This window comes from Echinimonas agarilytica (genome assembly GCF_023703465.1).
GTDB classification, from domain to species: Bacteria; Pseudomonadota; Gammaproteobacteria; order Enterobacterales; family Neiellaceae; genus Echinimonas; species Echinimonas agarilytica.
Map to the genome: position 1 here is coordinate 403,701 of NZ_JAMQGP010000003.1, position 57,671 is coordinate 461,371.

Sequence of the window (57,671 nt, forward strand, 5' to 3'; positions counted from 1 at the left end):
CGCGCCAGGAAGAGAGTGGCAAGGGCGTGTCGACTACATCTACCCAATGCTCGATCAAGACAATCGAACTGCCAGAGTTCGTCTCAGGTTTGCTAATAAAAACGAGACGTTAAAACCGAACATGTTTGCTCAAGTCGCCATTCACGCAGATTCTGACAAAGATACCCTGATAGTGCCTCGGGAAGCGCTCATAAGAACAGGCTCGCAAGATCGAGTTGTTCTCGCTATGGGAGAAGGAAAATACAAATCTGTTGCAGTTCAAGTGGGCCGCATTGACTCGGAGCAAGCGGAGTTGATTGCCGGAGTTCAGCAAGGAGACTCCATCGTCTCTTCTTCACAGTTTTTGCTCGATTCTGAATCCAGCATTAGTTCAGATTTTTTACGGATGTCATCGGCTGATACTGCACTTGCGAAAACGGTTTGGGCTGAAGGTGTTGTGAAGTCGGTTAACCCTCTCGATAGAGAAGTAACGGTTGAACACGAGCCTGTTGATGCGTGGCAGTGGCCCGCTATGACAATGAAGTTCGGTGTTGCTGAGGTAGTAGACATTGAATTGCTGACGCCTGAGACACACCTGCATTTCGAAATCGCCGAAGCCAACAATGCATACAGCATTCAGGGCATTCACATTATTTCTTCGGGACCAGACCGCTCTTCGACTTCTGCGGGAGAGCATAGCGGCCACAAAGAAATGGATCATAGCCAGCATCAAACCATGGAACACAATGGCCACAAAGAAATGGATCATAGCCAGCACCAAACCATGAATCACAGTGACCACGAAGGCATGGATCATCGCCAGCATCAAACCATGAATCACAGTGACCACGAAGGCTTGGCTCATAGCCAGCACCAATCCATGAATCACAGTGACCACGAAGGCATGGATCGTAGCCAGCATCAAACCATGGAACACAGCGGGCATGAAGGCATGGATCATAGTCAGCATTCAGGTTCTGCTTCTAATTCCAACAAGGCTAAGAGTGGAGAACAGCAATGATTGCTTCCATTATCCGATGGTCGATTTACAACCGGTTCATGGTACTGCTCATGACGCTGATATTAGTGGTGGGAGGACTGTGGGCAATCAAGCAAACACCGATCGACGCGATTCCTGATCTCTCTGATGTTCAGGTCATCATTAAAACGTCATACCCAGGCCAAGCACCGCAGGTTGTTGAAGAGCAAGTTACCTACCCATTGACAACCGCCATGCTGTCGGTGCCTGGTGCTGAAACTGTGAGAGGCTTTTCGTTCTTTGGGGACTCATATGTATACGTGATCTTTGACGATGATACCGATTTGTATTGGGCCAGAAGTAGAGTTTTAGAATACTTGAGTCAAGTTGCTCCGAGCTTACCAAGTACCGCTAAGCCGCAACTTGGTCCTGATGCAACAGGTGTGGGCTGGGTTTACATCTACTCGCTAATAGACCGCTCCGGTCAACATGATTTATCACAACTTCGCTCCATCCAAGACTGGTTTCTAAAGTATGAGCTACAGACTGTTGCTGGGGTCTCTGAAGTAGCAACTGTCGGCGGCATGGTTAAGCAGTACCAAGTCAAAGTTGACCCCGATAAGCTCCGTGCCTTTGGTATTCCCCTTAGCCTGATTCAAACCGCTATTCAACGAGGAAACCAGGAGGTTGGCGCGTCGGTTATCGAGAATTCAGAAGCTGAGTATATGGTTCGGGCGACCGGATATATTCAAAGCATTGACGACTTAAACAACATTCCGTTGGGCGTTAGTCAGCAAGGCACTCCACTGCTTTTAAGAGATGTTGCAGATATTCAATTAGGGCCACAAATGCGACGAGGGGTTGCTGAGCTGAATGGCGAAGGTGAAACGGTCGGTGGTGTCATTGTAATGCGCTTTGGCGAGAATGCACAAAAAACAATTGAGGCCGTTAAAAGTCGTTTAGAGCAACTCAAACCCAGCCTCCCCCAAGGTGTAGAGATAGTGCCTGTTTATGATCGATCTGGGTTAATAGAGCGAGCGGTGGACAACCTTTGGCACAAGCTACTGGAAGAATTCATTGTTGTCGCATTGGTTTGCCTGATCTTTCTCTTTCATGTGCGCTCGTCATTGGTGGGCATTATTACTATCCCAGTGGGCATATTAGCCGCTTTTGTTGTGATGCATTTACAGGGCTTGAACGCCAACATCATGTCGTTAGGAGGCATTGCAATTGCAATTGGCGCAATGGTCGATGGCGCGATCGTGATGATTGAAAACATGCACAAACACATGGAAAAAGAGAAGGTGACAGATGAGAACCGTTGGCAAGTTGTCTCCAAGGCTGCAATTGAAGTTGGCCCGTCACTGTTCTTTTCGCTATTGATTATTACCGTTAGCTTCCTTCCGGTATTTACTCTTGAAGCGCAAGAGGGGCGGATGTTTTCTCCATTGGCCTTTACAAAAACTTACGCAATGGCAGCTTCTGCTGCTCTGGCCATTACCTTGGTTCCGGTACTGATGGGCTATTTCATTCGCGGCAAAATTGTTGCTGAGAACAAAAACCCAGTTAACCGTATCCTGATGGCTTTGTATATGCCGCTTTTAAACGGCGTACTGAAATACCCCAAATCGACCATCGCAGTTTCGATTTTGATCACCGCTATAGGCTTTTGGCCGGTCAATAAAATTGGCACGGAATTCATTCCTCCTCTGGATGAAGGCGATCTAATGTACATGCCAACCACTTACGCGGGGGTCTCGATTGGCAAAGCAAGAGAGCTGCTACAGCAAACCGATAAACTGATTCGAACTATTCCCGAAGTGCAGAATGTCTTTGGTAAGGTTGGTCGTGCTGATACTGCTACAGATCCTGCTCCTTTGACGATGGTTGAAACCTTTATTCAGTTGAAACCGAAAGAAGAGTGGCGAGAAGGAGTAACAACCGATGTTCTTAAACAAGAGCTCGATAGCTTAGTTCAGTTCCCTGGGTTAACAAATGCGTGGGTCATGCCCATCAAAACTCGCATCGATATGTTAGCGACAGGCATCAAGACACCCGTTGGCATTAAAATCGCGGGACCGGAACTAAATACAATCCAAACCATTGGCCAACAGTTAGAACAAATACTTAAAGATGTGCCTGGCACTGCATCTGCTTATTCCGAGCGGGTCGCGGGAGGGCGCTATATCAAAGTTGATATTGATAGGGCGCAGGCTGCTCGCTATGGATTAAACATTGCTGATGTGCAACAAGTCGTAGCGACAGCAATCGGCGGGATGAACGTGACTCAAACCGTTGAAGGACTTGAGCGCTACCCGGTCAATTTGCGCTACCCCCAAACCTATCGTGATTCACCCGAAAGCATTGCTCTGCTGCCGATCGTAACCCCGTCTAATCAACGGATCGCTCTGAGTGATGTTGCCGATGTTTATATCGAAGATGGTCCTCCAGGAATCAAAAGTGAAAATGCCCGACTGAATGGCTGGACCTACGTTGACTTGGAAGATGTAGATATTGGTAGCTATGTCGAGCAGGCAAGTGAAATCGTTGCTTCAGAGCTTGCTTTGCCTCCGGGCTACTCGATTACTTGGTCCGGCCAATATGAGTACATGCTTCGGGCTAAAGAGAAGCTCTCCTATGTGATTCCATTAACACTGGCGATCATTGTGGTACTGCTTTATTTGAGCCACCGTCGGTTTAGTGACGTGCTGATCATCATGGGGACGCTTCCGTTGGCTTTGATTGGCGGGATCTGGTTGATTTATTGGCAAGGCTTTAATTTTTCGGTTGCCGTTGGCGTTGGGTTCATTGCTTTGGCTGGGGTTGCTGTGGAAACGAGTGTGCTAATGCTTCTCTACCTTCGGCACGCTTTTGATGACTGGCTCGATGAATGTCAGCAAGCAGAAAAACCAATTACCTTGAGCGGACTGAAGGATGCAATGATCGAAGGCGCGGCATTACGTTTACGCCCCAAAGTAATGACTGCAGCCACTATTATCGTCGGCCTATTACCCATCATGTACGGAACAGGAACTGGTTCCGAAGTCATGCAACGCATTGCTGCCCCAATGGTTGGCGGCATGGTCTCTTCCATCTTACTTACGCTATTGCTTGTGCCTGCTGTGTATTACCTGTGGTGCAAACAGACAATCAAACCTTATTTGAAAGGAAAATAAAGTGAAAACGTTAACTCTAAAAAACATTCTATTCGCCGCATTCTTTGCTACAGCTTCTATTTCTTTGAGCCTTAATGCTGCTGAAACATCTATGGCGAAACACTCCAAGATGAATGGTATGGATCACAGCCAACATCAAGGTATGCACCAAGAGCAGACAAAGTGTCCTCACCACTACTCTGGCGACTGCACACATGAAGACAAAAAACAGTGTCCTCACCTAGAACAAGGGGCTGCTCACTCTGGAAAAGAGGAGCACAAGCAGTGCCCACATCGAAAAAGTGAACATAACCAACATCAGAGTATGGATCATAGTCACCATCAGAGTATGGACCATAGCGAGCACCACCGGATGTCGAGCAAGAATAGCGGAGAGTGAAAATGAAAAAGTTAGCTTTAGTAGCAAGTATCTTGCTCAGTATCGGGGCTGCCACTGCATCTGAGACGATTGAAGTGTACAAGTCTGAATATTGCGGCTGCTGTCAGAAGTGGGTGGACTACATGCAACAGCAAGGGTTTGAGTTGAATGTTGTTATTCAAAACAATCTCAGCAAGTTAAAGGAGCAAGCCGGAGTGACACCAGCGGCAGCTTCTTGCCATACCGCTTTTGTTGGTGGTTATTTTATTGAAGGTCACGTTCCCGCTAAAGATGTTCAGCGATTGTTGGATGAGCGCCCAAATATTAAAGGCATCGCAGTGCCCGGCATGCCGATGGGCTCACCTGGAATGGAAGGGAATCGTAAAGATGCTTACAGCGTGATTGCTGTTCATCACGATGGACAAACTTCGCAATTTAGTCATTACCACTGATAGCCAAGAGGCGACTTCTAGTCGCCTCTTTAGCCACATATTGCGATTCGGTTATTCGTCAGCTCAACTGTGTTTGAAGCTTGTTTGGGCAGACCCATTGCTATTTTCGAGGACGTTCACATGAATTATAGCGCTCAATCCTTAGCGGTGAGGAGCCGTAGAGCGGAAGCACCGAGCTGGAACGTATGATGAGTGCCTTGATGTATGGCAACTACGGTAGGTTTGCTAGTTGTAAAGCCAAGTTACTTGCCTCGATTTTATTGCTTGGGCTGCTATCCGCGATGAGCTTTTTAAGCTCCTGTGCTGAATCCTTCTCGCCCCCCCAAGTAGATCAACATGATGGTATGCAAAAGATAGGCTGCCATTCAGTAAAAGTGAGCTCTGCCGAACGAACTGATTGTTGTGAATTGTCAAGTTGCAGGGCTGCGCAGGCTCTAGAGTCGCAATCAAAGCGAAAATTTGATGTTGCTCATAGTGACTCTTGCATGCAACTGCTGCGAAATTTTGAGCGGCAAAGGAGATATGCCTGCTCGCTGATAAGGCCAAGTGCCCAACGTAAGACGCCTATTTTCCTCTTGTTTGAAGTGTTTAGAGAATAGAGATTCTTAGCCCATATAACTTTCCGTTTATGACTCGAACTCACTCAAATAGAGAATCTCACCATGAAAATTTTTGCTAAAAAACTCATTGTTGCCTTGCTACTAACGGCTCCTTCTATGGCTGTAATGGCCAACGATACTTCTGTATCTATGTATCAACACCAAGAAAAGATGCATCAGACGATAAAGTCGATGAATTCGTTATTAGAAAATACTCTGGTGAATGGCACCACAGTTCCAAATCAAGGGGTTATGAAGGAACACCGAGAGGCAATGGCAACGGGTATTGAGCAATTGACTGAAATGGTCCGCGCAAAGCGCATAGCCAATGCTGAATGTTTAGAGCAGCAAACAGCAGATGAGCAGACCTGTTATCAATTAGAAAGCCACCAGGATACTCAATTGATTATGGTGGTGACGCTGCTTGAACATTTGTTGGCTCGTCAGAACATATTGGAGCAACACGTTATTGATGTGAAATCTACGGCAGCTCACTAGCTTTGACTTCGGAGCATGAGGGGAAGAGACCCTCTTGCTCCGTTCATTAGCTAGTTTGAGTTAGTGTGTAATGCCTTCGAATCTTAATTACCGATATGGTTAAGAAATGATTAGAGTCATAAGAGCAATCCACAAGTGGTTGATGGTAGTCGTGGGAGCGCAGTTTCTGTTGTGGGCCATCAGTGGCTTATACATGGTGCTGATGAATATTCACTATGTTCATGGTGAATTTCTTTCAGTTGATTCTAGAGAAGAGATAAAGGGCGTGGAGGTAACTTACTCATTTGATTCATTAGTTAGAGACAACCCAGAAGCTATCAATGTCGAGCTAACAATGAGTTCAGGGCATCCTATCTATCGATTTGTAACCCCCCAAGGTCACGGAGCTGCGGTGGATGCAAATACTGGTGAAAGAATTCCTCCAGTTGAAGAATATCAAGCAAGGCAGATTGCGAAATACAGTTACGCAGGTAATGACGAAATCAGTCACGTAAAACTCATATCAGATGCGTCTCTTAAGCCTTCAGAAATATCTGCTAGACACCTTCCTGTGTGGCAAGTGACATTTGATCACTATTCGGCTCCGACTTTTTATGTCAGTGAATATACTGGCGAGATTGTGACTAAACGTCATAGCCCATGGAGAATTTTTGATTGGATGTGGCGGCTTCACATTATGGACTATACCGAAGGAGAAAATGTTTCAAATTTGTTGTTCATCTTAAGCGCAACTACGGCCTTAGCAGCAGCATTGACTGGCATCATATTATTGGTATTGCGGTTGCGATCCTCCTTCGCCAAGGAGGGTTTATGAGCCTCCTTGGCTTCACTAAATCGATACATAAATGGGTTTCTGTCGCCGTAGGGCTCCAAGTAATTGTTTGGATAGGAACGGGAGGCTACTTTGCTCTAGTCGATCATCATGTAGCGGGAGGAAATGCCAGTAAAACCTCGGTTAACCACCAAGGAGTTAAAACAAAGCCACTTATACCGTGGATGAACTTAACTGAGCAAAGTGCTGAGAGCGTAAAACTACTGTGGATATTGGAGCAGCCTTACTATCAGGTTATACATACGAAACCCGAACACCGTTACCAGAAGCATTATGTGCAACTCTTCGATGCCTATTCTGGAGAGCTTTTTGTTCTAACAGAACCTTTTGTAAAAAAGATAGCAAATCGTTCCTACACCGGAACTGCAAATGTTATTGCTGTGTCTTTGGTAAAGCCCCCTGTTCGCGAGTTGCCGAGAGAAGAAAATGCTGTTTGGAAGGTATCATTCGATGATCCCAGTCACACCAATGTTTACATTGACAAAAATTCTGGACGAGTCATCAGCCATATTGACGATGATCGGCGCTTGCGTGATCTTATGTTTAGGCTGCACTTCATGGATTATGGAAATTCAGGAAGTTTCAATCATTGGCTCATAGTTTCGGCTGCTGGATTGACTTTAGCTCTATCGGTTACAGGGGGCGTCTGGCTCATCTTTTTATTTAAAAGCGGACTGCTAAGAGTCCCTCTTGCTAAAAGTAGAAAGCACTTATCTGTTCGGCATTTACCTTCAGGTACGACTTCAGATTTAGCCTTACCCAAAGCAGATACGATTTTGAACGGGTTGGTGGAAGCAGGAGTATTTCTTCAATCTCGTTGCGGCGGAGGGGGAACATGCGGGACGTGCAAGTTTAAGTCGAGTAAAAACCTTCCCCAAACAACGGCAGATCAAGATCTCCTCTCGCCAGAGCAACTAAATCGAGGATACAGGCTTGCATGCCAACATTTTGTTTCGGGCATAGAACAGATAGAAATTGATGCCCCTCAAGAGGTTCAGACCTATGAGTTAACAACGGTGGAGACCAAGTTTATTACACCATTTATAAAGGAGATAAAATTTACCGCCGCTGGAGGAAAGAGAATTCCATACCGCGCTGGGGCGTATATGAGCTTTATCATTCCTGGCGGTACAAATTTCATCAGACCTAAGGATTTGCCTCAACACTATGAGAGATATTGGCAACAGGTTCCTAGTGGTACATTCACTCATCAAGGAGGTGTTCGGCATTATTCGTTGGCAACCTATGACTCGCTCGATAACAAGCTGATATTCAATGTTAGGTGGCAACTTCATGAGTCAGCAGCAGGCTTGGGTTCCAGCTATTTGGGAGCTCTCAATGTCGGGGATAAAGTTATCGCAAGCGGTCCATTTTCTGATTTTTTTGCGTCTGAGAATGAAGTGGTTCGAAGAGTTTTAATTGGAGCGGGATCGGGATTGGCACCATTGAGAGCAATAATTTGGGAGCAGGTTGAGCTCGGTTCTGATCGTCATGAAACCTGGCTCATTCAAGGCGCAAGAAATGAAGATGAACTTGCTTACAGTGAAGAGTTCGAGACATTATCGGAAGAGATGGGTAACTTTTTTTATCTACCCACTCTGTCAAGTCCTTCCTGTAATTGGAAAGGAAAGCAAGGTTACGTTCAGCAGGTCATATTAGGGCAAATCAAACATTGGCTAAATGGGGAGGTTACTGAATTTTATTTATGTGGCCCAAGTAAGATGATGATTGAGGTTGAGAATATCCTCATCAACAGTGGCGTTCCCTCTGAGCTAATATTTAAAGATGACTTCAGTTCGGGTCGATAACCCTTGGTACAGCATTTCAGCGGTTGTGATGATTATACGCAGTGAGCCTTGAGTCACAGGGTAATTGCAGTATCAGCAGTTAAGTTTACAAAACCTTACGTTTAGAGTGGTTATGGTGCTCTATACCTAGATGTGTACTCTCTGTAAGGCAAATGAAAATGAACAGGTTAGCCCTTGCAATAATCGTAGGTATGCTCGCTATTTCTATTGCCCCGCAAGTCGATAGCCGAGGTTTCGGTGGTAGGCAGCAACAACCTGAATTTATCAACGTTGATACAAATAACGATGGCTTGATTTCCAAAGATGAGTTCGAAACCTTTCACTCAGATCGTCAATTAAGGCGGGTTGGTCAAGCAAAGTTACAAAGAAATGCAGCCGACTCTTCAAAATTGTTCGAGCAATACGATTTAGACCAAGATGGGTTCATCAGTGCAGAAGAGTTTCTAGCTCGGCCACCCTGTAGACGCTCGACTTAGTTTCATAGGCTCTAGGTTTCACTCTATTCAGATGAGCGAACTTATTAAGTTCTCCATAACTGGGGTAGATACAGAATGAATTTGAATCGTTTAAGGCCATATACGGCGGTTATTTTGGCTTTCTCGTTTACTGTTCTGATGGTGACTGGGCTGATCCTATTTGTTGCTCCTCATGGCCCCGGCTCAAGTCAGTGGGCTTGGATTGGTTTGACGAAGCATCAATACAAAGATATCCATTTGTATTTGGGGTTCCTAAGCATTGCCTTGGTTCTGTTTCACGTTATTCTTAACAAGAAGCCGTTGACCAAATACCTAGTCGGAAAAAACGAGAATTGGGGAAACCCAGTACTATGGGCAATAGCGGTCATTGTCGCAGTGGTCTCGTTTGTTGTGTTTGGTTGAAGTGATTGAAACAAAACCCAAGCTTAGTAACGATGCAAAGTATCAAAGCTTTCTGGCTCAATTTGTTCTTGCCTTAAAGAAGACAAGAAATAGAAGCTCCCAACAACGTGCTAACAGGTCTGAGCTATTACAAGCGCGCCACTTGCCCATGTAATCTGTCTCTGATAATTTCGTGACTCCAGTTTAGTGTTTTCGGAATAATAACTTGGTGCTTGGCAGCCGTTTTACATTATTGCTTACTCTCATGATTGCTCTGCAATCATGGTTTGCTGTTGCCTCCACTTATGAACCGCACCAATCTGGCTTAAAACACTACCAAACTAGCCACTCTCATAAACATGCTGCAGATGCTGATGCACCCTTTGGTCATGGTGACTCAGACTCGCATTTGGCAAGCACAGATATACCAGCAAACGATTGCCACCAATGTGGACATTGCCATGGGCATGCATCGGCTGCTCTTGTCGTTTTCAATGCTTCAGCGTCATTCGTACCTTCGGCGGAAGCTCCGCTAGATTTTTTATCCAGCAAAACAAATTACTTACCTATCTCGTTGTTCCGTCCTCCAATAGCGTAATCGACTCTTTCTTTTCTTAAGCTCGCAGAGGCAACGTGCCTTTGTGTATCTAACGATATTCAATGTTTGGTCGAAACAATGACAAATCTTTTTTTGAAGCGCCTGACTGGCGCAATATGGTGCTTTCCGCTTGGCGTAGTTTGTGCCTCATTTCTTCAATCACAAGCACTAGCTGGCGACTGGAATAGCTGGCTAGCCACGCAGATTAATCAGCACCCAGATGTACTTGCAGCAAAGGAGCGCTGGCAGGGGATGAATGCCAATGCTGAAGCAATGGGTCAGCCTATTTACAACCCCGCACTGTCTGTTGGGGCGGATCGCAATGGCGATGAAAACAATTATGCGGTGGGTCTAGAGCAAACTATTGACCTTTGGGATAGAAGATCAGTGAATACCAAGCAAGCGACATTCCTAAAAACAGCTGCCATGCACATGTACAAGCAGCAAGTGCTGAATAAAACTGCGGAGGTTGTTGCGGCCTTAGTTGAATGGAAAACCGCTAGTCAGGCAGCCGATATTGCTCAATCACAGAAGGTGCAGCTCACTTCATTACTTCAATTGGTCGATGCTCAACAAAAGACTGGCGATATCGGGGCTGTTGATGCGCAGCTAACATTGTTGTCGTTATCGCAGCAAATCGCCCAAGTCGCAGACATTGAGGCAAGCTTGGTTCGGGCCGAGGTTCAACTTCAGGAGCTTCTGCCCGAATGGTCACAATCAAGAGGTGGTCTTCCCGACGACTTTTGGCCATCCTCAATTGTCGAAGCTACCGACGAAAATCTTAGTCAATACCCACTGGTCGCAAGCTCTGAAGCAATGTGGCGTTCAAAAATAGAGCATGCTGAATCTGTTCGTCGGGCGGCGAAACCCGACCCCACATTTGGCATAAATGCTGGCCGGGATGGTGGCGATAGCTTAGTTGGGCTCACAGTATCCGTTCCACTTCATGTGCGAAATAACTTTGATGCAGAGAGTCGTGAGGCACAAAGCCTAGAACTTGAAGCTGAAGCGCAATGGATAGCGACCTTTCGTAAACAGCGGGTTAATTGGCGGGCTGCACGTAGCAGTTGGCAACGATATGAGTACCACCTTAACTCTTGGCAGTCTCTACTAGGCAATAGAGTAAACAACAGCGAACAACTGCTAGAGCGTCAATGGCAAAGCGGCGACCTATCAACCCCCAATTATTTATTAGCTTTAAACCAGCGCACAGAGAGTCTATTGGCAGGTATCGAGCTTGAAAAACAAGCATTGCTTGCATTAACAGAAGCACTCTACCAATCCGGGCAATTGGCCACTCTCATTCAACCGATGAACTAAGCGTAGGACGGTATCAATGAACATGAAATTTATGACTATTTTAATTGCCGGATTGCTCAGTTCATCGGCTACATTGGCATCTGTGACAGAGCATGCTCATGCGGCCTCTCGAACTGATAGCCACGAACCGCATCAAGAACCTCATGAGCACCAAGAGGAAGAAAATGAGGAGCATGGTCAGCACGGCCACAGTGAACATGCACATGAAGAGCACGATGACCTCAAAGGGAAAGGTGAACCCCAAATTGTAGAGGGCGAGCATGATGCGAAAGGTGCGGTAACACTAAGTCCAGAGCAAATGGCTCTTGCTGACATTGCTGTCGAGCCACTTCAATTCCAACAAATTGATTATCAGCTGTATGCTCCGGGGGAGATCCTAACCAATGGCTACACAAGCTATCGGGTCTCTCCCCGCGTTCCTTCTGTGATTTTAAATCGCCACGTGGCTCTCGGAGAGCATGTTGCAAAAGGACAAAAGCTAGTCACGCTTTTTAGCGAAAGTGTCGCCATAGCTCAATCTCAGTTTCGTACCGCATGGCCTGAATGGCAAAGAGTCAAATCGTTGGGCCAACAAACGGTTGGCGCTCAACGCTATGTTGAAGCAAAGTCGAACCTTGAAGCGGCTCAAGCGACCTTGCTGGCGTATGGGTTGTCATTCAGTGATTTAGAAAGCTTGAAAAAGCAGAGCGCACCATCTTTGGGTGAGTATACATTGAGAGCTGAAATTGATGGCTCGGTTCTATCCGATGGATTTGAGCAAGGGCAACGTATTGAGGCTGGTGCACCACTCATCCTCATTGCCGATGAAAAGCAGCTCTGGGTAGAGGCTCACTTATCACCGAACTTCGATATGTCATTGGAAGCTGGCTCAAAAGCCGAAGTGGTAAGCGCAGGTAAAAGGGTCGAAGCCGCTGTATCTCAAGAAGCCCATACCATCGACCCGGTTACGCGCACACGCCTCGTGCGGCTGGTCGTTGATAATGCTGCTCATCAACTTCATCCAGGTCAATTTGCCGAAGTGTTTTTTAACTTTCGCACTAAACATTCAGTGATTGCAGTACCAGAGTCGGCGTTAATTCGAGATGAACATGGTGATTGGACTGTTTTTGTTGAAGATCATCCAGGGGAATTTATTCCTATGGAAGTCAAGTTGGGAGATTCCTATGGGCAAGTTCGCGAAATTCGGGGCATGAAACCGGGGACGCGGGTTGTGACTAAGGGGGCATTTTTCGTTGCTTCACAAATCGCCAAAGGCGGTTTTGACCCCCACAACCACTAAGTAACTGGAGTCCCAATGTTTAATCGAATTATTGATTGGGCTGTGGCCAACAGGTTGTTGGTACTGATAGCCCTCGTTGTCATTATTGTTAGTTCTACGTTTCTGATCCCTAGACTAAATTTGGACGCATTCCCTGACGTCACCAACGTTCAGGTCTCAGTGAATACCGAAGCACCTGGGCTTGCTGCCGAAGAGGTTGAGCAGCTTATTACCTATCCGATTGAAGCGGTTATGTATGCGCTACCCGATGTGAAGGAAGTACGCTCTATATCAAAGACAGGCTTGTCGGGTGTGACGGTCGTATTCGAAGAAGGCACCGACATATACTTTGCCCGACAATTGGTGTTTGAAAGGCTTCAAGCTGCTAAAGAGCTAATTCCTGAGGGCGTAGGTACGCCAGAAATGGGGCCAAATACGTCAGGTTTGGGTCAGGTCTATCAGTACCTTTTGGTCGCTGAACCCGATTCTGGATTTGATGCAATGGCCTTACGCAGCCTTAATGATTGGGTTGTGAAGCTGCTGCTTATTCCAGCAGAAGGGGTGACCGATGTGCTCTCATTCGGTGGTGAGGTACGCCAGTATCAAGTCAACCTAAATCCTTCGCTATTATTGGCATACGAGCTCTCTCAGAACGATGTAATTGCTGCTCTGGAACGAAATAATACCAATGTTGGCGGTTGGTATATGAATAGAGGCCAAGAACAACTCGTGATCAGAGGAACTGGCTGGGTAGCCTCGGGAGATCTTGGGTTGAAGCAACTTGGGCAGGTTCCAGTTAGAACTATTGATGGTGTTACTGTCACTGTTGCCAACGTTGCTGATGTCTCGTTGGGAGGGGAGATCCGTCAAGGTGCGGTAACCATGAGCCGAAGGGCCGAAGATGGCACTATCGACCCCCTTGGCGAGGTTGTCTCTGGCATCGTTCTTAAGCGTATGGGAGCAAATACCAAAGCAACCATTGATGGGATCAACAGCAGGGTTGAGCGTATTAATCAAGCATTGCCAGAAGGGGTTCACTTTGAAGCTTTCTATGACCAGGCAGATCTGATTTCGCAAGCGGTGCAGACGGTAGTCAATGCGCTGTTACTGGCCTTCGCGCTGATCGTGGTGATATTGGCACTGTTTCTGATGAACCTCAGAGCAACATTGCTGGTTTTGCTTTCCATTCCCATTTCCATTGGTATCGCCCTAATGGTGATGGCCTGGTTCGGTATCTCGGCTAATCTGATGTCATTGGGAGGCATCGCCGTTGCGATTGGTATGCTCGTTGATGGCTCGGTGGTGATGGTAGAAAACATGTTTAAGCACTTAAGTCACTTTGATGCTGAACATGATGAACAAAGCTCTGCCAGAGCAGCACACTCGGCCAGCGTTCTTAGGAGTGGTTCTCCTAACAAAAGTAGCATTGCACTTAGGCTTCAACTCGCAGGCCGGGAAGTGGCGCGACCTATCTTTTTTGCAACCGCAATTATTCTGGTTGTATTCATGCCTCTGTTTAGCTTCGAGGGAGTGGAAGCAAAACTGTTTCAACCCATGGCCGTGAGTATCATGTTGGCAATGCTAGCTGCTGTGGTTGTCGCTCTGTTGATCGTACCTGCGCTTGCGACATATTTGTTCAGAAATGGCATCAGAGTAAGGCATAGCTTTGTGCTTCAACCTCTTGAGCGAGCATATAGAGCAGGACTGCTCTGGAGCCTGAATCACAGTCGGGTTGTAGTAAGTGTCGCTGTTTTGCTGGTCATTGGGACGGCTACTGTAGTCCCTCGTCTGGGTACTGAGTTTGTACCAGAGCTTGAAGAAGGAACGATTAACCTACGCGTTACATTGGCTCCATCTTCCAGCCTAAATACAGCACTGGAAGTTGCGCCTAAGCTCGAAGCTATCTTGATGCAATTTCCCGAAGTAACCTATGCCATGTCTCGTATTGGTAGGGCGGAAATTGGTGGCGATCCTGAGCCTGTTAACAACATAGAAATTTACATTGGCTTAAAGCCCGTTGCTGAATGGACAAGTGCAAACAGCCGCTACAAGTTGCAAGAGCTTATGGAGCACAAGCTTGAGCAGCATCCGGGCCTGCTATTCAATTTCTCTCAGCCTATTGCAACTCGGGTCGATGAGCTACTCTCGGGGGTTAAAGCTCAGCTCGCAATTAAACTTTTTGGACCTGATCTAACTGTTTTGGCGCAGAAAGGGCAAGCGATAGAGTCCGCAGTAAAGGATGTAGCTGGTGCGCGTGATGTCGCCATGGAGCAAATCGCTGGCGAATCTCAATTGGTAGTGAAACCTAATCGTCGTGCACTTTCCCGATATGGCTTAGATGTTGAAGATGTAATGTCATTGGTTCGTGACGGAATGGGAGGGGTAAGTGCGGGTCAGATCATTAACGGTAATGAACGCTATGACATCTATGTGCGAATAGCAGAGTCGTTCCGTCAAGACAGAGAACAAATCGCAGAGCTTCGTTTACGCTCTCCTTCTGGTGCATGGGTGCGCTTGGGGGATGTAGCAGAGGTGTCGGTAGAGTCTGGGCCACCGCAAGTGCGCCGGGATGATGTTCAACGCAGGATTGTTGTTCAAGCCAACGTCCATGGCAGAGATATGGGCAGCGTGGTGGCTGATATTCAGGAGGCGATTGCCAAGAAGGTTGATTTACCTCCCGGCTATTCAGTGGATATCGGGGGGCAGTACGAAAACCAGCAGCGGGCACAGCAACGGTTGTCACTCGTAGTGCCGTTATCTCTTGGTTTAATTGCACTGCTATTGTATTTCACATTTGCTTCCGTTGGGCAGGCGATGTTGATCCTTGTGAATGTTCCATTAGCTGTAATTGGTGGCGTGTTCGCTTTGTGGCTATCTGGCCAATACTTATCAGTGCCAAGTTCTGTTGGCTTCATTACGCTGTTTGGCGTCGCGGTGTTGAACGGTGTAGTGATGGTTGAAAGCATCAATCAACGCATTAAAGATGGTTCTCCTGCTGAAAGCGCCGTGTTTGATGGGGCGCTCTCAAGGCTCAGGCCGGTACTAATGACCGCAATGACCTCGGCACTGGGGCTCATCCCGATGTTACTCTCAAATGGTGTTGGCGCTGAGATCCAAAAACCACTGGCTACCGTTATTGTCGGAGGGTTGGTAACAGCAACGCTGCTAACACTCTTTGTACTACCAGTGCTATTCACTTGGTTTTCAAAAGGCAAATTACAGGAAACTTCATAACTAAGTAGCCTACCGCTTCAGCTCGAAGCGGTAGGCAATGACACACCGGCCAAATTGTCCAAGATTGCTACACAAGCTTAATTTTCAATTTCAGATGGATGATTTAGGTGATAGCTCATCCAAAATTCCACACTGCTCAATGGTGCGAGCTTGTCCACATTTTTGACGCAGTACCTTTAAATCATCGTGAAGCTTTTGCAGATCAATAATACGAGACTTCACAATACCTATGTGTTCATCAATCATGCCGTTTACTTTCTCACAAGGTCTTCCTGGAGAGTCCTGAAGCATTATCAATTGTTTAATTTCATCCAAAGTCAAACCCAGAGTTCGACAATTTTTGATGAAAGTTAACTTATCCAGAGCCGGAGAGTCATACACACGAAAGTTTCCACCCGTCCTGGCTGGCGCAGAAATCAACCCTTCTTTTTCGTAGTAACGAATGGTCTGGACAGAGCACCCACTGCGTTTTGCCAATTCACCTATTTTCATCTTGTATGAAAGCTCCTTATTGACTCTATAGTAACTATAGAGTGTAGGCTTAGAGAAATAGTAACTTCAAGGCCTAGTTATGACATCTGATCCCTCACAATGCTGTGGTTGCAAAAGCAACAAGGTTGATGCATCGCCTTCAAATGAGTTTCCACAATCCGATCTCAATTTGACAGAGTTAAATTTGGTTAGTGTGTTCAGCGTGCCAAAGATGGATTGTCCTTCGGAAGAAAATCTGATCAGAACAGCATTTGCGAACTTTGGCGGAGCGATCTCCTTCGATTTCGATATACCGAATCGGAAAGTGCATGTGTATCACGCCGACTCGCCTGAAAAGGTGGAAGCAACCATCAAGTCGGTTGGGCTTGGTGCTCAGCGACTATCGCTCGAACATGTCGATGCAGAAAGTGCCAAGAAGATATTAGAAGAGGCTAAGTACAACGACTCACGAGAAGCTTGGGTATTGAAATGGCTGCTTGGTATCAATGCAGTGATGTTTTTTATTGAGTTTACAGTGGGCATTGTTGCGCAATCTGCGGGCCTTATTGCGGACTCTTTGGATATGTTTGCTGATGCAGCTGTTTACTTAGTGGCACTGTATGCAGTTGGAAAAGCCGCTGAAGCCAAGCTAAAAGCTGCGCACGTGTCTGGCTGGTTGCAGTTAATCTTAGCTGTTGGATTGTTGATGGAGGTCGCTAGGCGAGCCTCTATGGGAAGTGAGCCCGTATCATTGCTGATGATGGCGATTGGTGGCGTTGCCTTAGTAGCAAACGTGATATGCCTTATGCTGATTTTCAAGGTTCGAGACAATGGCTCCCACATGAAAGCCAGCATGATTTTCTCAGCCAATGACGTGATAGCCAATGCTGGAGTCATTCTCGCTGGTCTTCTTGTTGCAGTGACAGGCTCGCAAATTCCTGATTTGGTGATTGGCGTTGTTATCGGGCTAGTCGTGGCAAATGGTGCTCGGCGCATACTTTCATTGCGATGACCACGGCGCTTTGCCTGCTTTTTTACAACCATTTGAGACTCCACTAACGAGCAGCGTTAAAAGGTTTCAAATATATGTTCAATCGAGGATGCAGCATGTCTTATTTATCAAGCTTGGAGCTAAAGGTCCCGCCAATCATTGTGCTCCTACTGACAGCCAGTCTCATGTTGTTATCATCGGAAGTTACTGAGCCGCTCTCTTTTGATGTACCAGCAACTCAAGGTTTAGGTTGGTTTTTCGCTATTGCTGGATTGATTGTCATTGGACGTGGTGTGCAAGTATTTCGGCACCACCAAACAACAGTCGATCCACGCGTTCCAGATGCTTCAAGCCATTTGGTGGTGTCAGACATATATGGCTATACACGCAATCCAATGTACCTTGGGATGGCTCTATGTTTGGTTGGATGGGCATTCTATCTTTGCAATTTGATTGCTCTTGGACTTGTATTTGTCTTCATGGCCTACATCACTCAGTTTCAGGTTATCCCAGAAGAGCGTTTTCTCGGCAGAAAATTTGGGCAATGCTACACGGATTACGCTGGAAAGGTTGGGCGCTGGGTCGGGAAAAAGAAGAGCTAATAAAATTCCTAATAAGAGTAGCTAACAGTAACTCATTTGTGTCCATAAACGCGTTACGCCGTTTGCTGAAACCTAACTTTTTGGAGAAAGCCAAACAAGGTTCGCCTGAGTAAGTACCCCGGGTTTACCCGGGGGAATCTACGGTTCGCTAACAGCTAGCAAAATTGCGATGCGGGGCGTTGTAAATTTACTATGGCAGTTTGGTTGTATGACAGACTTTCGCTGCAATTTTATGCAAACTTATGCTGCAAATTTGAGTGTAACTTATTGATTCAAAGAGTCGCGCTATGCAAGCTTTTGATGCAAACATCAACCCTTCTAGATGTTAATCCTTCGTTGATATCAGGCCTGTTGAACGACCAGAAACCTTCGGTTTTGAGGTGTAAATGTTGGTTGTTCTAAAAATATAGGACTTGCCACGATGGGGACTCGCATATATTTGCTCGCACAATAAGCGTGACAGCCTTAAAGATTGTCACGACAGTTCAGCGTGTTTGCGGTTATCGAACAGATTCATCTTTTTCTAAAAAGGCCATGGATTTCTCCATTGCTTCATTCACATTCATTTCCATTGTTAATCGTTCTGATTGATGAAGATAAAACGCCATATCAACCTCATGTCGAATGTAGCGGGCAGGGAGCTGATTGAGTGCTAAACAACATAAGTCGGCAAGGTACTCGGGTTCTTTAGTATCCACCAATCCGTGACGATTGATGTAGTCGGCGATTAATCGTTCGTAATAGTTATACAAATTGTCAAGGATCATGCTGCTCTCCTGAAATGGGTCTCGATATACTATTAGAAAAACACAAAGTGGCTAAAGCTGCCAAATTACTTTTTGAATCAACGTGATTTAGTCTCGCTTATTTCACGAATAAACTCAGCTTTTGTTGTTTCGTCGGCCTGACTCCACCAGTAGCGTAGCATCTTTGCTGAGACATCATTCGTTGGCGGCTCACTTTTAGGTGTTTCAACTACGACATTGGCCGTTGGAATGTAAACTGGATTCAATTCTTCCACAACACCGGCGCTACTGTGAATGGTAATGACGGGCTTCTTTGCAAATTGGCGCGCTTCTTTTTCTGTTTCCGGTCGCTTGGCTTTGAGTTGATATACTTCGTTAGGACGCGTCTCAAACGTCATTGTGATTTTAGATGAGGTGATGGTCTGGTGGGTGTCGTCATTGTCATCTTCGATTAAGTCTTTGTAACGTACCTCCAGTTTGACGACACCCAAAGGAAGTTCAATGGCGCGCGAGTCTTGAAACAAATACCATGACTGCTTTTCATTGTTAATGGTTAAGACTTCAATGTGTTCTGGCGTGTTCAATTGATTTGCCCAAACATTGGTAGCAGTGCTTGCAATCAGAAAAATGCCGACTAGATTAAATAATGTTCGTTTTGCGTGTTTAAGTTTCATTTGTTTTCAGTTGTTTGTATGTGAATCAGTAATTGACCAATAGCATCTCGACAGCGCTGCAACCTTGTTCGGGCAAATGAGAGCTCATGGGTTTTAGCGTGACTGTCTATCAAAATGTTGAGTTTTTGTTCTAATTTTTTTTCGTAACCCCTTAATTTGGTGAGCTCATTGGCTGAGTTGGCATAGTTGATTTTATAATTTGCACTATTTTTAGCGTTGCTACTTTTTTGGGGGTTAGAGCGTTGTTTTTTTAATAAAACCGCTTTCACTAAAGCTTCGATATCATCACTTAATAATTCAAGTTCGTGTAACGATATATTTCCACTTGAGGTGTTTGTATGCATTATACGCAGGTTTTTGACTCTATCTTTGAGCTTCGAAAGCTGTTTTTGTAGATCTTCGAGTGATGTTTGATGCGATATGCCTGCCTTAATATGTAGCCTTGTGTAGTAGCTACTATAGCGTTCTGTAACGCCGGAAGATGACATGTCACAAAGCTCCGACTCTATCCGTGATAACAGGTCTAACAATGGTTTGAGTTCGTCTCTATTTTGCATCACAACCAAGCTTCCCAGCAAAGTTTGGCTGCCATGGCAGACACCATAAAAATAAACACAGGTCTGATAAAACGACTGCCAAATTTAATCGCTGAACGAGCACCAATAAAGGCACCAGCCATTATGCAAACCCCCATTGTTAGCCCAATAAGCCAATTGACATACCCCAAGTATATGAACACGACTAAACTGACCCCATTGCTAATGAAGTTCATGCTTCGGGCTACACCCGATGCAAACAATAAATTTAAACGATGGAGTTTAAGTGTTGATAATGTCCAGAATGCACCAGTTCCTGGGCCTGCCAGACCATCATAAAACCCCAGTGTGATGCCTTGTGTAGCCTTTATCCAGCGGTTTCTTGAGCTTCTGCCCGATGTATTGTCATGAGTTGTATCCATGGGGGCCAAATATGAGTAAATAGCTGTTGCTAATACGATTGCAGGCAAAGTTTTTTCGAGTACATCGGCATTCACAATACTGACTGCAAACGTTCCTATCATGGCTCCAATCGCCGTACAGCAAATCGACGTTAACCAATATTGTGGTTGAAATAACTTTTGACGATAAAATGTCATAGAAGCGGTAAAGCTGCCAAACGTAGCTGCTAGCTTGTTTGTGCCTAACGTTAGATGAGGTGGCATTCCAACGGTTAATAATGCGGGTATCGTGAGTAAGCCTCCACCACCGGCGATCGCATCAATAAAACCTGCCAGAAAAGCTGCAAGTCCCAGCAAGATCCAAATGTCCGCCGTGATCAAATCCAATTGAATGCTCCAAAATATTGATAAGACTTGATTTTAGCAGAGTCACAAGATCGAGGCACGGCTCAATTTATTTAACAAATGCTTGAATTTTCAACAGCGGTTTTAAATCGAATGTGAATAACTATTCACTATTTGTATATATATATTTAATAAGTTGGGGCATAATTGTTGGTTCCTTCTTTTTAAGTTTATGATATTTATGGAAATTGGTCTGTATACATATGTAAATTGCCCATAAGCTATTAATTGTTACTTAACGTGACATTTTTGTTGTGTTTATTTTAAAAAAAATATTGACCTTTGGAATCTCGTTATGGTTATATCGACCGTGACAGATCAGGTCGTTTTTTCGACTTGGCACTACGAAACTAGAGCACCGGTACATTAGAGACTGGGTTACTGGTTATTAAAATTAAGCCACGCAATGACGTGGTCCAGGGAGAAAATAAACTATGTTTGCTAGCAACAAACTCGCTAAAGCGGTGCGTTTTGCCGTAATTTCAGGGGCTGCGGCTTCTGCAATGGTAGTCGCTCCAGCTTCATTCGCTCAAGATGGAGCAGATGTTAACGCTGAACGTATTCAGGTAACAGGCTCTCGAATTAAACGTACTGACATGGAAACGCCAGTTCCTGTCACTACGATTTCTCGAGACGATATTGTACAACTCGGTGCTTTAAATGTTGCCGATATCTTAAAAACATCTCCAGTGACTATCGCGGGTACTGATAGTTCTAACTCAGCTTTCACTAACTCCTCAGTAGGTTTGAATACAACTGAACTGCGCGGATTGGGTGAAGAGCGTACATTGGTACTTGTTAATGGACGCCGCTTCGTATCTGGTGTTTCTCCTTCTGTGGGTTATGCGGTTGACTTAAACGCTATTCCTGCATCAATGGTAGAACGTATCGATATCCTTAAAAGTGCCTCTTCGGCAGTCTATGGTTCAGATGCCGTTGCCGGTGTTGTGAACATTATCACTCGACAAGATTTCGAAGGCGTTGAAGTGAATGTGCAAGCCGGTACATCTGGCGAAGGTGACCGAGATACAGGTTCTTTCAACATCGTTACTGGTGGCCGTTGGGATACAGGTAATGCCTGGGTGTCTTTGGGGTACGATGAAGATGATGGATTAAAATCAACTGACCGCGACTTTTCTAAAAAAGATATTGCTTGGGGTCTGGATGACGAAGGTAACGAAGCGATTGTCGATCTTTTCTCTTCATATCCTCCTCAAGGCCGAGTTAGCTACACAAGTAAAACTCGTCAAGCAACCGATGCGAATGGCGATCCAGCGTTCAACGAAGACGGTACACCTAGAATGGTATCTGTTAGTTTGAATGGTGATGGTACTCCATTTGATAATCGATTTAACCGTGCTGAGTATCGCCAATTGATCACGCCTCTCGAGCGTAAATATGCAGCGGCGGGCATTAATTTAGACATCAGCCCAAATGTTAGTGTGTTCACAGAACTCAACTACAACAATGCAAAAACTACAGATTCTACGATTGAACCAACGCCTTTAGACGTTGTGAATGATGTTTGGCTGAAAGACCGTAATGGTACCGGTGGCATGGACGTGAACTCTCCGTTACTCCCCGATACACTGCGTGACCAGCTTATGCTAGATGGCATTACCAACTTAAATGAAACAACGTTTGTTCGTCGTCAGTTAGAATTCGGAGCTCGTTCAACTAATTTAGAACGCGATACGATTCGTTTAGCGACTGGTTTAGATTGGGATATCGACGGCAACTGGATTTCATCTACTTACGTGACTTGGGGTAAGACTGACCAAGTTCAAGAGAATGGCGGCCAAGTCAACGTCGAACGTGCAGCTCTTGCTTTAGATGTGATTGAAGATGCTGATGGTAATTTAATCTGTGCTGATGAGCACGCTCGCCTTCAAGGTTGTGTGCCTCTTAACTACTTCGGTGAAGGTACGGTTTCAGATGCTGCAGTTGACTATATTCAAGTTCCAGCAAAAGTATCTGGCCAAGTTGAACAAACAGTCGTAGCAACGGGTATTGCCGGTGACTTGCCGTTTGAGTTGTCTGGTGGTTTAGTTGCTGTCGCTGCGGGTATTGAGTGGCGCGAAGAGAAGGGTAGCTTCAACCCAGGTGACTTAGCTCAGACAGGTGCTTCTTCGACGAACAAATCTGAACCAACAGATGGCCGTTTTGATACCACCGATATTTACGGTGAAGTAGCAATGCCAATTCTCGACAATTTGAGTGTTGATTTGGCTGCACGCTATTCTGATCACAGCATCGTTGGCGGTAACGTGACTTGGAATGCGGGCGTAGAATACACGCCAATTGACTCGTTGAAAATCCGTGCTTCTGCTGCAACAGCCATTCGAACTCCAAATATCTCTGAGTTGTTTGGTGGACGTGGAGAGACTTTTGCTGGCGTCACAGATCCTTGTAGTGGTCTGAAAGCTGGCGATACAGGTCAAGTCGCTGTCAACTGTTTGTCTATTCCAGAAGTTGCTGATCGTGTTGCACGTGAAGGTGTTTTCGAATTAACTCAAGCTGAACTTCAAGGCACTGGTGGTTTCATTGGTGGTAATGAAGAAGTTCAAGAAGAAACATCTGATAGCTGGTCTGTAGGTTTTATATGGCAGGCAATGGATAACCTAGCATTTACCGTTGATTACTGGGACTACTCGATTGAAGATGCAATTCTTACAACACCACGTACAACCGTATTAGACCGTTGTTTCGCTCTTTCAAGTGCTGATTTCTCTCAGAACTGTAACGGCAATGCTATTCGTGACGCGCAAGGCGCTCTCATTGAAGTGAATTCTGGTACATCAAATGAGAACAACTTAGATACTTCAGGTATCGACTTTGAAGCTAATCACAGCATCGATATTGGCCCAGGTACTTTGTCTACGCAAGCAATCTGGACTTATACACGTGAATACGTTGAGACAGAGATTGAATCTGGTTCATCAATTGATTACGTGGGAGAAGTATTGAACCCGCGTCATCGTGCTAACTTGAACCTTGCTTATACAATGGACAATATCTCAGTTGCATGGCGTGCTCGATACTGGGATCACTCTGTAGATTCTGTAAGTGGCGATAATGTTAACTTTTACACCGGTGAGATCTTGGCAGAGGGTAAAGGTAACGAGCTGGGCTCAGTGACGTATCATGATCTAAGTGGTGGTTACTACTTCGACAATGGTATTGAGTTGAATGCTGGTGTTCGTAACCTTTTCGATAAGCAGCCAAACGTCTTACCGCAAGGTACCTCTAACGGTTCTACTGGTATTAACACCGCTTCAGAAGCTTATGACGTAACTGGCCGTTACTTCTATGCTGGCGTAACAGCAAAATTCTAAGCCTGCTTGGGATCGCTATTAGAGGCAGTCAGAATAGTTAACTGCCAATTATAGAAAATTAAAAAATCCAGTGTCATTCGTGCCACTGGATTTTTTTATGCTTCATATTGCGCATGGTAGTGACGCGCTAAATTCTACTTATTCCTTAAAATTTCGAGGCAAGATCTCTACTCTCTTATCAAATCGAAAAATTTTATCTTATTGTAAGTCAAGAGCACTTTTGTACGTACTTACTCTTACATGTCCTATTCACACTGTGTAGCGGCACACTGAATTTGGAAGCTGGTGGCAGCACACTGGTGTTAATGGCTTTTATTTCAGAGTATGGGCGGCGTCTTAAGGGAAGGGTAAGAAAGTGAAAAATCGTTCAGAGCTGGGTCCTGTTTAACTTACAGATACTTTTTTGATTGCTAATTTTAAATATCGAAAGTTGACTAATGTTGTTTGGTCCAATAAACAGCCAATACATATCCTCAACATGTAACGCTTGTTTGACGTGTTCGATTGTTGCTGAAATGTTACGCGTTAATTTATTGGGATTAAGATCACACATTCAAATTTAATCATTGGTGCTTAATGCAACTTTGGTTTGTCACAAAGTTTATCTATCTAATTAAATTGCTTACTAATTACCCTGAAAACCGGTTTCATTTTTATTAAATTACTCATTAAGTTAATGTTTTTTATGAAAAATAGACTTAAAACATAAAAATAGCTGATTGTTATCTTGATGGTTGTCAATAAACTTTCACTTCGCTGCGTCTGAAGGCCTTATCTCCGTTGACATGCATTACTAAATCAGGGACTATTCATGGCCATTATTACCTTATTAACAAGGTGATAATTTATTATATAAAGCTTCATACTCCGGTGTTTACAATAGCTACCGAGAGTGCCGTTCAATTCGATTGTTGGTTGGGAACTATGTCCAAATTGATCAAGAGAAGCCTGGTAGCAACTGCCCTTGCAGGCGCCATGGCTATGTCAGGCACGGTCATGTCTGACCCTCTTACCGACGTGCAAAAAGCTAGCGCTTCTATTAATACTGACGCAGCTAAGTCACAGGCTAAGATTGATAATGTGGTAGATCAGACTCAAGTTTTACTTGACGAATATCGCACTACGCTCGATGAAATCGAGAATCAAGAAATTTATAACGATCACGTATCTCGTCTCGTTGCAGACCAAGAAGATTCAATTTCTTCTCTGCAAACTCAGATCGATGGTATTGAAAACACCAAACGCGGTGTTGTGCCATTGATGTATCAAATGATTGATGTACTGGAGCAATTTGTTGCATTGGATATTCCAATCAACATGGACGAGCGTCTAAAGCGTATTGCAAAACTACGCGAAGTGATGAGTCAGTCTAATGTAACGACTTCAGAGCAATATCGTTTGGTGCTCGAAGCGTACATGGTTGAAAATGAGTACGGTACGAAAATCCGCGCATACACTGGTGAATTAGAGTACGAAGGAACAAACATCACTGTTGATTTCTTCCACCTCGGCCGTATCGCATTTGTTGCTCAGTCTCTCGACCTCAAAAATGTTTGGGCTTGGGATAACAAAGACCGCAAATGGGTGAAGCTGGATGATGAGTTCATTCGTCCAATTACCACTGCTATTCGTATGGCTCGTAAACAAGCGCCATTCGATCTGGTTAAATTGCCAATTCAAGCTGCGGAGAACGTACAATGAAGCAACTAACTAAATCGATCATGTTTGCTGCTGCGTTGACAGTGTCTGCAGGTGCAGCAATGCCAGTGATGGCTGACAATGCTCAAACATTGGATCAACTTCTTCAACAAGTGAAGAAAGATCGTATTTCTGAAAAGAAAGTAAACAAAAAGCGTGAAGCTGAGTTCTTAAGTGATCGCAGCAAAATGCAAAGCCGTTTGAACAAATCAGAAAGTGATCTTGCTGCTTCTGTTCAACGTGGCGAAGACCTCAAAGCAGCTTTCTCTGCAAATGAGCAAACAATCGTCGACAAAGAAACTGAGCTTGAAAATGCGAAGGGTACTTTGGGCGAAATGTTTGGTGTTGTTCGTCAAGCTTCTGGCGAAGCCGTAGGTCGCATCTCAACTTCCGTTGTAAGTGCTCAATATCCAAACCGTACTCAACTGCTTGAGAAACTCTCTGAAGCGAAGAAGCTTCCTAGCCTTGTTGAACTCGAAGATCTTTGGTTTGCTCTGCAAACTGAAATGACTGAGTCGGGCAAAGTTGTTCGTTTTAAAACTGATGTGACCAAACTCGACGGTAACGTCGTGAGCGAAGAAATTATTCGTATTGGTTCTTTCGGTCTAATTGGTGAAGAAGGTTTCCTTCGTTACGATGCTGAGAATGAGCAAGTGCAACCATTGGGTCGTCAACCTGACTCTCACATGGTTAGCTCAACTAAGTCTTTCTTAGACGTACAGTCTGGCTTAGCTCCGCTATACATTGATCCATCACGTGGCCAAATCTTGGGTCTTTTGACTCAAAAAGCAACGTTGACTGAGCGTTACCATGAAGGTGGCGTTGTGGGTTATATCATCACAGCTGTGTTGTTCATTGGTTTGTTGATTGCTCTGGAGCGTATTATCGTTCTGACTCTTATGGGTGGCAAAATCCGAGCTCAATTGAAGAATCTTTCTAATCCAAGTGACAAGAACCCATTGGGTCGTATCTTGAAAGTTGGCCAAGAAAATAAAGATGCTGATGTTGAAACACTTGAGCTGAAACTCGATGAAGCTGTTCTTCGTGAATTGCCTAAGATTGAACGCGGTGTATCTCTCATTAAGATCTTTGCTGCTATTGCACCTCTCTTGGGTCTCTTGGGTACGGTGACAGGTATGATTGGTACATTCCAATCGATTACTCTGTTCGGTACTGGTGATCCTAAGATTATGGCTGGTTCAATCTCGATGGCGTTGGTGACAACGGCTCAAGGTTTGATCGCTGCATTGCCATTGATTCTTGCTCACAGCCTTGCTGCTGGTCGTGCTAAGACTATCTTGTCTACTTTAGATGAGCGTAGTGCTGGTATCGTAGCCGCTCACGCAGAGCAGGAGAAAGCCTAATGTTATACCTGATGGACCTTTGGGAAACCGTCAGGGATTTCGTGGCGACTGGCGGCGATGTTTTATTCGTCGTTGCAGGAGCGCTCTTGTTAATGTGGATATTAATGATTGAGCGCTACTGGTATTTATCCTGGGTATTCCCAACTGAGCGAAAAGCAATTATCGCGAAGTGGGATGCGCGAACCGACACAACTTCATGGACTGCTCACAGAATCCGAGATTACTGGATTGCTGAAGCAAACGATAACTTGTCGGCTCGTATGATTATCATTAGAACGTTGGTAGCTATGTGTCCGTTAATTGGACTGTTAGGTACCGTGACCGGCATGATTGCAGTATTTGAAATCATGGCAGTACAGGGTACAGGTAACCCGCGTCTAATGGCCTCAGGTATCTCAATGGCCACAATCCCTACAATGGCGGGAATGGTAGCAGCGCTATCAGGAGTGTTCTTTAGTTCACGTCTGGAAGCGAAAGTGAAAATGGCTAAGGCCTCGCTGGTCGACAGCTTGCCACATCACTAAAGAGAGAGTTTCAAATGGCACGTAGAATCAAACGTGAAGAAGAAGAAGCAACAATTGATATGACACCGATGCTCGACATCGTGTTTATCATGCTGATCTTCTTCATCGTAACCACCTCTTTCGTGAAAGAGGCTGGTATTCAGGTTAATAAACCTAAAGCTAATAACACTAGCAAAGAGAAAAGCGCGAATATCTTTATCGCAATTAAAGAGAATGGCGAGATCCACATGGATCGCCGCCAGGTAGATATTGAGCGTGTCGGAGCTAACATCGAGCGTATGCTTGCTGAACAACCTACTGATACTGTTGTAGTTCAGGCGGATAAAGAAGCGAAGCACGGCGTAGTTGTGAAGGTCATGGACCAGATCAAAGAAGCCGGAATCGATAAGATCTCCATTGCCGCTGCTACAGGGGGCTAATATGTTGCGATTGCTCATATCAATCTTGCTGGGCATCGCCGTTACGTTTGGCCTGTTTGTGTTTATGGCCGAGTTAATTGCAAACAGTGGGCGTCCTCCTGAGGAACCAAGTCCACCAGTAGTTATTGACCTGGTAGTGAAGGCAAATGAGGCCAAGCCAAACGTGCGGAAGACTCCGCCACCGCCACCACCGCCACCGCCAACGCCACCAAAGACTCCACCCGTGGAGCCAGAGCCGGTAGTTAGCGATGCACCAAGCATTAGCTTGACTGCACCAGTGATTGAAACAGGTGGCACCAGCGGGTTTAGTGGTCCAGCAGCAATTAACCGAGATGGTGATGCACAACCAATTGTTCGAATCGAGCCTAAGTATCCAATTAAGGCGGCTCGTGATGGTAAAGAAGGGTATGTAATTATGCGCTTTACTATTAACGAACTCGGTGGTGTTGACGACATTGAAGTGATTGAAGCTCAACCTAAACGTGTATTCGATAAAGAAGCAAAGCGTGCTTTGCGTAAGTGGAAGTACAAACCTAAAGTTGTTGAAGGCAAAGCCATGAAACAATTCGGTTTGACTGTTCGCTTAGACTTTAGCCTCGAGAAATAAGGACGCAGACAATGAAACGTCAAAAAATATTATTGACCGGTATTTTATGTGCCTGCGTAACCTTGTCATCTCAATTCGTAGCTTCAGCGGCTTTTGCTGCTGAGCCTACGGCCGCTCCAAAAACTGTCGACCAAGCTTTGGCCGTGAAGTATAAAGGTCATAAGACCAAAGTTGCTTCACCTAAAGTCGGTAAAAAAGTAATTGAAGCGTTTGATCTCTATTCTGAAGATAAACCTAAAGAAGCCATTCAGGTTCTGAAGGATATCAACACGAAGAAAGATTTTGATAAGGCTTATGTCGACCGTTTGATTGGTAGTATTCTTGCTGGTGAAGATGGCCAAGTTAAAGAAGCAATGAAATATCTTAAGTCTGCTGTGGCGCTCAATGTATTGAACCCAAAAGAGCAGGCAGAAGGTATTCGCATTGTTGGCGACCTTCAAATGCAAGAAAAGCAGTATAAAGATGCGATTGCTTCATACAAATCATGGATGGATTACACGTCTTTTCAAGACAAAACTATCTATGTTCGTATGGCGCAAGCGAATTATGAAATTGGCAAATATGCCGCAATGATTCCGCTTGCTGATAAAGCGATTCAATTGTCTGATAAACCAGACAAAAACCCATACATTTTGAAATTGTCTTCTTACTACGAGCGTAAGCAATACAAGAATTCTGTAAAGGTTCTTGAAGAGTTGGTTCGTTTGTTCCCTGAAGACGAAAAATGGTGGGCGCAACTTGGCATGTTCTACATGTTGATTGACGACTATGACAAAGCGTTGGCAACGATGAGCTTAGCGTACAAGAAAAACTTGTTCACTAAGGAAAGTCAGTTCAAAGCTTTAGCTCAGTTGTACTACAACAATAGCGTGCCATACAAAGCTGCAAAAATTGTCGAGAAACATATTGCGAAGGGCGATCTGAAAAGTGACGATAAAATGGTTACTTTGATGGCAAACGCTTATCGCAGTGCCAAAGAGTTCGACAAAGCTGCCAAGTATTATGGTGAAGCCGCACGTCTTAAAAATGATGGCGAGCTATATCGCAAGCAGGCGAGCATGTATTTAATGCTGGAGCAATATAACTCCGCAATTAAAGCTGCTAAAAATGCACTGAAAGTCGGTTTGAAAAAGAAGGGTTCAGCAAACATGATGATTGCTGAAGCTCACCTTTATCAAAAGAACTTGAAAGATGCGCATAAATACGCAGTTCGCGCGGCTAAAGATCCAACAACTCGCAAAATGGCGGAAGGTTGGTCTGGTTACATTGCGACCAAAGCACAGCAAAAAGGCATTGCTCTTTAAGCTAACGACTTAGTTGACTATGTGTACAAAAGGCCTCTCCGGAGGCCTTTTTTTATGGCGCAGTTTGATTTATTTCATCGGCTATGAGTCCTATTTTACTGTATTCTTAACGTGGTTTATTTAATCGAGATTATCCATGTTGTTACGTTCTCTACTTGCTTGCTCAGCACTTCTTATCATTGGGTGTCAACCGTCTTCAGAATCATCCGAAAAGCCTTCGTTGGAGTGTTCTCAAGACGCATTTAAAACGCTGTTAGATCATCACTTCGAGCAATACCTTTCGTTACATCCTTTGTTTGCAACTGCTGCAGGGCACGACGCATATGATGATAAATTTGGTGACGGGATTTCTGACAGTTGGCTCAAGCAGAGAAATGAGTTGAACACTGAATCGTTGTCGCGAGCTCAGAACATGGACTCATCATGTTTATCAGCATCTGAGCAAGCAGCCTATCAAGATTTTATTCGCAGCCGACAATTGGATTTGGTGAGTGAAACTTTTCCAGAGCGTTTCTTGCCAATCAATCAATTTTATAGCCCAGTGAACACTCTGATTCAATATGCCAGTGGTGAATCAGCGCAACGGTTTGATACGTTGTGGGCGTATCAAAATTTCCAAGGCCGATCCTCAGAATTTTCACAGTGGGTAGACTTGGCAATCGAACGAATGAAAGAGGGGATCGAAAGCGAGGTGGTTTTGCCGAGAGTACTCTCTCAGCGAATCGTCGATCAGTTAGATGGTGTTCTTAATACACCGATGGAACAATCGATACTGATGAACCCCAAGCACAACGCATCGAAGACATTGCAAGGCGCAGACATAGCAAAAGCAGCGCAAATTCATCAGCGTAGTATCGAAGTGTGGGTGTGGCCAGCTTTAGAGCGCTTAAATCAGTTTTTGAAAAGCGAATACATGCAAAATTCTAGGGCGTCAGATGGCTATTGGGGGCTTCCCAATGGGCGTCTATGGTACAAGCATTATGTAAACTCATATGTGGATGATCAACGTTCGCTAGAACAAATTCATCAGTTGGGTATCAGCGAAGTTGCACGCATACATGAAGAAATGAAAAAAGTAGGGAAGGCGCTTCAGCTCTCGACTGACTTACCGATCTTGTTCCGCCAGCTCACGACCGATCCAACGTATTATTATGAGACACCTGAAGCTTTGGTAGCCGGCTACGAAGATCTGAAATCAACAATTGACCCAGTTTTACCTCAGTATTTTGCATCGATTCCAGAACAACCTTATGAAGTCCGTCGTGTGGAACCTTACCGCGAGGCCAATGAAGCTGGGGCAAGTTATCAATCTGCGCCGCCCAGCAGCGGAAGGCCAGGAATTTTTTACATTAATGCGTATAATCTCCGCGCACAACCCAAGTGGGGAATGGTGACTTTATCACTTCATGAGGCAGCACCGGGACACCACTTTCAAATTGCGCAACAGTTGAGTCTGCCGATGATTTCTGAATATCTTCGGTATTCGAGCAATACCGCTTTTGACGAAGGTTGGGCCTTGTACGCAGAGTATCTTGGAATTGAAATGGGGCTGCTCGATGAGCCTCTTGACTATTTTGGCAAACTCAGTGATGAATTGCTCAGAGCAATGCGTTTGGTGGTTGATACAGGGCTACATGATAAAGGCTGGACAAGAGAGCAAGCCATTCAATACATGCAAGACAATTCACCACTCGCACCCTCGGATGTTGTTGCAGAGGTTGAACGTTATATGGCAATACCAGGGCAGGCTGTGAGTTACAAGCTCGGTGAGCAAACCATACTTGAACTGCGACGTTATGCTGAGACAGAGCTCGGAGATCAGTTTGTGTTGTCCGAGTTCCATCAACAAGTGCTCAAGAATGGCTCAATGAGTATGCCGGTATTAACCACGTCAGTGAAAAACTGGGTCGATTCTCAGGTGGGTCTAAAGTAGAACGCGTCGGTTGTCGGTGTCATGCTGATGGTGCAAACTGTTACAACGTTTGCACCTTTGCGTCGTGGGATCTCGTTTGAGGAGTTCAGCTTCGATTGCTTGCTCGCAGTCGGCACAAAACCCATAGAGTCCAATTTCTATTTGGCACAAGCTAGCATCAATGGCTTGAAGTGTTTTTCTAAACTTTGAAACGTAGCTAAGCTCTAGTTTAGAAATTACTTCATCTAATTCGTCGGCTTCCATTGTAAAGATGTTACAAGCTAGTTTTCTAACTTCAGCATCGTGTTCTTTAGACAGCGTCATTTGTAGGGTTGCAAGTTGCAACTCTCGTTCAGAGATAAGTCGCGATTTAAAACGTTCTAACTGAGACAATGTTTGCGTACCCGCTGTGGTTCAAACCTTTCTTATAAAACCAAGTATATGAATCTCCCAGCTAAAGTAGGATGACGCACATCAATAGAAGTGTGCGAAAGACGCTCACATGTTTTTCTTTTGCTATTCTCTTATGGATGTTTTGAACGTTTTATTAACTTTAATCAAAATTTTGTGAAATAAATTTCAGATCGGTAAGGTCTTGTTTAATAGCTGGAGAGGCGCTGTGACGGAACCGTCCGGTAGCCAGTTTAAATAACCACAATCTATAATGTAGGAACTGACTATGAAAACTTTAAATAAATCTACGATCGCTGCTGCTGTTGGTGCTGTTGCTGTGGGGACCGTTATGATGGCTCCTGCGCATGCAGAGACATCTCCATTTGCTTTAACTGATTTGGTTTCTGGTTATCAAGTTGATCAAGCAGAAGGCAAGTGTGGCGAAGGTAAATGCGGCGGCGACAAAGCTAAGAAAGAAGGCAAGTGTGGCGAAGGCAAATGCGGCGGCGACAAAGCCAAGAAAGAAGGCAAGTGTGGCGAAGGCAAATGCGGCGGCGACAAAGCCAAGAAAGAAGGCAAGTGTGGCGAAGGCAAATGCGGCGGCGACAAAGCTAAGAAAGAAGGCAAGTGTGGCGAAGGAAAATGCGGTGGCGACAAAGCCAAGAAAGAAGGCAAGTGTGGCGAAGGAAAATGCGGTGGCGCAGCATAATTAATCGCACATAAATATTGTTATTCTGTAGCCAGCGTTAGCTGGCTACATTGTTTCTGAGGTACTTCAAATGAATTCTCTGCAAATGCCAAGTGGCTCTGGCCTGGGCCTGCGACGTGAGATGCTGGGCGAAATGCTGCAAAAAAAACCATCGAATGTCGACTTTTTTGAGGTGGCGCCTGAAAACTGGATTCCATTTGGTGGCAAGCTCGCCAAGCAATTGAAGTCTCTGACTGAGCAATATCAGTTTGTGACTCACGGACTGTCACTGTCCATTGGTAGTCCTGATCCGCTCGATATTGAATTTGTAAAAAAAGTGAAGCTGTTTCTCGATGAACACAATATCAAAGTTTACTCCGAGCATCTGAGTTACTGCAGTGCCGGTGGCCATATGTATGACTTAATGCCAATTCCTTTCACATCGGAAGCCGTCAACTACGTGGCAGATCGGGTTAAGCAAGTTCAAGATATTATTGAGCGGCCTTTGGTACTCGAAAACGTCTCTTACTATGCGGCTCCAGGTCAACAACTCAGCGAAATAGAATTTACTAAGGCGGTGCTTGAAGAGTCAAACTGTGGTTTGTTACTGGATGTGAATAACATCTATGTGAATTCCATTAATCACGGATATGACGCTTTAGACTACCTAAAGGCATTGCCGACCGAACGAATTATATATGGGCATATTGCCGGTCACTTCAACGAGGCAGAAGATTTGATCGTTGATACCCATGGCGCAGACGTTGCTGCCCCTGTGTGGGAGCTGCTAGAGCAGGCGTATCGCTTTCATGGTGTATTTCCAACCTTACTTGAGCGCGATTTCAATATTCCCGAGATGTCAATATTGACTCAAGAAGTAGAGCGCATTCGTTCGTATCAACATGAATTGGGTGGTATGGAGCAATCGGCATGAGTCAGATTCTGAGTTTTCAGGCGCATCAACATTTATTTGCCGAGCATTTGCGCAACCCCGAAAGTCGACCCGTGCCAGAGGGGGTTGAAGATCGGCGCATGGGCATTTATCGCGATTTGTTTTTTAACAACGTTAAAGGTTTTATTGATCAAGCATTTCCCGTTCTTCATTCGATCATGGGAGAGGAAGCTTGGCTTCATGAGGTGAAAGGTTTTTGGGCGGCGCATTCAAGCCATTCTCCTTATTTCATCGATATATCAAAAGAGTTTTTAGACTATTTAATATCGGAGAGAGAGGCAAAACCGACCGATCCAGCCTTTATGATTGAGTTAGCTCACTATGAGTGGATTGAGCTCAGTGTGTCGGTGAAACATTGCGTTACGTTAGACAAACCAATTGAAGCAGAGCAGCTGGTTGAAAATACCTGCCTCAGGGTTTCTGATACTGCAATCGCATTGCAATACCAGTTTCCAGTGCATCAGCTTAAAGTTGATTTTCAACCGGAGCAACCGACTGAGCACGGAGTCTACTTGGTGGTGTACCGCGATTTTGAAGATGACATTCAATTCCTCGAGATTAATGCTGTGACTGCCAAACTTCTGGAGTTGATATTAGCATCGCCAGGAATTAATTTAACTCAGTTACAACAGCCTATGTGCGACTTTATGCCTGCCTATCCAGCAGAACAGGTGGCTTCTGGAGCTTTACAGGTACTTCAACAGTTGGCACTTCGGGGTATTGTGAGAGCGCGAGTTCAACCCTAGAGTTAAGCTCATGCTCAAAAAACCTAGTAAAATACTCAAGTTTAGATTAGCATCTGCCGCTTAAAATTTTTATAACATTAATGCTGGAAATAAACATGGGCTCAGAGAATTTTAAAGAACCCTACAACATATGGTATTTCTTGGGTTTCATTGCTATTTTGGCAATGCCAACATTACCAATGTTGATCAGCTGGACGCGCATTGCGACTGGCGGTTGATACGCTTGAAAGGTGACCTTAGGGTCACCTTTTTTGTGGATGTTTTGTCATAGAATTTTACCCTTCGTCTTGGCCTGTTGATTGAAACATGCGACCATTGCCGCTCTCAATTTTTACCAATTCTTAAGTTGAATCCATCTTCTATGAGCGAACAATATCCTTTCATAAAATCCAGTATCAAAGCCGTTGCCGATTATCCCAAGCCTGGCATCATGTTTCGAGATGTAACTAGTTTGCTTGAAAACCCCGCAGCTTTTCACCAGTCAGTGGATCTTTTGGCGAAGCCATTTCGCGATCGAGGTTACACCAAAGTTGTAGGAACAGAAGCTCGTGGCTTTTTATTTGGCGCGCCGGTTGCCTTAGAACTAGGCCTTGGTTTTGTGCCTGTGCGTAAGCCCGGAAAACTGCCCCGTCAAACCTTGTCGGAAAGTTACGAATTGGAATATGGTGAGGATACGCTTGAAATTCACAAAGACTCCATTAGCCCTGGCGATAAAGTATTGTTAATCGATGATTTGCTCGCAACAGGTGGTACTATCGAGGCCACAGCCAAGTTGGTTCGTCAACTTGGAGGCGAAGTGACCGATGCAGCCTTTGTTGTGGCTTTGCCCGATTTGGGCGGTATCGAACGATTGCAAAAACTCGGCATTGAAAGTCACTATCTATGCGAATACAACGGCGACTAATTACTCCATAAGGATTTGACATGAGTTATCAGGTGCTGGCGCGAAAATGGCGCCCTGCAAAGTTTTCTGAAGTCATTGGTCAAAGCCATGTTGTGCAGGCACTCACGAATGCGATGCAAACAGGCAGGCTTCATCACGCGTATTTATTCACTGGTACTCGTGGAGTTGGGAAAACGACGCTTGGGCGAATACTCTCTAAAAGCTTAAATTGCGAGCAAGGGCCGGCAGCAGAACCATGTGGTGTGTGCAGCAGCTGTGTTGAAATTGATGAAGGACGCTTTGTTGACCTCATTGAAATCGATGCTGCATCGCGCACTAAGGTTGAAGATACTCGCGAAATTCTTGATAACGTTCAGTACAGACCGACGCGGGGACGATACAAGGTCTATTTGATTGATGAAGTACATATGTTGTCTCGTCATTCATTTAACGCTTTGTTAAAAACGCTTGAAGAGCCGCCGCCGCACGTTAAATTCCTGTTAGCCACAACGGATCCACAAAAGCTGCCAGTCACCATTCTTTCGCGTTGCTTGCAGTTTAACCTGAAGGCCATGACCGTTGATCAAATCGGTGGTCAGCTCGAAAATATTCTACAACAAGAGTCTGTGCCATATGAGGCACTGGCAATAGGTCAGCTTGCTCGCGCAGCTCAAGGGAGCATGCGTGATGCTCTGAGTTTGACAGATCAGGCGATTGCTCACGGGCAAGGTCAACTTACAGATGTGAGTGTCACGTCGATGCTGGGCTTGCTCGATCGCGACCACTTGAAAGGCTTGGTTCAGGGACTTCTTTCCGGTAGCGCAGATCAGCTGATGGCTAAAGTGTCTGCCATAGCGTCATTTGCACCCGACTATGACAAGATCATTGCTGAATTGCAGAGCTTACTTCACAGAGCAACACTAGCAGCGATGGCTCCGAGTGCTTTGTCAGAACAAGAACCAGAACGAGATCTACTCATTCAGCTCTGCGAGCAATGGGTTCCAGAGCAAATCCAATTGGCCTATCAAATACTCGTTCAGGGACGGCGAGATTTATCATTTGCACCCGATCCGCGAAGCGGTTTAGAGATGACATTGATGCGGATCTTGATGTTCCGCCCCATGCAGCAGACAGATTTGCCAAAAATGGATGCATCATTCGAACGTCATGCTCCTTCCGTACCTGCACCTGAAGACTTAGTTGCGGAAGCAGGATTGAAACCTGAGGCGAGTCTAACGTCAGATATTGCTAAAGCTGATTTGGGGGCGCCAAAAAAAGAACCAGATGGACCTGTTGAAATCAGCCCTCCTGCAGAGCAAGAGCATAGTATTGAGCAACCTATCATTGAACCGACGACTGCAGAGCCTGTTGCCGTCCCCCAATCCCAGCAGCAATCCGATGACGTAGCGCCACCTTCTGAATTTAAGCAGGAACCAGTTGTGGCGGAACGAATGCCCGAGTCACCTGCGATGAGTGGCCCCCAATCTGCAACCGACGGATTCGATCCCAATGAACTCATGGCAATGCAAGAGCAAGACAACACGCAGGCTACATTGGAAGCTCAACAAGATCTAATCATGTCGATGGCTGAATCTCAGGGCTTTTCACCTGAAGGCTTTGTGCCAGAAACTCAAGCCGACGCGAGCCGAAAAGTGGCCATTGAACAGCCTGAAATGATGAACTCTGATGCGCCTTCAGTTGCCCCTATCTCTGCTCAGCTTCAAGAAACAGAGAGCACTCGCCCAAGTCCAGAGAGCGAGCAAACGGTGTCGGTTCCGGCCAAACCTGCAACGCCTATTGATGGTTTATTACAAACGCGCAATAAACTCAGAAGCCAAATAAAGAATATTGAGAATCAGCACAGAAGTGCCGATGCCAATGCGGGTGCTACCGATGTATCTCGTATTTCTGCAATTGCCAAGCAAATTAACCAAACGGATGCTAAGCAACCGTCTGATGAGCTTCCCGACGAGCCCGCAGACCCTGAGCCTGAAAGATCGCAATTAAGTACAACGCTAGAGCCCAATGACATTCCGCCATGGGAAGATCAACCTTTGGCAGAAAAAGCCAACGAAGCAGACATTGCAGTGCCTGCTGACGTTGAACTCAATCATTCAGAACTGGAACTTGATGCCGTTCAGCAAGAACAGCCCTCAAGCGAAGTCTCCGACACCGCATTAGAGGGAGACCTAGAACCGACTGAACAGATTATGGTGGTGCCCCCTGAGCCCTATGTGGTTCAAAAAGCTTGGTGGGAGCAACTGATCGATACGCTAGGCTTCGATGCATTAAAGCGTCAACTGGCTTTGGATTGTCATTTAAATCCGGTGGGCGATGGCTACCAATTGGAAGTGCCAGTCAAAGCACGTCATTTGGCGAGTGAGGCCAACATCAATGAGTTGGTCAACAAAATTCATGGATACGTGGGCGTCAATACGCCTATTGAGGTCATTAATGGCGCTGAAATCGAAGCTGAAACACCGCGTCAAGCACAGGGCCGGCGGGTTGAAGAGCGACTGGAACACGCGATTGCTACAATTCAAAGTGATCCTGTGGTGCATGAGTTAACGGAAGCTTTTGATGCCACCGTTGATCACGATACAATTACACCGATATAATGATGCGCGGCACTGGCCTAGAATTTGTCACGACAATGAGAGAAAAGTATGTTTAAAGGCGGAATGGGTAACCTGATGAAACAGGCCCAGCAAATGCAAGATCGCATGGCAAAAGCCCAAGAGGAGATCGCAAAACTGGAAGTGACCGGTGAAGCGGGAGCTGGCTTGGTTAAAATAACAATGACAGGGAGTCATAGCGTTCGAGCCGTACAAATTGACGAAAGTTTGATGGACGACGACAAAGAAATGCTTGAAGACCTCATTGCTGCTGCGTGCAATGATGCAGCGCGCCGTGTTGATGAAACAACTAAAACTCGCATGGCAGACGTGACCGGTGGCATGAATTTACCACCAGGTATGAAAATGCCGTTTTAATTGAGATTCATATCCAACTAAACCGCATCGTTCGTATGCGGTTTTTTTATGGCTCAATGAGGACCGTCGTTATTTAGATAATAAAAAAGGCTTAACAATATGATTGCTAAGCCTTTTTTAATTGTATGGTCTCCACGGCAGGATTTGAACCTGCGACCCCCGACACCCCATGACGGTGCGCTACCAGGCTGCGCTACGTGGAGAAGTTGAGCTATATTAGCGATTCACTGCTGAATTGCAATACACCAAACACATTGCTTTAACCGTTTGATTATTCTTTGAACAATATTTCTAATTCGGGCCTTAATCGCGCGAGAATCGTTGCATTTCTCGTACTGCTTCAAGCATTGGAGCGACTCTGAGTTTTGCCTTGTCTTGAGCTTCCATTAGATTGTCATAGATTTGGTAGTCACCAAATTTCATGACTTGCGTTAAACGGTCGGGCTCAATCAATGCAAAATCATTTCGCTGCCCTAGGAGTAACCAATGGTGCGCGGTGCGTTGTACGTCAGCTAGATTAATGCCGCTACTAAAGTTTCGAGTGCTCACGTATTTGTCGGTCAGCATTTGCACTAAGGTGGCTGAGAAGTCGTAGTGGGTGGTTAAGCCATCGACTACCTGAGGTGATATTCCTGCCCCCATCATTAAGAATGGGATTTGAACATTGGCAGGGCTGAAATCATGCTGATGTTTAGCTGACTCCGTATTGTTGAAATTAACACCGTGATCGGACGTAATCACTAAGATGGTATTGTCAAAATTGATATGCTCGCTTACCAAATTGATAAGTTGATCTACGTGTAGCACAGCATTTTTATATCGATTGACGAGTCCGTCGTCATCCATCTGTACGTTGTTGTCGAGTAACAAAACGCCTTCCAGATCCGGCTGGAAAGGGTTGCTAAATCCCGGAGGGGTTGCGTAGCGTTGCACACCCGTTAGATTGATCAGGTAGAAACCTGCTTGATCTTGGGTTTGTTCGTAATATTTTTGCCAATGATGCAGCGTAGCAGTGTCGGCAATCGCCGCATTGACACGCTGTTCAGGACTATATTGAGTCTCGAAATCAGAATACAGCGTGGGCTGCTCGGTTGGACGCGTTGAAAAGAGCGATAAATCATAGCCATTCTGTTTCAACCAATGAGTCATTGCAGGTGGCGTTAACGAGTATTCAGCAGCGCGGGAATATGTCGCCGGAATGCCATAAAGTAGACCGAACATTGCAGAGTCGTGCTCTTTCCCGCTGCTGTAATAACGACTGCTCCATAAGCTTTGGCGAGCCAGCTTGGTGGTATAAGGCATATTGGTGGGGTTGAGCATGTCTGCTCTTAACGACGATACAACCACCACAACCACATTTGTATTGGTATTTGGAGATGCAGCTATCGGCGCTAGCGGATAATGAAAACGCACATTTAAGCCGTCTTCAGATGTTTCTGTTGAAGATGTGACGCCCCACTTTGAAAGCGTTGTTTTTGCGGTCAGTGGGAACGAGATAGGGTAGAATTCTTGTTGACGAGTAATACCGCGATGGCCATTTACATCGGCAATTGCATAGGCAAAGTTGTATGCAAAGAAGCAGGCGAAAAACACCTGAGTGACCCGTTTACCAAAGACTCTTCGTGAGCGGCTTTCGCGCCATAAGCTAAGCCAATTTGCTAACGCAATTTCCAGCGCTAACAACAGTAAGACGGTCCCGCCTAGTTTCCACCAAGCCATGCTAATCTGCTGCTCTGAATCAGCATGAAACAAAAGTTCAAACAACAGTGCATTGGAGTGCATACCAAGGCTGGTGTAAAACTGACTATCTAACAACAATAAGGACTGTGCTGCGGTAGCAACAATAATGGCGACGGTTCGATATAGGCGCCACCAAGGTAAGATAAAGGCGAGAGGAAAAAGCAGTACAATAAAACCTGCAAAAAACAGAAAAGCAAAATGCCCAACCGTGTAGGTTGCTAAAAACGCATTGTCGATAATGCCGGTTGGCCAGCCCCCCGCCCATGCATACCTGAAACCTACGAACACACCGATCAGAACGTTACAAAACGTAAACCAGTGTCCCCATCCAACAATTTTAGAGACGTTTTCCCTGTAATTCGTTTGCAATTTACTTTCCTGCACCTTTGGAGAAATAAACACGCAATGTGCTTTACTCTTTTGTTTGTATTGTAACTAAGATTTGTAGTCTGTGTTTAGTGAGATTCGTTCACTGCACGTTGCAATACTTGCCCGAATTGCTCTGCAATACCGGCTCTTTGATTCGCACTGACGCGTTCCATTAGTAGTTGACTGACTGTATTACCCAGTACCATGAGCTGTAAATCGACTGGGGATTCGTGTTTTAAGAACACGTGTTGGATTTCCGACATGAGTTCTTCGACGTGTTCTGTTGTGTATTTAGATTGAATTGGCATTGACGATATTCACTTTGTTATTGCTTCCGCTAGTGTAACATAGCGTGTTATTAATCATTGCTGACCTTTCATTATTATGTCGATTAACCTCAATCATTTCATCATTCATGGGCTGAAACATAATTCCCAAGATCAATTTGTGTGTGTGTTTCAAGAAGAAGAGTTGCCTCAAAGTGACGCGGCTAATCAGCTTATAGAAGAGCTACACATTCGTTTCAATGCAAAGCCGAGTAAAGGCATTGGCCGTTTTGCTGAACAATCAGAGTCTCAGTTTGTAGAGCAACTTGCACAATGGCAAGAATACCCAGAGTCATATGTAGGTTTTTCACAACAGACTATTCGAGCCATTGGCGAAAAAATGCATGAGTATGGTTTGGCCAATGATTGCTATGTATTGATGGCTGAATATCAATATGTTGCGCAGAGATTCTTATTGATCGCTGAACTGCCTATTAAAGAAAAAGTCACCTGTAGTGATTCACTTGAGTTATCGCGACTTCGATTTTTAGATGCTGATGCGATGCAGCTTGCTGTGAGGTTGGATCTTATGGCTCTCGAATCAAATGATGAAAGCAATTATGCGGTATTCATCAAAGGTAGGGCAGGGCGAAAAGTCGCTGATTTCTTTCTAGACTCTTTGGCCATTGAAGAAGCAGTGGATCGCAAAGCTCAGGCTGAAGAGCTAGCGCAAGTGGTCAATGACTACTGTTCACAACATGTTGAACAAAAAGATGTGCAAGCTGAATTGAAAAAAGAAGTGGTGAGCTTTTGCAAAGAACAACAGGTGGCAGGTGAACAGGTCAATGTAGGGGAGCTTTCTCACGCGATCTCAGGGCCTGCCGAAGTGAGTTTTTCTGATTTTATTTCAGGCTCAGAATCGCAATTACCCGACGCGATTGAACCAGAAATTAAGACGCTGCAAAGAATGACGCGTTTTTCTGGAACAGGTAAAGGCGTATCAATCAGTTTTGATGCTGCGTTAATGGGGGGACGAGTGCGCTACGATGCAACTTATGATCGACTGACAATTGATGAAATTCCGCCCAATTTAAAAGAGCAAATTTTAAAACAATTGCAATCTGATTAGGGTTACTTTTAACTGCTTGTTTGCGTTTTAACAACCGCCAGCCATACTTCTATTCTATGAGAACGGTGAAGTGATTTGCCGTTCTAATTCTTAAGAAACCGGTAACAAAATTTCATTACAACTTACGAGATGTTGTCATTGCTTCAATTTTGAGCGCGATTCCGACTAAACTTTTGTTATGAAATCGGTTTCTTGGTTGTTCTGAATTAGTGCTTCCAAAAATTCTAAGCATTTTTTCAGTAAAAACGGTTAAAAAGTGTGCGATTTTTGTCTTGTTTTGAAAGTCAATTTCAAAAATTTGAGTTAGGTCATGTGATGTTAGTAAGGCATGAACTACACTTGCCGCGGCTAGGTGGGGGGACTCCCTCCAAAATAAAAATATCAGAGCTTAAAGCTCATATAACCTGATAAAGGAAAAGGCATAATGAAAAATTCATTGTTGGCTACTGCCGTAGCTGTTGCTTCCCTGGGTATGTCTGCATCTGTTGCAGCGCTAGAGGAAGGTAAACTAGTGATTTGGATCAATGGTGACAAAGGCTACAACGGTCTTGCCGAAGTCGGCAAACGTTTTGAAAAGGATTTAGGCGTTCAGGTTGTGGTTCAGCATCCTGAAGGTGCGACTGATAAATTCCAACAGGCTGCTTCTACAGGCGATGGTCCAGATATCTTCTTCTGGGCACATGACCGTTTTGGTGACTGGGTAAGTGCGGGTCTTTTGGCGCCAGTTGAGCCAAGTGCATCCACAAAAAGTTCAATCGAAGATTTTGCATGGGACGCAGTGACAGTAAACGGTAAACTTTATGGTTACCCGCTTTCTGTTGAAGCTGTTGGTCTTATCTACAACAAAGATTTAGTACCAAACCCACCTAAGTCGTTTGAAGAAATGCCTGCGCTTGACAAAGAACTTCAGAAGCAAGGCAAGCATGCGATCCTATGGGATTACGCAAATACTTACTTCACATGGCCATTATTGGCTGCAAACGGCGGCTACGCGTTTAAAAATGAAAACGGTAGTTACGATGTGAATGACACCGGAGTGAACAACAAAGGTGCGAAGCAAGGCGCTGCTGTTATCAAAAAAATGATTGATGACGGAATGATGCCAACGGGTGCAAACTACTCTGTGATGGAGTCTAAGTTTAACTCAGGCGAAGTTGCCATGATGATCAACGGTCCTTGGGCTTGGGGCAACGTTGAAAAGAGCGGTATTAACTACGGCGTTACTTTCATTCCAAGTGTAGGCGGCAGCCCCGCGAAACCATTCGTAGGTGTTGTTGCAGGTGCATTAAACGCTGCTTCACCTAACAAAGATTTGGCAAAAGAGTTTTTAGAAAACTATTTGTTAAATAAAGAAGGTCTATCGGCAGTTAATGCTGACGTACCATTGGGTGCGGTTCCGCATAAAGAATACATGAAAGAGCTTGCAACAAATCCAAACATTGCTGCAACCTTTGCCAATGCGCAAGCGGGTGAGCCAATGCCAAACGTTGCTGCCATGGGTAAATTCTGGTCAGCGATGGAATCAGCTCTGAAAAACATCACTTCTGGTCGTCAAGAAGTTGATGCTGCATTAGATACAGCTGCAAAGCGTATCGTTGGTAAATAAGTTATATACCAACACATAACGAGATTGGAGGAAGCCATTGCTTCCTCCTCTCATACATCAAAGCGAAGGTTAATCTAAGGTTGTAATATGGATGCAAATTCACCTGCAAAGGGCTCTGCTGGTGGTTTGTGGCTGAAAATCGCGTTGTTAGCAGTAGTGATACTGTTCGGCGGTTATTCGGTCATAGCCATGTACGCCAGCGGCGAATATGCATTTGCGATTGTCACGCTGCTGCTCATTTCTTTAGGTGTTTATGTTTTTACGAATCCTCGTACATACGCGCACCGATATATTTTTCCTGGGGTTGCCGGAATGGCAATCTTCATCGTGTTTCCTATGGCATACACGGTCTTTATTTCTTTTACCAACTATTCGGGTGTCAACCTACTTAGCCTAGAGCGAGCTCAAAACTACTTGAGAGCGCTTACTTATCAAGCTGATGGTGGTTCATTCGAGTTTTCAATGCACCCAACTGACTCAGAGGGACGTTACATTCTGGCGTTAAAATCTGAACAGGACGAGAGCAAAATATATGTTTCTCATAGTGTTGAAATTCTAACGAAAAAAGAAATTACGGCAGCGCGTATGCGCAAAGCAGATTGGCCGATGGTTGAAAATGGAGTTGAGTTGGTTCCGGCAACAGCCTTACCAACTACGCCAGCAGAAGCTATTCGGACGATCGTGCAAACACGTGATCACTTGTCGGCACTGAAACTGAATTTGCCTGATGGTGATGTACTAAGCATGAATGGTTTACGCAAATTCTCGGCGCTTAAACCTGTTTACACCTTGCTTGACCAGGGCGCTATCATTGCCGATCAGATTATCATATCTGACAGCAATACGCTCAGAGATAACCGCTCTGGTGAGTTGTTACGTCCCAACATGAATTCGGGCTACTACCAATACGTAGATAATAATGGTCAGTTTGTTGGTGAGCGAATTCCTCCTGGCTTTACAGTCGGAGTGGGTTGGAAAAACTACCTTCGCGTCATGACCGACAAAGGCATTCAAGGCCCGTTCCTTCAAATCTTTGTTTGGACGGTTGTGTTTGCTGGTGCATCAGTGGGTATTACCCTGATGATTGGTATGATCATGGCTTGCTTAGTTCAATGGGAGCATTTGAAAGGGCGCGCACTTTACCGCGTGTTTCTGATTCTCCCGTATGCGGTACCTGCATTTATCTCTATCCTTGTGTTCAAGGGATTGTTTAACCAGAACTTTGGTGAGATCAACTTAGCGCTTGAGAGTATTTTTGGCATTAAACCGGAATGGTATACCGACCCTGTCCTAGCGAAGCTCATGATTCTAATTGTGAATACTTGGCTCGGTTATCCGTACATGATGATTTTGTGTATGGGTCTGTTGAAGTCTATTCCTGAAGATCTTTATGAAGCATCTGCGATGGATGGCTCTGGCCCGGTAGGTAATTTCTTCAAGATTACTGTGCCGCTATTGATGAAGCCGCTTACGCCGCTGTTAATTGCCTCATTTGCATTTAACTTTAATAACTTCGTGTTAATTTTGCTCCTCACAAATGGTGACCCAGATATTATTGGAGCCACAACTCCGGCCGGTCATACCGACTTGTTGGTGAGTTATACCTATCGAATTGCGTTCGAAGGTTCAGGGCAGGATTACGGTTTGGCAAGTGCGATTGCAACGCTCATTTTCTTGATGGTCGGAGCATTGGCTATCCTCAATCTCAAACTGTCTAAAGCAGATCACTAAGGAGGCGATACTCATGGCTATTGTTCAACCTAGTTCGATTAAGTACCGCATCTTGGGCACACATGCATTCTTGCTGTTTTTTCTAATGCTTGTGGTGTTCCCGCTTCTAATGATTATTGCGATTTCATTTCGCGAGGGTAACTTTGCGATCGGCAGTATTATTCCAGAAAATCCATCGTTGGAGCACTGGAAGTTAGCGCTTGGGATTCCGGTTATTTTGCCTGATGGCACGATCAAGCCACCACCATTTCCAGTGTTAACTTGGTTGTGGAACTCTATTAAAGTTGCAGGCATCACCGCGGCTCTGATTGTGGTGTTGTCAACGACTTGTGCCTACGCCTTTGCGCGTATGAAGTTTGCAGGTAAGCAAACTATCTTAAACGGAATGTTGATTTTCCAAATGTTCCCAGCTGTACTGGCGTTGGTGGCTATTTATGCAATGTTCGACAAAATCGGTCAACATTTCCCAGCATTGGGTTTGAATACTCACGCAGGTTTAATTTTTATCTACCTGTCCGGTATTGCATTGCATGTTTGGACCATCAAAGGGTACTTCGAGACAATTGATGCGTCGCTTGAGGAAGCTGCCGCGATTGACGGTGCAACCCCTTGGCAAGCATTCCGATTGGTCTTATTGCCGCTGTCGGTGCCGATTCTTGCCGTTGTATTTATCCTGTCCTTCATTGGAGCAATTACAGAAGTGCCGGTAGCATCGCTGTTACTCACCGATGTCGATAAATATACATTGGCAGTGGGTGCACAGCAGTATCTGTACGAACAAAACTATCTCTGGGGTGATTTTGCTGCAGCAGCAGTGTTATCCGGTTTCCCTATTACCGTCGTGTTCTTACTCGCTCAGCGTTGGCTGGTAGGCGGATTGACAGCAGGCGGAGTGAAGGGGTAACCCTTTGAACCAAGATTTTAGCAAGAGCTATAAGAATTTCGGAGTCAAATAATGGCTGAAGTTGTATTAAAAAATGTTCGTAAGAACTACGATCCGGCTGTCCATCAGGACACGCTCAGAGAAATTAACCTTCATATTAAAGAAGGCGAGTTTATTGTATTTGTTGGGCCATCTGGGTGTGGTAAGTCAACGCTGTTGCGCATGGTCGCAGGTCTGGAAGATATTACTTCTGGAGACTTGGAGATTGGCGGCACGTATATGAACGACAAGCCGCCTGTAGAGCGCAATGTCGGTATGGTGTTCCAGTCATATGCTTTGTATCCGCATATGGACCTGTACGAAAACATGGCGTTTGGTTTAAAACTAAAAAAAGTTGATAAGGCTGAAATCAAGAAGCGTGTCGATGCTGCCTCTGACATTTTGGGATTAACACCTTTGCTTGATCGTAAGCCTAAAGCACTTTCTGGGGGGCAACGCCAGCGTGTTGCAATTGGTCGCTGTATTGTTCAGCAACCAGCGGTGTTCTTGTTCGATGAACCACTGTCTAACCTCGATGCTGCTTTGCGCGTGAAGATGCGTATTGAAATTGCAAAATTGCACAAAGAGTTGCAGTCGACAATCATCTACGTGACTCATGATCAAGTTGAGGCCATGACGTTAGCCGACAAAATTGTTGTGTTGAGCCCATTAAACAAAAATGCGCCTTCTAATTTGGAGCAATTCGGTTCGCCATTGGAGCTCTATCATGCGCCAGCAAACCGTTTCGTTGCTGGGTTCATTGGCTCACCTAAGATGAACTTTTTGAAAGGTGAGTTGGTGGAAATTAATCCTGACCATTGCATGGTGAAGATTGAGTCTGGCGATGTCATTAAAGCTTCAGTTGATGCCACCCGAGCTGCGGTTGGCGATAAGGTTGAACTTGGGGTTCGCCCTGAGCATTTGGTTGAAGCGGATCACCCTCATGCGGATAGCTCTGTGACCGGTGATGTGATGGTGGCTGAGCATTTAGGTGCAGAGTCATTTATCTATATGACCGTTAACGGTGAAGACTTCACTGTAAAAGCAGAAGCTGAAACAACGGCACATGCTGGTGACAAATACACCATTTGTTTACCTGCAGACGCTTGTTATCTGTTCGATGCTGATGAACAAGCATTTCCGCGTTTAGCGAGATATACAACGACCAAAATCTCATAGTAATTGGTGTTTGCGAACTGTTGAAAGCCGACTTTAGAGTCGGCTTTTTTGTGTCTGTGCTCTACCGGTGGTGTAAATAATGCGTCTGTAATCATCAGGATAAATAATCACCTTTTGACGACCCCTATTTTATGTATTAGCCATCTTGAACTAGATTAACCAAGGCAATGTTTTCAAAATTAAATTTGTAGGACTCAAGGCGGGTTATATGACAGAATACGGTTTACAAAAACTTGAGCGCAATGTTGAATTTCGCTAGGTTAGAGATGAGATGCCGACGTATAGATGTTGTAAAACTATGGTTCGAGCTGATTAAGTCTGAATTTTGTCTAAATTAGAAGAATAATATTGCTGTTAATGAAACGATTGATTGTCAGTTTAATGTTGTTTGTTACATCCTTTGTGACGATTGCGTTAGATAATGACAATATAGAGAAGCAAATTACTACTTTAGAATCTTTGCGATGGAAAGACCGTGAAGATCTCACCTCGTTGCTCAATCAGATTGTCCCAAACCTTGGCCAAGCAAGTTTGCAGCAACGGCTTCGCGTGAATTTGGTTCGAGCGGAGCAATTCGCTTTAGATGGCGACTATTCAAAGTCTGAACGCATCGTATCAGCCATTGCTCAGGTTGAGCGGCACCCTCAGCAACAAATTCGGGCATACACTTTGCTGGCTCAACTTGCTAATTTGCGTGGCCAATATGAAGAGGCTTTCGTACTGTTGGGTAAAGGAGAGGCACTGATCGAAACTGTGCCAGCATCCATTGAGAAGTTGTATCTATTGACCGCCGCGGTTGATCTTTTCAGCAAAGCTCGGGTGTACGACGAAGCTGAATTGAGAGCCTTTCAAGCACTTGAGTTGGCCCACTCAATCAATGATAAATCAGCCATGTGTTCAGCCTCATTTGCGATCGCTAAGTTGAATTATGCCCAACAGCAATTTGAAAAAGCTCAGTTGTTGTTTAGTAACCAAGTAGAGCTCTGTCGTGAAAACGGAGATGTACTTTATGTAGGGGTAGGTGAAGTAGGGTTAGGTCGGACGTTGCTTCGCAACGGAAACGTATTAGCTGCCGAAAAATCATTGTTGCAAGGTTTGCAAACTCTCACTGGTACAAGGTTCCAAGCCGGCATTCTTCGTGCTCATATCGCATTGGCTGAGCTGAAAATGGAAGAGAAAGAATATCAGTTTGCGATGAATGAAATTGTTGTAGCCATTCGTCTAGGAATTCAGTTAGGTCAGTGGAAAGAGTTGACCGATGCATACCGTTTTGCCGCTGAAGCATCCGAACGATTAGGGGATTTAGATGACGCCCTCAGTTATGAGCGCTTGTTGCATGATGCGACAGAAACGGCTTTGAGTAGCAGCCGCGAAATTCGATTGGCGTACCTTAAAGTTCGCTTTAATAGCACCGCAGAGAAGCAAAAAATTTCATTATTCAAGAAAGAAAATGAAATTAACAAGCTTCGAGAGGACGCCGTACTTAAGCATCGCTGGTTGGTGGTGTTAGGGCTGTTTGCGGTAGTGGCTATCTGTGGTTTGTTATTTGTGCTGTTGATTCGCTCTCGCAAAGAACATAAGCACTATCGCGTGTTGTCTCAAATCGATGCCTTAACCGGTATTTACAATCGCCGGCATTCTCACGAACTGGCTGAAATTCGTTATCGAGAGTGCCAAGAAGCGAATGAGCCATTTAGTGTGGTAATGGCAGATGTTGACTATTTCAAACAAATTAACGATACATTTGGCCATGCGGTTGGTGACGATGTGTTGAAGCTTATTGCATCGCAATTCAAAAAAGCCATGCGTAAACGCGATATTGTAGGCCGTACTGGTGGAGAAGAGTTCTCGTTCTTTTTACCGGGCAGTAATGAAGAGCAGGCCAAACCGATTGTGTCTCGTTGCCGAGAAAACATGTTGGCCATTAAAGAAATGGTTGCACAAGAAATTGGTGTGACGGTCAGTTTTGGAATTGCAAGCTGTGTGGACGGACAAACACCACTTGAAACGCTGATTCGTCGTGCTGATGAAGCTCTATATGCAGCGAAAGCCGCTGGCCGAAATCGTGTTGTTGTTTATCAGGGAAAATCTGACGAAAGCAAATCAGATTCTCAGCTTGAAGTCATGCTTTAGTCTGCTCAATCACTATCGGCGTTTTGTGGCGCGCAAAACGTCGAGCTCTTTCATCCATTCGCGTATACTTATCGATGTCGATTCGTTCATTATTACCAAGTTTGAGAGTTTATTATGCAGTTGTTTGTCAAAGATCTGACCGTCATTGACGCGTCTTATTTGTGCCCAAAGCGCGGCATGGTCGGGCATAGTTGGCTAGTGGACGTGGTACTCATTGGTAATTTAGATGAGCAAAGCATGGTGCTTGATTTTGGCCAAGTAAAAAAACGCATTAAAGCGATAATCGACGAAGAAGTTGATCACAAGTTACTCGTCCCCAGCGATCATGAAAACACATTATGCACGTCTGGCGATCACGAGATGCTTTGGCTCGATTTTGAAACAGACAAAGGATCTATTCACCTTTATAGCCCTTCGCAAGGCATTGCTTTAATTCCTGGTGAAGCAATTACGATTGAAACCGTGACCCAATATCTCAGTGAAATCATTAAGCGCTACTTGCCAGCCAACGTTGCACACCTTCAACTCACACTTAGAGAAGAAGTCATTCATAGTGCCAGTTATCAATATACCCACGGTCTGAAGAAGCATGATGGCAATTGTCAGCGTATTGCTCATGGGCATCGGTCAATGATTGAAATCTGGACCAATGCGACTCGTAACCATGAGTTAGAACAGCGCTGGGCAAATCGATGGAGTGATATCTATCTAGCGAGCGTGGAAGACAAAGTGCCACCTGAGCAATTACATCGCTCAAAAGGTGCGGAGCTCATTTCTGATGAGAGCCACGACTGCTTTAGTTATGTATCGGGTCAAGGGTTGTTTGAATTAGCGATGCCTAAATCATCGGTTGAACTGATTGATACAGATACGACTGTGGAGTGTTTAGCTGATTATATTTTAGCAACAGTTAAGCGTGAATTTCTGGTCTCAGAGCATGTGAGAGTCCATGCATATGAGGGTGTTGGCAAGGGAGCGATTGCAACAGATGAATAACCAACGACTTTGTATATTGGGTGTGCTTTTATTCTGTGCTGGACTCGGACTGGCAAATGCCGAAAACCTCCGAGACCTCAAACTGCAGGGAGAGCTGACACAAGGTAGCTTGATCCGAGGTCAGGCTGAAGCCGGAGCCAGTATTTTACTCGACGGAAAGCCTTTGAAAGTAGGCCCTGCTGGAGAGTTTGTATTTGGCATCGGGCGCGATGAAACTCAAAGTAAATTATTGCAAATCGCTTACTCAAATGGCGATAGCATTGAAAGGACACTGGCAATTAACCCCAGAACATTCGATATTCAAAAAATTGAAGGCATTTCAAAGAAAATAATGAACCCTGATCCGAAAGCGATTGAGCGTTCAAAAAAAGATAACCGTATGGTGGCGGCAGCGCGTGCGCCAATCACTGATGAACTTGACTTCACTCAAGATTTTATATGGCCAGTGAAAGGCCCTATTTCCGGTGTGTACGGCAGTCAACGGGTCTTTAATGGTGTTCCTAAACGTCCTCATTATGGTGTTGATGTTGCCGTCCCCACAGGGACCGAAATTGTATCGCCCGCAGATGGTCAAGTGACGTTGTGGGTGCCAGATATGTTCTATTCTGGCGGTACCATGATCATCGATCATGGCTTTGGTGTAAGCTCAACGTTTCTTCACTTGTCTGGGGCATTGGTTAAACAGGGAGATGTGGTTAGCCAGGGCCAACCGGTGGCCCTTGTTGGTGCTACCGGTCGTGTGACGGGCGCTCATTTAGATTGGCGAATGAATTGGCGTTCGGTCCGTGTTGACCCTCAACTGCTGGTGCCTGCAATGGACGCTCCCTAAAAAGCGGGGCTCTAACAAGCATGGCTTGGGTTGTTGCTATGAGGCTGAATCAATGGCATGCCATTGACGACGTTTGGCCAATCTTAATTCGCCGTTCATATCGGCACTTCTATCGAATACAGCGAAGTAATTGTTAAGCATCGGCAGCCCAAAATTTGTTTGATTTGGCCATCCGTCAAATTGAGGAATGATGGCAAAAAATGCCTCGTTTGGTGCCGGTGAATGACATTGCCAGTAACTTTCAGGCGGCACTTCAATGCTTGAATCTGCTTTTGCGTTGGATTCAATATCGCCTTGAAAAATAAACTTTAAAGTGGGCCAAACTGCCAAATCTAGTTTGTCTATTGCGATGCCCCGTAAATCGTCAAAATGCGCGTTGGTTTGTTCTGCTGCAATGTCATAAAACTCATCGATGAGGCGGTGTTGTGTGGGCAGTAATGATGCGAGTGTTGCACGCAACTGTTCAAATAACATTTGCTCTAAGATGATATAAGTACAGCCTGAATCAACAACAGCATTGCTGACACAATGTTTGAATTTGGGGTCTACATTATTGGCTGCAATGGCGGGCTGATCACCTATTTGTAACGATTTAAGGTGAACGTTGTAATGCTTATCGTGAACGACTTCGATGGTTTGAAAATCGCCTTCATACAAATCCGTTTGTTCTTCACCACCTCCGAGAATTAGAAAACCCTTGTTTTCATCCAAATCTGCATATTGGGCTTGTGACAGTTCGCAAGGTTCAAACCGAAAAGCCCGTTGTGTATACAAAGCAAACTTGTTCGCAACTAAACCGTGTTGCTCCATATCCGTAAAGAATGGGGTCACATATTGTTTGGGGTATTGCTTAAGCATGGTTCTAAGCTGACGATAGTCATCAATGCTTGCCCCAAGTCTAAAAGGCCAAGGATAGCTCGCTTTCAATGTGTTTTCGTCCAAGTAACCTTGAATATTGTATGCCGGGTTTAAGTCACTGTAGGCAAGACCCCAAATGCCATCGGCATGCGCAAAAGTCTCAGAAATTTCAGATTCCATGATAGCCATTGCTGCGCCATTTAATTCCACAGAACGCTGTCCATTTGCCACTCGCACAGTGGTATGAACCACTGGCCCTGCCCAAGCGCCAATGCCGTAAATAATGTCTTGGGCAAGCGAGGTCGTTGTTAAATGCGCATCGTTCTCTGGCTCGCAAATATCGTCTTTGATGGCTAAAGTGGCCGAGCCTGTGTCTAAAATAACGCGAGCATTTCGCCCATGCGAACCCACCTGAATAGTGGCGCAGTAACCTGCTTCGGCATAGGCAACATTAATCGGAATACGTAACCCTTGAGTCATGATTGTAGTCTTTCCAGGGTGAAAGCAGGCCCTCTGCGAATGCAGAGGACATGAAGGGGGTTAATGCGCCTGAGTGACGCCTGTGAGCCAAGCTTCAGCTAGCACCTCGTCGAACAATTCCAATTGAACAACACAGTTGTCAGAAACTTGTACGTCGAGCTTAAATGTCATGAGTTGATCGTGACGAAATGCGTGCACCGTGACTTGTTGGGCTGGGGCAAACTCATTTAATACAGATTGAATACTTGCCTGGCAAACCCTTGTGTTGCCAATAGCCACAATAACATCGCCTGCTGACAGCCCTGCGCGTTGTGCAGGTTCGTTGTCGTAAACAACAGATAGTTTAACGCCAGCTTGTTCGGCTTGGGTTAGGGCTCCTAAATGATTGCCGGGGTTTTTAGCATTGGGTTTACCGCCTTTGTCATCCTTGTTGAATTGCGGACGCAGAATGTAATTCACCCCGACCCATTCCAGTAAATCAGCCGTGGGCAGATCGTCTGTGGTGTCTAAAGCGGTATGGAAAAACACAGCCATTAAAGCGCGTGCATCAGGTTGATAAGGCGAGAGTAGTTCAACGCAGTAGGTTTGGATCGTATTATCAGACGTGCCTTGACCTGTGACTCCGTGACGCTCCCACAAAAGCCGCATGACATCATCAAGTGTGATTTGGTGATTCGAATGAAGCCGCAGCAACAAGTCCAAACACAAGGCTATTTCTCCACCTTTTGTATAGTAAGACACGATGGCGTTGGGGGCATTTTCGTCTTGTTTGTAAAACTTAGTCCATGCGTTAAAGCTAGATTCTGTGACGGTTTGGCGTTCTTTACCGCTGCCTCTAGCGACCCGAGAGAGGCTTTTAGCCAACATGTTGAGGTAGTCTGCTGTTGAAATAACACCGCTGCGACACAAAAATAATTCGTCGTAGTAACTGGTGATGCCTTCATACGCCCATAGCTGCTGAGTGTATTGTTCTTGGCTTAAATCGAAAGGGGTGAAATCAATGGGTTTAATACGCTTCACGTTCCAGCTATGGAAGTATTCATGGCTGCAAAGGCCTAAAAAATCCCGATACTCATCTGTTTGAGGTGCAATATCTGTTGTGATTAGCGAGTTTCGAGAACACATTAAAGCCGTCGAGTTTTTATGTTCCAGCCCGCCATAACCTTTACCTACCACCATGGTCATAAACAGATAGCCATCAAAAGGAGCGCCACCAAAAAACTCAGTTTGATAATCACAGATTTGTTTAACATCAGCGGCAATTCGCCCTAATGCGCCTTGGTTTGCGCCTGTATAGATCATACGGTGCTGAACCCCAGCAGACTCAAAGCCAACTTCGCTAAAGGTGCCCATTTCAAATGGGTAATCGAGAAGATCATCATAGTTTTCGGCGATATATGTACCAAAGCCGAAGCTATTTACGGCTTTGGCTGTCATGCCGGTGGCAACACACCAGTCGTTGGTGCGAGCGATATCATTGGCAATCACGGTTAATTGATGAGGACAGCGCTCTGAACCAATCACTTTTAAACAAACACTGCTCGGATTAAAAAATCCATGTGTTTGGTCGAGATGAGCGGCTCTCACTGATAAGTCCCATGCATAAACGCGATAGCGAATCTTTATTTCTCCGGCGGCAGGCTCGACGGTCCAACTTTGCTTGTCTGTTTGCGTGACTTCCAGCTCCATCGATTCTGTAACGGCGTGGATACTGACAATATGTCGGGCAAAGTCTCGAATCATATAAGAACCCGGTAACCATGCTGGAAGCGTTACTTTTAACGATTCTTTGTGGGGCAATAGTGTTGTTAGCTCCACGTCGTAGTAGTGAGAAACAGCATCTTTAAAAGTAATGTCATAACAGATAGGGTCATGGTTCGAGTGTGTAGGCATATAATTGAATGCTCCGCTTGCTTATGGATTCGTAGAGGCAGGTGACATATGCTAATCGAAACTGCATTCAGCGAGAAGGAAATGACATGGCTGAACCTACCATTTTTTCAAAAATTATCAGTAAAGAGATCCCGGCCGACATTTTGTACCAAGATGAACTGGTCACTGCGTTTAGAGATATTGCACCGCGTGCGCCCACACACGTTCTGATTGTACCCAACCACCAGATCCCAACAATCAATGATGTGACTCAATCTGACGAGCTAGCGTTGGGACGTTTGTTTACGGTTGCGGCGAAGTTAGCCCAACAATTTGGCATTGCCGAAGACGGCTATCGTCTCATTGTTAATTGTAATAGCCATGGGGGCCAAGAGGTTTATCACATTCATATGCACCTTGTGGGCGGTCAACCACTGGGCCCGATGATTTCGGTTTGATGTTCTATTGAGTAGCCAGTCAATAGTGTGCGGTTAGTAGCAAAAGTAGTTGCAAGCCAAGCATTGACTTTAATTTAATGAGAATCTTTATCAGATCCGATCTGTGAAGGAATCTTTTTATGCCAAATGCATCGTTGCATCAACTACTCGATAAATATGGTGAAAGTCACCAGAACAAAACAAATAAACTGATTCACTGGATATGCGTGCCTGCGATATTTTTCAGTGTGGTGGCACTCGTGTGGAGCATACCCGTGCCTTCCCTATTTGCTGAGGCAGGTGCGTGGCTTAATTGGGCAACCATTGCCTTGGCATTGGCGCTGTTTTATTACGTCAGACTATCGATAATGATGGCATTTGGAATGCTATTGTTTAGCGGAATATGCGCTTGGTTAAGTTTTTGGCTGCAAGCCAATGCCACTATACCATTGTGGCAATTGGCTTTAAGTATTTTTGTGGTGGCTTGGGTAGGGCAATTTATTGGACATCACATCGAAGGAAAGAAGCCCTCATTTTTTGATGACTTCTTGTTCTTATTAATTGGTCCTGCTTGGCTCATGCATTTTTTGTATCAGCGCTTGGGCATTCGCTTTTAGGGATCAAGATTGGCGGGCGAGGGAGAGTACGTCCAAGCCTTGCTTCTTGAGCATTTTAATCAATTGAATTAGCGGTAACCCAATCAGTGTATTGGGGTCGTCACCCGATAACTTTTCAAACAAGGCAATACCTGCCGCTTCACTTTTAAAGCTTCCAGCACACTTATAGGGAGTTTCTAATTGGAGGTAATTTTCAATTTCTTCGGTACTTAAATCTTTAAAGTGAACTTCAAACGGCTCTACAATCGTTTCAGAAGTATGATTGTGACTGTTATACAAGCATAGGCCGGTTAAAAAAGTGACCACTTGGCCGCTGCTATTTTGTAATTGTTGAACAGCATTGTCGTGCGTATGAGGCTTACCCAGTATTTGGTTGCCCACAACCGCTACCTGATCGGAACCGATAATGAGTGAGCTGTCATGAACCTTGGCAACTTCTGTGGCTTTTTCAAAGGCGAGTCTTGCCACTAAATCTTTTGGATTTTCATCGGGTTGTGCGTTTTCATCAATATTCGGGGCACTGCACTGGAAGGGGATTTGTAGCTTTTCTAGAATCGCTTTTCTAAAGGGCGATGTGCTGCCCAAAACAATAGGTAATGTCATCACTTTGGCCTATAATCAGGTGAATAACGACAGTTTAAGCGGGCGAGTACTAAATGTCAGTTGCTAATTCTTCGCGTAAAACACTGTTTTGATCAATATTTCCTTTGACTAACAAGCATTCCATCTTTATCATTCGCGCCCTATGCAAAAAGTGAATATTCCTGTACATCTCGATCCGGGCCGTTCTGCAACAAAACAGCAGTGTTTTGATGGAGTCATCCCACAACGAGTTTTACAACGTCTCTCAGATGTTTCTGTTGAAGACGGTGGTGTGGATGTCGCGATAGCATGTGACCGCGATGAACAGCATCTGGCCACGCTGACTGTCACTATAAACACTCAGTTGAAGTTGGAATGTCAGCGCTGTAACGAGCCTTTTCTTCATGATATAGGCATAAACGTTATATATAGCCCGGTCAAAGATGATGCTGCAGCAGAGCAGTTACCCGCTGAATATGAAGCGGTCATTCTGCCTGAAGCGGATAATTTGAATTTACACCAATTGATTGAGGACGAAATCTTGTTGGCGGTACCTTATGTACCGATGCATTTACCCAGTGAATGTAAGCAAGAAAGTCACACCAGTTGGGGTAAAACTGATGATGCCCAAGAGGATAAACCCAATCCTTTTGCGGTGCTTAATAAATTAAAAAGCAGTGAGGAGTAATAGCCATGGCTGTTCAAAAGAGCAAGGTAACTCGTTCACGACGCGGCATGCGTCGTTCACACGATTCTTTAAGTGGTCCAACTTTGTCTGTAGACGCGACGTCTGGTGAAACTCACCTTCGTCACCACGTTACAGCTGACGGCTACTACAAAGGTCGTAAAGTAAAGTAAGGTTCATACCTTGCGTAATCTAACCGTCGCGTTAGATGTAATGGGGGGCGATTTCGGCCCCTCCATTACTTTATCAGCTGCTTCTCAAGCACTCTCCTTATACCCCAATCTTTATCTATTATTGGTCGGGCAGTCAGATACGATCCAATCTTGGTTATATTCCCAATCCAGTGATATCCAGAAACGCTGCTCAGTGATTCATTCCGAGCAAGTCATCGAAATGGACGAACGTCCTGTGTCTGCGCTTCGAAATAAACGCCAATCATCCATGAGACTTGCGTTAGACGCTGTGGCCAATGGTCAGGCACAAGCATGCGTGAGTGCAGGCAATACGGGGGCATTGATGGCTATTTCACGAATGGTGTTGAAAATGCTGCCGGGCATCGAACGGCCTGCGCTTATTGCGGCTTTGCCGACACTCAATGGCGGTCGCGTACATATGTTGGATTTGGGCGCAAATGTCGATTGTGACTCT

The 57,671-nt window shown here is 45.1% G+C and carries 53 protein-coding genes and 1 tRNA gene (2 of these 54 cut by a window edge); 42 read left to right on the top strand and 12 right to left on the bottom strand.

What is annotated here, in order from left to right; translation table 11 throughout:
- From NAF29_RS09005 to NAF29_RS09065, 13 genes are all read left to right on the top strand, one after another.
- Positions 1–1,000, top strand: the 3' portion of a protein-coding gene (locus NAF29_RS09005; RefSeq protein ID WP_251261226.1) for an efflux RND transporter periplasmic adaptor subunit. It extends 803 nt beyond the left edge of the window; the window shows 1,000 of its 1,803 coding nt (coding positions 804–1,803); its start codon lies beyond the left edge, outside the window; its stop codon occupies positions 998–1,000.
- Positions 997–4,134, top strand: coding sequence for an efflux RND transporter permease subunit (locus NAF29_RS09010; RefSeq protein ID WP_251261227.1), 3,138 nt, complete (start codon positions 997–999; stop codon positions 4,132–4,134). Before NAF29_RS09005 ends, NAF29_RS09010 begins: the two co-directional genes overlap by 4 nt.
- A 1-nt stretch (position 4,135) precedes the next feature.
- Positions 4,136–4,513: a hypothetical protein gene (locus NAF29_RS09015; RefSeq protein WP_191143513.1), complete on the top strand. Its 378-nt coding sequence runs from the start codon at positions 4,136–4,138 to the stop codon at positions 4,511–4,513.
- A 2-nt stretch (positions 4,514–4,515) separates the two neighbouring features.
- Positions 4,516–4,944, top strand: a complete 429-nt coding sequence (locus NAF29_RS09020; RefSeq protein ID WP_191143673.1) for a DUF411 domain-containing protein — start codon at positions 4,516–4,518, stop codon at positions 4,942–4,944.
- 662 nt (positions 4,945–5,606) lie between these two features.
- Complete coding sequence (locus NAF29_RS09025) at positions 5,607–6,041, top strand: hypothetical protein (protein ID WP_191143514.1); 435 nt, start codon at positions 5,607–5,609, stop codon at positions 6,039–6,041.
- A 106-nt stretch (positions 6,042–6,147) separates the two neighbouring features.
- Positions 6,148–6,855: a PepSY domain-containing protein gene (locus tag NAF29_RS09030; RefSeq protein ID WP_191143515.1), complete on the top strand. Its 708-nt coding sequence runs from the start codon at positions 6,148–6,150 to the stop codon at positions 6,853–6,855.
- Entirely contained in the window at positions 6,852–8,681 is a 1,830-nt protein-coding gene (locus tag NAF29_RS09035) for a 2Fe-2S iron-sulfur cluster-binding protein (protein ID WP_191143516.1), read from the top strand. Before NAF29_RS09030 ends, NAF29_RS09035 begins: the two co-directional genes overlap by 4 nt.
- A 158-nt stretch (positions 8,682–8,839) precedes the next feature.
- A complete protein-coding gene (locus NAF29_RS09040) occupies positions 8,840–9,157 on the top strand; it encodes an EF-hand domain-containing protein (protein ID WP_251261228.1) in 318 nt (105 codons plus the stop codon).
- Between the two features lie 75 nt (positions 9,158–9,232).
- A complete protein-coding gene (locus tag NAF29_RS09045; protein ID WP_191143517.1) occupies positions 9,233–9,559 on the top strand; it encodes a DUF4405 domain-containing protein in 327 nt (108 codons plus the stop codon).
- Between the two features lie 244 nt (positions 9,560–9,803).
- Positions 9,804–10,136, top strand: a complete 333-nt coding sequence (locus NAF29_RS09050; RefSeq protein ID WP_251261229.1) for a hypothetical protein — start codon at positions 9,804–9,806, stop codon at positions 10,134–10,136.
- Between the two features lie 78 nt (positions 10,137–10,214).
- Positions 10,215–11,456 carry a TolC family protein gene (locus NAF29_RS09055; protein ID WP_191143518.1) on the top strand — a complete coding sequence of 414 codons (1,242 nt, stop codon included), beginning with the start codon at positions 10,215–10,217 and terminating at the stop codon, positions 11,454–11,456.
- A gap of 16 nt (positions 11,457–11,472) precedes the next feature.
- Positions 11,473–12,735 carry an efflux RND transporter periplasmic adaptor subunit gene (locus tag NAF29_RS09060; RefSeq protein ID WP_251261230.1) on the top strand — a complete coding sequence of 421 codons (1,263 nt, stop codon included), beginning with the start codon at positions 11,473–11,475 and terminating at the stop codon, positions 12,733–12,735.
- Positions 12,736–12,750: 15 nt separating this feature from the next.
- Complete coding sequence (locus NAF29_RS09065) at positions 12,751–15,948, top strand: efflux RND transporter permease subunit (protein WP_251261231.1); 3,198 nt, start codon at positions 12,751–12,753, stop codon at positions 15,946–15,948.
- Positions 15,949–16,038: 90 nt separating this feature from the next.
- Here NAF29_RS09065 and cadR read toward each other — a convergent pair whose 3' ends face one another.
- The gene (gene cadR / locus NAF29_RS09070) at positions 16,039–16,440 is read right to left on the bottom strand and encodes a Cd(II)/Pb(II)-responsive transcriptional regulator (protein ID WP_087505609.1); all 402 of its coding nucleotides are present in this window, start codon (positions 16,438–16,440) and stop codon (positions 16,039–16,041) included.
- 211 nt (positions 16,441–16,651) lie between these two features.
- Here cadR and NAF29_RS09075 point away from each other — a divergent pair, with 211 nt between their 5' ends.
- Together NAF29_RS09075 and NAF29_RS09080 are read left to right on the top strand one after the other, a co-directional pair.
- The gene (locus NAF29_RS09075; protein WP_224745745.1) at positions 16,652–17,431 is read left to right on the top strand and encodes a cation efflux transmembrane domain-containing protein; all 780 of its coding nucleotides are present in this window, start codon (positions 16,652–16,654) and stop codon (positions 17,429–17,431) included.
- 95 nt (positions 17,432–17,526) lie between these two features.
- Positions 17,527–18,012 (top strand): methyltransferase family protein, encoded by a 486-nt coding sequence (locus NAF29_RS09080; protein WP_191143522.1) that lies wholly within the window; start codon positions 17,527–17,529, stop codon positions 18,010–18,012.
- A gap of 500 nt (positions 18,013–18,512) precedes the next feature.
- Here NAF29_RS09080 and NAF29_RS09085 read toward each other — a convergent pair whose 3' ends face one another.
- The 4 genes from NAF29_RS09085 to NAF29_RS09100 all read right to left on the bottom strand — a co-directional run bounded on the left by NAF29_RS09085 (position 18,513) and on the right by NAF29_RS09100 (position 20,756).
- The gene (locus tag NAF29_RS09085) at positions 18,513–18,779 is read right to left on the bottom strand and encodes a late competence development ComFB family protein (protein ID WP_251261232.1); all 267 of its coding nucleotides are present in this window, start codon (positions 18,777–18,779) and stop codon (positions 18,513–18,515) included.
- 77 nt (positions 18,780–18,856) lie between these two features.
- Positions 18,857–19,432: a DUF2057 family protein gene (locus NAF29_RS09090; RefSeq protein WP_251261233.1), complete on the bottom strand. Its 576-nt coding sequence runs from the start codon at positions 19,430–19,432 to the stop codon at positions 18,857–18,859.
- Positions 19,429–19,920 carry a hypothetical protein gene (locus NAF29_RS09095; protein ID WP_251261234.1) on the bottom strand — a complete coding sequence of 164 codons (492 nt, stop codon included), beginning with the start codon at positions 19,918–19,920 and terminating at the stop codon, positions 19,429–19,431. The genes NAF29_RS09090 and NAF29_RS09095 overlap by 4 nt, the downstream gene beginning before the upstream one ends.
- A gap of 68 nt (positions 19,921–19,988) precedes the next feature.
- Positions 19,989–20,756, bottom strand: a complete 768-nt coding sequence (locus tag NAF29_RS09100) for a TSUP family transporter (protein ID WP_251261235.1) — start codon at positions 20,754–20,756, stop codon at positions 19,989–19,991.
- A 452-nt stretch (positions 20,757–21,208) separates the two neighbouring features.
- Between NAF29_RS09100 and NAF29_RS09105 the strand changes: the two genes are divergently transcribed.
- From NAF29_RS09105 to NAF29_RS09140, 8 genes are all read left to right on the top strand, one after another.
- Entirely contained in the window at positions 21,209–24,109 is a 2,901-nt protein-coding gene (locus NAF29_RS09105; RefSeq protein WP_251261236.1) for a TonB-dependent receptor domain-containing protein, read from the top strand.
- A 924-nt stretch (positions 24,110–25,033) separates the two neighbouring features.
- Positions 25,034–25,810, top strand: coding sequence for a DUF3450 domain-containing protein (locus tag NAF29_RS09110; RefSeq protein ID WP_251261237.1), 777 nt, complete (start codon positions 25,034–25,036; stop codon positions 25,808–25,810).
- Positions 25,807–27,171 carry a MotA/TolQ/ExbB proton channel family protein gene (locus NAF29_RS09115; protein ID WP_251261238.1) on the top strand — a complete coding sequence of 455 codons (1,365 nt, stop codon included), beginning with the start codon at positions 25,807–25,809 and terminating at the stop codon, positions 27,169–27,171. Before NAF29_RS09110 ends, NAF29_RS09115 begins: the two co-directional genes overlap by 4 nt.
- A complete protein-coding gene (locus NAF29_RS09120; RefSeq protein ID WP_251261239.1) occupies positions 27,171–27,695 on the top strand; it encodes a MotA/TolQ/ExbB proton channel family protein in 525 nt (174 codons plus the stop codon). The genes NAF29_RS09115 and NAF29_RS09120 overlap by 1 nt, the downstream gene beginning before the upstream one ends.
- Before the next feature lie 14 nt (positions 27,696–27,709).
- Complete coding sequence (locus NAF29_RS09125; RefSeq protein ID WP_251261240.1) at positions 27,710–28,114, top strand: ExbD/TolR family protein; 405 nt, start codon at positions 27,710–27,712, stop codon at positions 28,112–28,114.
- 1 nt (position 28,115) lies between these two features.
- The gene (locus tag NAF29_RS09130; RefSeq protein ID WP_251261241.1) at positions 28,116–28,721 is read left to right on the top strand and encodes an energy transducer TonB; all 606 of its coding nucleotides are present in this window, start codon (positions 28,116–28,118) and stop codon (positions 28,719–28,721) included.
- Positions 28,722–28,732: 11 nt separating this feature from the next.
- Complete coding sequence (locus NAF29_RS09135) at positions 28,733–30,025, top strand: tetratricopeptide repeat protein (RefSeq protein WP_251261242.1); 1,293 nt, start codon at positions 28,733–28,735, stop codon at positions 30,023–30,025.
- Positions 30,026–30,161: 136 nt separating this feature from the next.
- The gene (locus NAF29_RS09140; RefSeq protein ID WP_251261243.1) at positions 30,162–31,958 is read left to right on the top strand and encodes a DUF885 domain-containing protein; all 1,797 of its coding nucleotides are present in this window, start codon (positions 30,162–30,164) and stop codon (positions 31,956–31,958) included.
- On the opposite strand, the gene NAF29_RS09145 is transcribed toward NAF29_RS09140, so the two are convergent.
- Positions 31,950–32,330 (bottom strand): TraR/DksA family transcriptional regulator, encoded by a 381-nt coding sequence (locus tag NAF29_RS09145; protein WP_251261244.1) that lies wholly within the window; start codon positions 32,328–32,330, stop codon positions 31,950–31,952. The two genes, NAF29_RS09140 and NAF29_RS09145, sit on opposite strands and share 9 nt — an antisense overlap.
- A gap of 286 nt (positions 32,331–32,616) precedes the next feature.
- On the opposite strand from NAF29_RS09145, the gene NAF29_RS09150 reads away from it, so the two are divergent.
- From NAF29_RS09150 to NAF29_RS09175, 6 genes are all read left to right on the top strand, one after another.
- The gene (locus NAF29_RS09150) at positions 32,617–33,039 is read left to right on the top strand and encodes an HvfA family oxazolone/thioamide-modified RiPP metallophore (protein ID WP_251261245.1); all 423 of its coding nucleotides are present in this window, start codon (positions 32,617–32,619) and stop codon (positions 33,037–33,039) included.
- Positions 33,040–33,109: 70 nt separating this feature from the next.
- Positions 33,110–33,952, top strand: a complete 843-nt coding sequence (locus NAF29_RS09155; RefSeq protein ID WP_251261246.1) for an HvfB family MNIO-type RiPP peptide maturase — start codon at positions 33,110–33,112, stop codon at positions 33,950–33,952.
- Positions 33,949–34,716 (top strand): HvfC family RiPP maturation protein, encoded by a 768-nt coding sequence (locus tag NAF29_RS09160; RefSeq protein WP_251261247.1) that lies wholly within the window; start codon positions 33,949–33,951, stop codon positions 34,714–34,716. The genes NAF29_RS09155 and NAF29_RS09160 overlap by 4 nt, the downstream gene beginning before the upstream one ends.
- A gap of 361 nt (positions 34,717–35,077) precedes the next feature.
- Positions 35,078–35,620, top strand: a complete 543-nt coding sequence (gene apt, locus NAF29_RS09165; protein WP_251261248.1) for an adenine phosphoribosyltransferase — start codon at positions 35,078–35,080, stop codon at positions 35,618–35,620.
- 20 nt (positions 35,621–35,640) lie between these two features.
- Positions 35,641–38,217 carry a DNA polymerase III subunit gamma/tau gene (dnaX, locus tag NAF29_RS09170; protein ID WP_251261249.1) on the top strand — a complete coding sequence of 859 codons (2,577 nt, stop codon included), beginning with the start codon at positions 35,641–35,643 and terminating at the stop codon, positions 38,215–38,217.
- 48 nt (positions 38,218–38,265) lie between these two features.
- Positions 38,266–38,592, top strand: a complete 327-nt coding sequence (locus NAF29_RS09175) for a YbaB/EbfC family nucleoid-associated protein (protein WP_251261250.1) — start codon at positions 38,266–38,268, stop codon at positions 38,590–38,592.
- A gap of 126 nt (positions 38,593–38,718) precedes the next feature.
- Here the strand turns inward: NAF29_RS09175 and NAF29_RS09180 are convergent.
- The 3 genes from NAF29_RS09180 to NAF29_RS09190 form a co-directional block, all read right to left on the bottom strand.
- Positions 38,719–38,795 (bottom strand) — tRNA-Pro (locus NAF29_RS09180).
- Positions 38,796–38,895: 100 nt separating this feature from the next.
- Positions 38,896–40,701: a DUF3413 domain-containing protein gene (locus NAF29_RS09185; RefSeq protein WP_251261251.1), complete on the bottom strand. Its 1,806-nt coding sequence runs from the start codon at positions 40,699–40,701 to the stop codon at positions 38,896–38,898.
- Positions 40,702–40,787: 86 nt separating this feature from the next.
- A complete protein-coding gene (locus tag NAF29_RS09190) occupies positions 40,788–41,009 on the bottom strand; it encodes a YejL family protein (RefSeq protein WP_251261252.1) in 222 nt (73 codons plus the stop codon).
- Between the two features lie 76 nt (positions 41,010–41,085).
- On the opposite strand from NAF29_RS09190, the gene NAF29_RS09195 reads away from it, so the two are divergent.
- The 8 genes from NAF29_RS09195 (at position 41,086) to NAF29_RS09230 (ending at position 51,492) form a co-directional block, all read left to right on the top strand.
- Positions 41,086–42,096 (top strand): nucleoid-associated protein, encoded by a 1,011-nt coding sequence (locus NAF29_RS09195; RefSeq protein ID WP_251261253.1) that lies wholly within the window; start codon positions 41,086–41,088, stop codon positions 42,094–42,096.
- Between the two features lie 424 nt (positions 42,097–42,520).
- Positions 42,521–43,702: a maltose/maltodextrin ABC transporter substrate-binding protein MalE gene (gene malE / locus NAF29_RS09200; RefSeq protein WP_251261254.1), complete on the top strand. Its 1,182-nt coding sequence runs from the start codon at positions 42,521–42,523 to the stop codon at positions 43,700–43,702.
- 87 nt (positions 43,703–43,789) lie between these two features.
- Positions 43,790–45,433 (top strand): maltose ABC transporter permease MalF, encoded by a 1,644-nt coding sequence (malF, locus tag NAF29_RS09205; RefSeq protein WP_251261255.1) that lies wholly within the window; start codon positions 43,790–43,792, stop codon positions 45,431–45,433.
- Positions 45,434–45,446: 13 nt separating this feature from the next.
- Positions 45,447–46,337 (top strand): maltose ABC transporter permease MalG, encoded by an 891-nt coding sequence (malG, locus tag NAF29_RS09210; RefSeq protein ID WP_251261256.1) that lies wholly within the window; start codon positions 45,447–45,449, stop codon positions 46,335–46,337.
- 51 nt (positions 46,338–46,388) lie between these two features.
- Positions 46,389–47,534, top strand: coding sequence for an ABC transporter ATP-binding protein (locus tag NAF29_RS09215; protein WP_251261257.1), 1,146 nt, complete (start codon positions 46,389–46,391; stop codon positions 47,532–47,534).
- 357 nt (positions 47,535–47,891) lie between these two features.
- Entirely contained in the window at positions 47,892–49,667 is a 1,776-nt protein-coding gene (locus NAF29_RS09220) for a GGDEF domain-containing protein (protein ID WP_251261258.1), read from the top strand.
- 114 nt (positions 49,668–49,781) lie between these two features.
- The gene (locus tag NAF29_RS09225; RefSeq protein ID WP_251261259.1) at positions 49,782–50,663 is read left to right on the top strand and encodes a 6-pyruvoyl trahydropterin synthase family protein; all 882 of its coding nucleotides are present in this window, start codon (positions 49,782–49,784) and stop codon (positions 50,661–50,663) included.
- Positions 50,656–51,492 carry a M23 family metallopeptidase gene (locus NAF29_RS09230; RefSeq protein WP_251261260.1) on the top strand — a complete coding sequence of 279 codons (837 nt, stop codon included), beginning with the start codon at positions 50,656–50,658 and terminating at the stop codon, positions 51,490–51,492. Before NAF29_RS09225 ends, NAF29_RS09230 begins: the two co-directional genes overlap by 8 nt.
- 36 nt (positions 51,493–51,528) lie before the next feature.
- Here the strand turns inward: NAF29_RS09230 and NAF29_RS09235 are convergent, their stop codons facing one another.
- Both NAF29_RS09235 and NAF29_RS09240 read right to left on the bottom strand, forming a co-directional pair.
- Positions 51,529–52,830: a pepsin-like aspartic protease gene (locus tag NAF29_RS09235; protein ID WP_251261261.1), complete on the bottom strand. Its 1,302-nt coding sequence runs from the start codon at positions 52,828–52,830 to the stop codon at positions 51,529–51,531.
- A gap of 60 nt (positions 52,831–52,890) precedes the next feature.
- Entirely contained in the window at positions 52,891–54,723 is a 1,833-nt protein-coding gene (locus NAF29_RS09240; RefSeq protein WP_251261262.1) for a M61 family metallopeptidase, read from the bottom strand.
- 86 nt (positions 54,724–54,809) lie between these two features.
- On the opposite strand from NAF29_RS09240, the gene hinT reads away from it, so the two are divergent.
- Positions 54,810–55,160: a purine nucleoside phosphoramidase gene (gene hinT / locus NAF29_RS09245; RefSeq protein WP_251261263.1), complete on the top strand. Its 351-nt coding sequence runs from the start codon at positions 54,810–54,812 to the stop codon at positions 55,158–55,160.
- A gap of 119 nt (positions 55,161–55,279) precedes the next feature.
- A complete protein-coding gene (locus tag NAF29_RS09250) occupies positions 55,280–55,756 on the top strand; it encodes an Mpo1 family 2-hydroxy fatty acid dioxygenase (protein ID WP_251261264.1) in 477 nt (158 codons plus the stop codon).
- Positions 55,757–55,759: 3 nt separating this feature from the next.
- Here the strand turns inward: NAF29_RS09250 and NAF29_RS09255 are convergent, their stop codons facing one another.
- Positions 55,760–56,359, bottom strand: a complete 600-nt coding sequence (locus NAF29_RS09255) for a Maf family protein (protein WP_251261265.1) — start codon at positions 56,357–56,359, stop codon at positions 55,760–55,762.
- Between the two features lie 142 nt (positions 56,360–56,501).
- On the opposite strand from NAF29_RS09255, the gene NAF29_RS09260 reads away from it, so the two are divergent.
- The 3 genes in view from NAF29_RS09260 to plsX are tightly spaced (at most 10 nt apart) and all read left to right on the top strand, a layout consistent with a single transcriptional unit that may run on beyond the window.
- Positions 56,502–57,026 carry a YceD family protein gene (locus tag NAF29_RS09260; protein WP_251261266.1) on the top strand — a complete coding sequence of 175 codons (525 nt, stop codon included), beginning with the start codon at positions 56,502–56,504 and terminating at the stop codon, positions 57,024–57,026.
- Positions 57,027–57,031: 5 nt separating this feature from the next.
- Positions 57,032–57,196, top strand: coding sequence for a 50S ribosomal protein L32 (rpmF, locus tag NAF29_RS09265; protein ID WP_251261267.1), 165 nt, complete (start codon positions 57,032–57,034; stop codon positions 57,194–57,196).
- A 10-nt stretch (positions 57,197–57,206) separates the two neighbouring features.
- Positions 57,207–57,671 carry the 5' end (the start) of a phosphate acyltransferase PlsX gene (gene plsX / locus NAF29_RS09270; protein ID WP_251261268.1) on the top strand. The gene runs 558 nt beyond the window's last position, so the window shows 465 of its 1,023 coding nt (coding positions 1–465); it begins with the start codon at positions 57,207–57,209; the stop codon falls past the right edge of the window.

Coding starts and splice junctions, on each gene's coding strand:
- NAF29_RS09010 (WP_251261227.1), top strand. CDS start 997: ATGATTGCTTCCATTATCCGATGGTCGATTTACAACCGGTTCATGGTA.
- NAF29_RS09020 (WP_191143673.1), top strand. CDS start 4,516: ATGAAAAAGTTAGCTTTAGTAGCAAGTATCTTGCTCAGTATCGGGGCT.
- NAF29_RS09025 (WP_191143514.1), top strand. CDS start 5,607: ATGAAAATTTTTGCTAAAAAACTCATTGTTGCCTTGCTACTAACGGCT.
- NAF29_RS09030 (WP_191143515.1), top strand. CDS start 6,148: ATGATTAGAGTCATAAGAGCAATCCACAAGTGGTTGATGGTAGTCGTG.
- NAF29_RS09035 (WP_191143516.1), top strand. CDS start 6,852: ATGAGCCTCCTTGGCTTCACTAAATCGATACATAAATGGGTTTCTGTC.
- NAF29_RS09040 (WP_251261228.1), top strand. CDS start 8,840: ATGAACAGGTTAGCCCTTGCAATAATCGTAGGTATGCTCGCTATTTCT.
- NAF29_RS09045 (WP_191143517.1), top strand. CDS start 9,233: ATGAATTTGAATCGTTTAAGGCCATATACGGCGGTTATTTTGGCTTTC.
- NAF29_RS09050 (WP_251261229.1), top strand. CDS start 9,804: ATGATTGCTCTGCAATCATGGTTTGCTGTTGCCTCCACTTATGAACCG.
- NAF29_RS09055 (WP_191143518.1), top strand. CDS start 10,215: ATGACAAATCTTTTTTTGAAGCGCCTGACTGGCGCAATATGGTGCTTT.
- NAF29_RS09060 (WP_251261230.1), top strand. CDS start 11,473: ATGAACATGAAATTTATGACTATTTTAATTGCCGGATTGCTCAGTTCA.
- NAF29_RS09065 (WP_251261231.1), top strand. CDS start 12,751: ATGTTTAATCGAATTATTGATTGGGCTGTGGCCAACAGGTTGTTGGTA.
- cadR (WP_087505609.1), bottom strand. CDS start 16,440: ATGAAAATAGGTGAATTGGCAAAACGCAGTGGGTGCTCTGTCCAGACC.
- NAF29_RS09075 (WP_224745745.1), top strand. CDS start 16,652: ATGGATTGTCCTTCGGAAGAAAATCTGATCAGAACAGCATTTGCGAAC.
- NAF29_RS09080 (WP_191143522.1), top strand. CDS start 17,527: ATGTCTTATTTATCAAGCTTGGAGCTAAAGGTCCCGCCAATCATTGTG.
- NAF29_RS09085 (WP_251261232.1), bottom strand. CDS start 18,779: ATGATCCTTGACAATTTGTATAACTATTACGAACGATTAATCGCCGAC.
- NAF29_RS09090 (WP_251261233.1), bottom strand. CDS start 19,432: ATGAAACTTAAACACGCAAAACGAACATTATTTAATCTAGTCGGCATT.
- NAF29_RS09095 (WP_251261234.1), bottom strand. CDS start 19,920: ATGTCATCTTCCGGCGTTACAGAACGCTATAGTAGCTACTACACAAGG.
- NAF29_RS09105 (WP_251261236.1), top strand. CDS start 21,209: ATGTTTGCTAGCAACAAACTCGCTAAAGCGGTGCGTTTTGCCGTAATT.
- NAF29_RS09110 (WP_251261237.1), top strand. CDS start 25,034: ATGTCCAAATTGATCAAGAGAAGCCTGGTAGCAACTGCCCTTGCAGGC.
- NAF29_RS09115 (WP_251261238.1), top strand. CDS start 25,807: ATGAAGCAACTAACTAAATCGATCATGTTTGCTGCTGCGTTGACAGTG.
- NAF29_RS09120 (WP_251261239.1), top strand. CDS start 27,171: ATGTTATACCTGATGGACCTTTGGGAAACCGTCAGGGATTTCGTGGCG.
- NAF29_RS09125 (WP_251261240.1), top strand. CDS start 27,710: ATGGCACGTAGAATCAAACGTGAAGAAGAAGAAGCAACAATTGATATG.
- NAF29_RS09130 (WP_251261241.1), top strand. CDS start 28,116: ATGTTGCGATTGCTCATATCAATCTTGCTGGGCATCGCCGTTACGTTT.
- NAF29_RS09135 (WP_251261242.1), top strand. CDS start 28,733: ATGAAACGTCAAAAAATATTATTGACCGGTATTTTATGTGCCTGCGTA.
- NAF29_RS09140 (WP_251261243.1), top strand. CDS start 30,162: ATGTTGTTACGTTCTCTACTTGCTTGCTCAGCACTTCTTATCATTGGG.
- NAF29_RS09150 (WP_251261245.1), top strand. CDS start 32,617: ATGAAAACTTTAAATAAATCTACGATCGCTGCTGCTGTTGGTGCTGTT.
- NAF29_RS09155 (WP_251261246.1), top strand. CDS start 33,110: ATGAATTCTCTGCAAATGCCAAGTGGCTCTGGCCTGGGCCTGCGACGT.
- NAF29_RS09160 (WP_251261247.1), top strand. CDS start 33,949: ATGAGTCAGATTCTGAGTTTTCAGGCGCATCAACATTTATTTGCCGAG.
- apt (WP_251261248.1), top strand. CDS start 35,078: ATGAGCGAACAATATCCTTTCATAAAATCCAGTATCAAAGCCGTTGCC.
- dnaX (WP_251261249.1), top strand. CDS start 35,641: ATGAGTTATCAGGTGCTGGCGCGAAAATGGCGCCCTGCAAAGTTTTCT.
- NAF29_RS09175 (WP_251261250.1), top strand. CDS start 38,266: ATGTTTAAAGGCGGAATGGGTAACCTGATGAAACAGGCCCAGCAAATG.
- NAF29_RS09190 (WP_251261252.1), bottom strand. CDS start 41,009: ATGCCAATTCAATCTAAATACACAACAGAACACGTCGAAGAACTCATG.
- NAF29_RS09195 (WP_251261253.1), top strand. CDS start 41,086: ATGTCGATTAACCTCAATCATTTCATCATTCATGGGCTGAAACATAAT.
- malE (WP_251261254.1), top strand. CDS start 42,521: ATGAAAAATTCATTGTTGGCTACTGCCGTAGCTGTTGCTTCCCTGGGT.
- malF (WP_251261255.1), top strand. CDS start 43,790: ATGGATGCAAATTCACCTGCAAAGGGCTCTGCTGGTGGTTTGTGGCTG.
- malG (WP_251261256.1), top strand. CDS start 45,447: ATGGCTATTGTTCAACCTAGTTCGATTAAGTACCGCATCTTGGGCACA.
- NAF29_RS09215 (WP_251261257.1), top strand. CDS start 46,389: ATGGCTGAAGTTGTATTAAAAAATGTTCGTAAGAACTACGATCCGGCT.
- NAF29_RS09220 (WP_251261258.1), top strand. CDS start 47,892: ATGAAACGATTGATTGTCAGTTTAATGTTGTTTGTTACATCCTTTGTG.
- NAF29_RS09225 (WP_251261259.1), top strand. CDS start 49,782: ATGCAGTTGTTTGTCAAAGATCTGACCGTCATTGACGCGTCTTATTTG.
- NAF29_RS09230 (WP_251261260.1), top strand. CDS start 50,656: ATGAATAACCAACGACTTTGTATATTGGGTGTGCTTTTATTCTGTGCT.
- NAF29_RS09235 (WP_251261261.1), bottom strand. CDS start 52,830: ATGACTCAAGGGTTACGTATTCCGATTAATGTTGCCTATGCCGAAGCA.
- NAF29_RS09240 (WP_251261262.1), bottom strand. CDS start 54,723: ATGCCTACACACTCGAACCATGACCCTATCTGTTATGACATTACTTTT.
- hinT (WP_251261263.1), top strand. CDS start 54,810: ATGGCTGAACCTACCATTTTTTCAAAAATTATCAGTAAAGAGATCCCG.
- NAF29_RS09250 (WP_251261264.1), top strand. CDS start 55,280: ATGCCAAATGCATCGTTGCATCAACTACTCGATAAATATGGTGAAAGT.
- NAF29_RS09255 (WP_251261265.1), bottom strand. CDS start 56,359: ATGACATTACCTATTGTTTTGGGCAGCACATCGCCCTTTAGAAAAGCG.
- NAF29_RS09260 (WP_251261266.1), top strand. CDS start 56,502: ATGCAAAAAGTGAATATTCCTGTACATCTCGATCCGGGCCGTTCTGCA.
- rpmF (WP_251261267.1), top strand. CDS start 57,032: ATGGCTGTTCAAAAGAGCAAGGTAACTCGTTCACGACGCGGCATGCGT.